This is a genomic window from Geodermatophilus sp. SYSU D00079 (genome assembly GCF_054050635.1).
Map to the genome: position 1 here is coordinate 1 of NZ_JBJGZS010000003.1, position 56,544 is coordinate 56,544.

At 74.5% G+C, this 56,544-nt stretch carries 56 protein-coding genes and 1 tRNA gene; 19 read left to right on the plus strand and 38 right to left on the minus strand.

What is annotated here, in order from left to right; translation table 11 throughout:
- Positions 1-242 precede the first annotated feature (242 nt).
- The gene (locus ACI79E_RS03670) at positions 243-1,652 is read left to right on the plus strand and encodes a neutral zinc metallopeptidase (protein WP_456931189.1); all 1,410 of its coding nucleotides are present in this window, start codon (positions 243-245) and stop codon (positions 1,650-1,652) included.
- Positions 1,653-1,706: 54 nt separating this feature from the next.
- Here the strand turns inward: ACI79E_RS03670 and ACI79E_RS03675 are convergent, their stop codons facing one another.
- Genes ACI79E_RS03675 through ACI79E_RS03695 form a run of 5 tightly spaced genes read right to left on the minus strand, consistent with a single transcriptional unit; the run spans position 1,707 to position 6,993 of the window.
- Positions 1,707-2,681: a tetratricopeptide repeat protein gene (locus ACI79E_RS03675; RefSeq protein WP_456931190.1), complete on the minus strand. Its 975-nt coding sequence runs from the start codon at positions 2,679-2,681 to the stop codon at positions 1,707-1,709.
- Positions 2,682-2,724: 43 nt separating this feature from the next.
- Positions 2,725-3,249, minus strand: coding sequence for a MarR family winged helix-turn-helix transcriptional regulator (locus ACI79E_RS03680; protein ID WP_456931191.1), 525 nt, complete (start codon positions 3,247-3,249; stop codon positions 2,725-2,727).
- Positions 3,250-3,290: 41 nt separating this feature from the next.
- Positions 3,291-4,760, minus strand: coding sequence for a phytoene desaturase family protein (locus ACI79E_RS03685; protein WP_456931192.1), 1,470 nt, complete (start codon positions 4,758-4,760; stop codon positions 3,291-3,293).
- Between the two features lie 23 nt (positions 4,761-4,783).
- Entirely contained in the window at positions 4,784-5,806 is a 1,023-nt protein-coding gene (gene meaB, locus ACI79E_RS03690) for a methylmalonyl Co-A mutase-associated GTPase MeaB (RefSeq protein ID WP_456931193.1), read from the minus strand.
- Complete coding sequence (locus ACI79E_RS03695) at positions 5,803-6,993, minus strand: acetyl-CoA C-acetyltransferase (RefSeq protein WP_456931194.1); 1,191 nt, start codon at positions 6,991-6,993, stop codon at positions 5,803-5,805. The genes meaB and ACI79E_RS03695 overlap by 4 nt, the downstream gene beginning before the upstream one ends.
- Before the next feature lie 180 nt (positions 6,994-7,173).
- Between ACI79E_RS03695 and mce the strand changes: the two genes are divergently transcribed.
- The 5 genes from mce (at position 7,174) to ACI79E_RS03720 (ending at position 12,002) form a co-directional block, all read left to right on the plus strand.
- Complete coding sequence (mce, locus tag ACI79E_RS03700; RefSeq protein WP_456931195.1) at positions 7,174-7,629, plus strand: methylmalonyl-CoA epimerase; 456 nt, start codon at positions 7,174-7,176, stop codon at positions 7,627-7,629.
- Positions 7,630-7,736: 107 nt separating this feature from the next.
- The gene (gene ccrA, locus ACI79E_RS03705) at positions 7,737-9,068 is read left to right on the plus strand and encodes a crotonyl-CoA carboxylase/reductase (RefSeq protein WP_456931196.1); all 1,332 of its coding nucleotides are present in this window, start codon (positions 7,737-7,739) and stop codon (positions 9,066-9,068) included.
- 107 nt (positions 9,069-9,175) lie between these two features.
- Complete coding sequence (locus ACI79E_RS03710; protein ID WP_456931197.1) at positions 9,176-10,552, plus strand: hypothetical protein; 1,377 nt, start codon at positions 9,176-9,178, stop codon at positions 10,550-10,552.
- Positions 10,553-10,617: 65 nt separating this feature from the next.
- Positions 10,618-11,406 (plus strand): DUF4397 domain-containing protein, encoded by a 789-nt coding sequence (locus tag ACI79E_RS03715; protein WP_456931198.1) that lies wholly within the window; start codon positions 10,618-10,620, stop codon positions 11,404-11,406.
- On the plus strand, positions 11,403-12,002 hold the full coding sequence (locus tag ACI79E_RS03720; RefSeq protein ID WP_456931199.1) for a class F sortase: 600 nt from the start codon (positions 11,403-11,405) through the stop codon (positions 12,000-12,002). Before ACI79E_RS03715 ends, ACI79E_RS03720 begins: the two co-directional genes overlap by 4 nt.
- Here ACI79E_RS03720 and ACI79E_RS03725 read toward each other — a convergent pair.
- The 3 genes from ACI79E_RS03725 to nucS all read right to left on the minus strand — a co-directional run bounded on the left by ACI79E_RS03725 (position 11,999) and on the right by nucS (position 14,827).
- On the minus strand, positions 11,999-12,304 hold the full coding sequence (locus ACI79E_RS03725) for a hypothetical protein (protein WP_456931200.1): 306 nt from the start codon (positions 12,302-12,304) through the stop codon (positions 11,999-12,001). The two genes, ACI79E_RS03720 and ACI79E_RS03725, sit on opposite strands and share 4 nt — an antisense overlap.
- 7 nt (positions 12,305-12,311) lie before the next feature.
- Positions 12,312-14,093, minus strand: coding sequence for a 3-hydroxyacyl-CoA dehydrogenase family protein (locus ACI79E_RS03730; RefSeq protein ID WP_456931201.1), 1,782 nt, complete (start codon positions 14,091-14,093; stop codon positions 12,312-12,314).
- A 62-nt stretch (positions 14,094-14,155) separates the two neighbouring features.
- The gene (gene nucS / locus ACI79E_RS03735) at positions 14,156-14,827 is read right to left on the minus strand and encodes an endonuclease NucS (RefSeq protein WP_456931202.1); all 672 of its coding nucleotides are present in this window, start codon (positions 14,825-14,827) and stop codon (positions 14,156-14,158) included.
- A gap of 79 nt (positions 14,828-14,906) precedes the next feature.
- Here nucS and ACI79E_RS03740 point away from each other — a divergent pair, with 79 nt between their 5' ends.
- Entirely contained in the window at positions 14,907-15,761 is an 855-nt protein-coding gene (locus ACI79E_RS03740) for a hypothetical protein (RefSeq protein WP_456931203.1), read from the plus strand.
- A 61-nt stretch (positions 15,762-15,822) separates the two neighbouring features.
- On the opposite strand, the gene ACI79E_RS03745 is transcribed toward ACI79E_RS03740, so the two are convergent.
- The 4 genes from ACI79E_RS03745 to ACI79E_RS03760 all read right to left on the minus strand — a co-directional run bounded on the left by ACI79E_RS03745 (position 15,823) and on the right by ACI79E_RS03760 (position 19,634).
- Positions 15,823-17,169, minus strand: a complete 1,347-nt coding sequence (locus ACI79E_RS03745; RefSeq protein WP_456931204.1) for a dicarboxylate/amino acid:cation symporter — start codon at positions 17,167-17,169, stop codon at positions 15,823-15,825.
- A gap of 233 nt (positions 17,170-17,402) precedes the next feature.
- A complete protein-coding gene (locus tag ACI79E_RS03750; RefSeq protein WP_456931205.1) occupies positions 17,403-17,531 on the minus strand; it encodes a hypothetical protein in 129 nt (42 codons plus the stop codon).
- Positions 17,532-17,636: 105 nt separating this feature from the next.
- Entirely contained in the window at positions 17,637-18,410 is a 774-nt protein-coding gene (locus ACI79E_RS03755; protein ID WP_456931206.1) for an enoyl-CoA hydratase-related protein, read from the minus strand.
- Positions 18,411-18,419: 9 nt separating this feature from the next.
- Entirely contained in the window at positions 18,420-19,634 is a 1,215-nt protein-coding gene (locus tag ACI79E_RS03760; protein WP_456931207.1) for a diguanylate cyclase domain-containing protein, read from the minus strand.
- Between the two features lie 109 nt (positions 19,635-19,743).
- Here ACI79E_RS03760 and ACI79E_RS03765 point away from each other — a divergent pair, with 109 nt between their 5' ends.
- Positions 19,744-20,766, plus strand: a complete 1,023-nt coding sequence (locus tag ACI79E_RS03765) for a Gfo/Idh/MocA family protein (RefSeq protein ID WP_456931208.1) — start codon at positions 19,744-19,746, stop codon at positions 20,764-20,766.
- Here the strand turns inward: ACI79E_RS03765 and ACI79E_RS03770 are convergent.
- Positions 20,756-22,798, minus strand: a complete 2,043-nt coding sequence (locus ACI79E_RS03770) for a protein meaA (protein ID WP_456931209.1) — start codon at positions 22,796-22,798, stop codon at positions 20,756-20,758. The two genes, ACI79E_RS03765 and ACI79E_RS03770, sit on opposite strands and share 11 nt — an antisense overlap.
- A 95-nt stretch (positions 22,799-22,893) precedes the next feature.
- On the opposite strand from ACI79E_RS03770, the gene ACI79E_RS03775 reads away from it, so the two are divergent.
- Positions 22,894-23,214, plus strand: coding sequence for a hypothetical protein (locus tag ACI79E_RS03775; protein ID WP_456931210.1), 321 nt, complete (start codon positions 22,894-22,896; stop codon positions 23,212-23,214).
- A 49-nt stretch (positions 23,215-23,263) separates the two neighbouring features.
- On the opposite strand, the gene murA is transcribed toward ACI79E_RS03775, so the two are convergent.
- Positions 23,264-24,544, minus strand: a complete 1,281-nt coding sequence (murA, locus tag ACI79E_RS03780; RefSeq protein WP_456931211.1) for a UDP-N-acetylglucosamine 1-carboxyvinyltransferase — start codon at positions 24,542-24,544, stop codon at positions 23,264-23,266.
- Positions 24,545-24,629: 85 nt separating this feature from the next.
- On the opposite strand from murA, the gene ACI79E_RS03785 reads away from it, so the two are divergent.
- The gene (locus ACI79E_RS03785; protein ID WP_456931212.1) at positions 24,630-25,241 is read left to right on the plus strand and encodes a cob(I)yrinic acid a,c-diamide adenosyltransferase; all 612 of its coding nucleotides are present in this window, start codon (positions 24,630-24,632) and stop codon (positions 25,239-25,241) included.
- Positions 25,242-25,263: 22 nt separating this feature from the next.
- On the opposite strand, the gene ACI79E_RS03790 is transcribed toward ACI79E_RS03785, so the two are convergent.
- The 23 genes from ACI79E_RS03790 to argS all read right to left on the minus strand — a co-directional run bounded on the left by ACI79E_RS03790 (position 25,264) and on the right by argS (position 47,798).
- The gene (locus tag ACI79E_RS03790) at positions 25,264-25,665 is read right to left on the minus strand and encodes a DUF2550 domain-containing protein (protein WP_456931213.1); all 402 of its coding nucleotides are present in this window, start codon (positions 25,663-25,665) and stop codon (positions 25,264-25,266) included.
- A 39-nt stretch (positions 25,666-25,704) separates the two neighbouring features.
- Positions 25,705-26,094, minus strand: a complete 390-nt coding sequence (locus ACI79E_RS03795; RefSeq protein ID WP_456931214.1) for a F0F1 ATP synthase subunit epsilon — start codon at positions 26,092-26,094, stop codon at positions 25,705-25,707.
- Between the two features lie 174 nt (positions 26,095-26,268).
- A complete protein-coding gene (locus ACI79E_RS03800) occupies positions 26,269-26,442 on the minus strand; it encodes a hypothetical protein (protein ID WP_456931215.1) in 174 nt (57 codons plus the stop codon).
- A 199-nt stretch (positions 26,443-26,641) separates the two neighbouring features.
- Positions 26,642-28,078 (minus strand): F0F1 ATP synthase subunit beta, encoded by a 1,437-nt coding sequence (gene atpD, locus ACI79E_RS03805; RefSeq protein ID WP_456922247.1) that lies wholly within the window; start codon positions 28,076-28,078, stop codon positions 26,642-26,644.
- A gap of 71 nt (positions 28,079-28,149) precedes the next feature.
- Positions 28,150-29,124, minus strand: a complete 975-nt coding sequence (locus tag ACI79E_RS03810) for a F0F1 ATP synthase subunit gamma (RefSeq protein WP_456931216.1) — start codon at positions 29,122-29,124, stop codon at positions 28,150-28,152.
- 2 nt (positions 29,125-29,126) lie between these two features.
- Entirely contained in the window at positions 29,127-30,764 is a 1,638-nt protein-coding gene (gene atpA / locus ACI79E_RS03815; RefSeq protein ID WP_456931217.1) for a F0F1 ATP synthase subunit alpha, read from the minus strand.
- A gap of 67 nt (positions 30,765-30,831) precedes the next feature.
- A complete protein-coding gene (locus ACI79E_RS03820; RefSeq protein WP_456931218.1) occupies positions 30,832-31,650 on the minus strand; it encodes a F0F1 ATP synthase subunit delta in 819 nt (272 codons plus the stop codon).
- On the minus strand, positions 31,650-32,228 hold the full coding sequence (locus ACI79E_RS03825; RefSeq protein WP_456931219.1) for a F0F1 ATP synthase subunit B: 579 nt from the start codon (positions 32,226-32,228) through the stop codon (positions 31,650-31,652). Before ACI79E_RS03825 ends, ACI79E_RS03820 begins: the two co-directional genes overlap by 1 nt.
- 49 nt (positions 32,229-32,277) lie before the next feature.
- Complete coding sequence (gene atpE / locus ACI79E_RS03830) at positions 32,278-32,505, minus strand: ATP synthase F0 subunit C (protein WP_056288464.1); 228 nt, start codon at positions 32,503-32,505, stop codon at positions 32,278-32,280.
- Between the two features lie 64 nt (positions 32,506-32,569).
- On the minus strand, positions 32,570-33,400 hold the full coding sequence (gene atpB, locus ACI79E_RS03835) for a F0F1 ATP synthase subunit A (protein WP_456931220.1): 831 nt from the start codon (positions 33,398-33,400) through the stop codon (positions 32,570-32,572).
- Positions 33,397-33,621 (minus strand): hypothetical protein, encoded by a 225-nt coding sequence (locus ACI79E_RS03840; protein WP_456931221.1) that lies wholly within the window; start codon positions 33,619-33,621, stop codon positions 33,397-33,399. Before ACI79E_RS03840 ends, atpB begins: the two co-directional genes overlap by 4 nt.
- A 119-nt stretch (positions 33,622-33,740) precedes the next feature.
- Positions 33,741-34,217, minus strand: coding sequence for a hypothetical protein (locus ACI79E_RS03845; protein ID WP_456931222.1), 477 nt, complete (start codon positions 34,215-34,217; stop codon positions 33,741-33,743).
- Positions 34,214-35,479, minus strand: a complete 1,266-nt coding sequence (locus ACI79E_RS03850) for a glycosyltransferase family 4 protein (protein WP_456931223.1) — start codon at positions 35,477-35,479, stop codon at positions 34,214-34,216. The genes ACI79E_RS03845 and ACI79E_RS03850 overlap by 4 nt, the downstream gene beginning before the upstream one ends.
- 219 nt (positions 35,480-35,698) lie before the next feature.
- A complete protein-coding gene (locus ACI79E_RS03855) occupies positions 35,699-36,340 on the minus strand; it encodes an L-threonylcarbamoyladenylate synthase (RefSeq protein WP_456931224.1) in 642 nt (213 codons plus the stop codon).
- Between the two features lie 14 nt (positions 36,341-36,354).
- Entirely contained in the window at positions 36,355-37,215 is an 861-nt protein-coding gene (gene prmC, locus ACI79E_RS03860; protein ID WP_456931438.1) for a peptide chain release factor N(5)-glutamine methyltransferase, read from the minus strand.
- Complete coding sequence (gene prfA, locus ACI79E_RS03865) at positions 37,212-38,303, minus strand: peptide chain release factor 1 (protein ID WP_456931225.1); 1,092 nt, start codon at positions 38,301-38,303, stop codon at positions 37,212-37,214. The genes prmC and prfA overlap by 4 nt, the downstream gene beginning before the upstream one ends.
- 117 nt (positions 38,304-38,420) lie before the next feature.
- Positions 38,421-38,651: a 50S ribosomal protein L31 gene (rpmE, locus tag ACI79E_RS03870; RefSeq protein WP_456931226.1), complete on the minus strand. Its 231-nt coding sequence runs from the start codon at positions 38,649-38,651 to the stop codon at positions 38,421-38,423.
- 202 nt (positions 38,652-38,853) lie between these two features.
- Positions 38,854-41,046 carry a transcription termination factor Rho gene (gene rho / locus ACI79E_RS03875; RefSeq protein WP_456931227.1) on the minus strand — a complete coding sequence of 731 codons (2,193 nt, stop codon included), beginning with the start codon at positions 41,044-41,046 and terminating at the stop codon, positions 38,854-38,856.
- A 249-nt stretch (positions 41,047-41,295) separates the two neighbouring features.
- Positions 41,296-42,246, minus strand: coding sequence for a homoserine kinase (thrB, locus tag ACI79E_RS03880; RefSeq protein ID WP_456931228.1), 951 nt, complete (start codon positions 42,244-42,246; stop codon positions 41,296-41,298).
- Positions 42,243-43,328, minus strand: a complete 1,086-nt coding sequence (gene thrC / locus ACI79E_RS03885; RefSeq protein ID WP_456931229.1) for a threonine synthase — start codon at positions 43,326-43,328, stop codon at positions 42,243-42,245. The genes thrB and thrC overlap by 4 nt, the downstream gene beginning before the upstream one ends.
- Positions 43,325-44,617 carry a homoserine dehydrogenase gene (locus ACI79E_RS03890; RefSeq protein WP_456931230.1) on the minus strand — a complete coding sequence of 431 codons (1,293 nt, stop codon included), beginning with the start codon at positions 44,615-44,617 and terminating at the stop codon, positions 43,325-43,327. Before ACI79E_RS03890 ends, thrC begins: the two co-directional genes overlap by 4 nt.
- Positions 44,614-46,140: a diaminopimelate decarboxylase gene (gene lysA / locus ACI79E_RS03895; protein ID WP_456931231.1), complete on the minus strand. Its 1,527-nt coding sequence runs from the start codon at positions 46,138-46,140 to the stop codon at positions 44,614-44,616. Before lysA ends, ACI79E_RS03890 begins: the two co-directional genes overlap by 4 nt.
- Complete coding sequence (gene argS, locus ACI79E_RS03900; RefSeq protein ID WP_456931232.1) at positions 46,137-47,798, minus strand: arginine--tRNA ligase; 1,662 nt, start codon at positions 47,796-47,798, stop codon at positions 46,137-46,139. The genes lysA and argS overlap by 4 nt, the downstream gene beginning before the upstream one ends.
- 209 nt (positions 47,799-48,007) lie before the next feature.
- Here argS and ACI79E_RS03905 point away from each other — a divergent pair, with 209 nt between their 5' ends.
- The 3 genes from ACI79E_RS03905 to ACI79E_RS03915 all read left to right on the plus strand — a co-directional run bounded on the left by ACI79E_RS03905 (position 48,008) and on the right by ACI79E_RS03915 (position 49,590).
- Positions 48,008-48,799 carry a DUF3105 domain-containing protein gene (locus ACI79E_RS03905; RefSeq protein ID WP_456931233.1) on the plus strand — a complete coding sequence of 264 codons (792 nt, stop codon included), beginning with the start codon at positions 48,008-48,010 and terminating at the stop codon, positions 48,797-48,799.
- Complete coding sequence (locus tag ACI79E_RS03910; RefSeq protein WP_456931234.1) at positions 48,796-49,461, plus strand: DUF305 domain-containing protein; 666 nt, start codon at positions 48,796-48,798, stop codon at positions 49,459-49,461. The genes ACI79E_RS03905 and ACI79E_RS03910 overlap by 4 nt, the downstream gene beginning before the upstream one ends.
- A 57-nt stretch (positions 49,462-49,518) precedes the next feature.
- Positions 49,519-49,590: transfer RNA gene (locus ACI79E_RS03915), tRNA-Arg, on the plus strand.
- Positions 49,591-49,652: 62 nt separating this feature from the next.
- On the opposite strand, the gene ACI79E_RS03920 is transcribed toward ACI79E_RS03915, so the two are convergent.
- Complete coding sequence (locus ACI79E_RS03920; RefSeq protein ID WP_456931235.1) at positions 49,653-50,423, minus strand: SDR family NAD(P)-dependent oxidoreductase; 771 nt, start codon at positions 50,421-50,423, stop codon at positions 49,653-49,655.
- A gap of 155 nt (positions 50,424-50,578) precedes the next feature.
- Here ACI79E_RS03920 and ACI79E_RS03925 point away from each other — a divergent pair, with 155 nt between their 5' ends.
- From ACI79E_RS03925 to ACI79E_RS03950, 6 genes are read left to right on the plus strand one after another with little or no spacing between them, the layout of a single operon-like run.
- Entirely contained in the window at positions 50,579-52,078 is a 1,500-nt protein-coding gene (locus tag ACI79E_RS03925) for a long-chain-fatty-acid--CoA ligase (protein WP_456931236.1), read from the plus strand.
- Positions 52,075-53,274 (plus strand): acyl-CoA dehydrogenase family protein, encoded by a 1,200-nt coding sequence (locus ACI79E_RS03930; RefSeq protein ID WP_456931237.1) that lies wholly within the window; start codon positions 52,075-52,077, stop codon positions 53,272-53,274. Before ACI79E_RS03925 ends, ACI79E_RS03930 begins: the two co-directional genes overlap by 4 nt.
- A 46-nt stretch (positions 53,275-53,320) precedes the next feature.
- The gene (locus ACI79E_RS03935; RefSeq protein ID WP_456931238.1) at positions 53,321-53,707 is read left to right on the plus strand and encodes a hypothetical protein; all 387 of its coding nucleotides are present in this window, start codon (positions 53,321-53,323) and stop codon (positions 53,705-53,707) included.
- Entirely contained in the window at positions 53,628-54,731 is a 1,104-nt protein-coding gene (locus ACI79E_RS03940) for an alpha/beta fold hydrolase (protein ID WP_456931239.1), read from the plus strand. The genes ACI79E_RS03935 and ACI79E_RS03940 overlap by 80 nt, the downstream gene beginning before the upstream one ends.
- The gene (locus ACI79E_RS03945; RefSeq protein WP_456931240.1) at positions 54,728-55,279 is read left to right on the plus strand and encodes an N-acetyltransferase family protein; all 552 of its coding nucleotides are present in this window, start codon (positions 54,728-54,730) and stop codon (positions 55,277-55,279) included. Before ACI79E_RS03940 ends, ACI79E_RS03945 begins: the two co-directional genes overlap by 4 nt.
- Positions 55,280-55,299: 20 nt before the next feature.
- On the plus strand, positions 55,300-56,475 hold the full coding sequence (locus ACI79E_RS03950) for an MFS transporter (RefSeq protein WP_456931241.1): 1,176 nt from the start codon (positions 55,300-55,302) through the stop codon (positions 56,473-56,475).
- Positions 56,476-56,544: the final 69 nt, after the last annotated feature.

Here is a 56,544-nt window from a genome sequence, read left to right on the forward strand (position 1 = left end):
CCCCCCCCCCCCCCCCCCCCCCCCCCCCCCCCCCCCCCCCCCCCCCCCCCCCCCCCCCCCCCCCCCCCCCCCCCCCCCCCCCCCCCCCCCCCCCCCCCCCCCCCCCCCCGCGCCCCCCCACCCCCCCCCCCCCCCCCCCCCCCCCCCCCCCCCCCCCCCCCCCCCCCCCCCCCCCCCGGGGCCCCCACCTGGGAGTCGCTCCCCCAGCGGTACCGCCGCCGGGGTGGGACGATGCCGGGGACATGCCTGCTGTCCTGCTGCGCCGGGTCGTCCCGGCCCTCCTGGCCGTGGCCGCGCTGCTCGTGGTGTCCGGCTGCTCGGTCGTCGTCCTCGGTCGGCCGCGGGCCGCGGACCCACCGCCGGACGACGCCGCCCCCGGCCGGGTGGCCGTCGTGGGTGCGGTCGACGGGCCGATCGACGTGCTGGCCCGCAACGCCCTCGCCGACCTCGAGGACTACTGGGCCGAGCAGTTCCCCGACGTGTTCGGCGGCCGCTTCAGCCCGCTGGCGGGGGGCTACTTCAGCGTCGACCCCGGCGACGTGGACCCCGCGGTCTACCCGCAGGGCATCGGGTGCGGCACCGACCCGCGGGAGGTGGAGGGCAACGCCTTCTACTGCCAGGCGCCGCAGGCGCCGAACTCCGACTCCATCAGCTACGACCGGGCCTTCCTCACCGAGCTCGCCGACGGCTACGGCCGGTTCATCCCCGCGCTGGTGATGGCCCACGAGTTCGGTCACGCCGTCCAGGCGCGGGTCGGGTCGCCGCCGGCCTCGATCGCCACCGAGACGCAGGCCGACTGCTTCGCCGGCGCCTGGACGGCGTGGGTGGCCGACGGGAACGCCACCCACTCGCAGATCCGCGAACCGGAACTCGACGAGCTGCTGCGCGGCTACCTGCTGCTGCGCGACCCGGTCGGGACCGGCACCGACGAGGAGCAGGCGCACGGCTCCTACTTCGACCGGGTCTCGGCGTTCCAGGAGGGCTTCGACGACGGCCCGGTCGCCTGCCGGGACCGCTTCGGTCCCGACCGCGTGTTCACGCAGGGCGAGTTCACCACCGACAGCGACTTCCGCAGCGGTGGCAACGCCCCGTACGGGACGATCGAGCAGATCGTCGAGTCCTCCCTGCCGGAGTTCTGGGACCGCGCCTTCACCGAGGTGCTCGACGGCACCTTCGCCGAGCCGGAGCTCGAGCCCTTCCGCGGCGAGGCCCCCGCGTGCGCGGCCGACGACGTCGACCTCGTCTACTGCCCACCCGGGGGCGGCCGGGGCGGCGGGGTGGTCGCGTACGACGAGCAGGACCTCGCCGGCCCGGCGTACGAGTCCCTGGGCGACTTCGCCGTCCCCACCGCCGTCGCCATCCCCTACGCGCTGGCCGCGCGGGACCAGCTGGGACTGCCCGCCGAGGGGGACGACGCGCTGCGGTCGGCGGTGTGCCTGGCCGGCTGGTACAGCGCCCAGGTCTACAACGGCGAGCTCACCGACGTGGCGATCTCACCGGGAGACCTGGACGAGAGCGTGCAGTTCCTGCTCGAGTACGGCAACGACCCGCAGGTGCTCGGCGACACCGACGCCTCGGGTTTCCAGCTGGTCGACCTGTTCCGCAACGGGTTCCTGGAGGGCGCCCGCGCGTGCGACGTCGGCGTCGGCTGACGGCCCCGGGCGCGGGATCCGCCCAGTCCGGGGCGATGGCTCAGGGGCGAGGGCTCAGTACAGGGCGATGGTGAGCTCGCGGCGGGCGGCGCCCACCCGCGGGTCCTGGTCGCCGACGATCCCGAAGAGCTCCACGAGGTGCTTGCGGGCCTGGTCGCGCTCCTCACCGGCGGTCCGGCGGACGACGTCGAGCAGGCGGGCGAACGCACCCTCGACGTCCCCCGTGCCGAGCAGGAAGTCGGCGGCGCGGGTCTGCGCGGTCACGTCGTCCGGGGCGGCGTCGGCGAGGGCCAGGGCGTCGGGCCCGGCCTCGTCGGCGCGCCGGAACAGCTGCACCTGGCGCAGCGCGAGGCCGGCGACGGGGTGGTCGGGCTCGGCGTCGACGATCGCCTGGTAGGCGGCCTCCGCGGCGGCGAGGTCGCCGCGCTCGAGGGCGGCCTCGGCGGCGTCCAGGCGCGGGTCGTCGTCGGCCGGCTCACCCTCCCCCGCGCCGGGGACGGCGCCGCCGGTGGTGGCGCGGACCAGCTCGCTGACGAACTGGCGCGCCTGCTCCTCGGGGATGGCGCCGGTGAACTCGGCGACCAGCTGCCCCTGCCAGACGGCCTTGACCGCCGGGATGCCCTGCACCCGCAGGCCCTGGGAGAGCGCCGGGTTGGCGTCGACGTCGACCTTCGCCAGCACCCAGGAGCCGCCCCCCTCCGCGGCCAGCCGCTCGAGCACCGGGGACAGCTGCTTGCACGGACCGCACCACTCGGCCCACAGGTCGAGCACGACCGGGACCTGGAAGGAGCGGTCGAGCACCTCGGTCTGGAAGGTCTCCTCGGTGACGTCGACGACCGCGCCGCCGGCGGCACCGGCCGGGGCGCCAGGGGCGGCGGGCGCGGGCGGGGGTGCGGCCTGTGCCCGTGCCGCGGCCTCGGAGCGGGCCTTGACGGCGGCGAGGTCGACCGCGCCGGCGAGTGAGGCGGCCAGCTGAGCCTGCTGGGCCTGTGCGCGCGGGTCGGGGCGTCCGGGGCGGGAGGGCTGCATGACCTCGATCATCCCACCGCGGGCGCGCCGGCGTCCGGGGTGTTCAGCCGAGGGTGGCCTCGGCGTCGGCCACGTCACCCGCGCCGAGCCGGACCCGCTTGAGGATGTCGAACAGCGTGCGCAGCTCGGCCTCGGGGACGTCGCCCAGCCCGAAGTCGAGGGCGGTGAGCGCGGCGGTGGCCTCCTCCACCACGGCCCGGCCCCGCTCGGTGATGCCGGCGAGCACGCCACGGCCGTCGGCGGGGTTGGGCCGGCGGTCGACGTAGCCGGCCGCGACCAGCCGGTCGATGGCGTTGGTGACGCTCGTGGGGTGGACCATCAGCCGGCTGCCGATCACCTTGAGCGGCAGCTCACCGGTGCGGCTGAAGGTCAGCAGGACCAGCACCTCGTAGCGCGCGAAGGTCAGCGCGTGCGGCCGCAGCGCCTCGTCGAAGCGGGCGAGCAGGATCTGCTGGACGCGGAAGACCGACGTCGCTGCGCGCATCGTCGCGGCCGGGCCGAAGTGCTGCTCCCACGAGTCGCCGGCGCGCTCGATGGGATCGAAGGGCAGCCCCAGCGGTCGGACCATGGCACCAGAGGCTACGGGCCGTCCTGGCCGGACCGTCCGGGCTACCGCGGGGCGGGGCGCAGTGGCGGCACCTCGCGGACCCCGAAGACCTCCTTGAGCGCCACCCGCGCCGCGTTGTCGCCGCAGGCGCCGTGCACGGCCGGCCCGGGCGGGGTGGCCGACGAGGCGAGGTACACGCCCGGCACCGGGGTCTTGTAGGTGTTCCAGCGCGGCACCGGGCGGGCCAGCATCTGCCACAGCGTCGCCTGTCCGTTGGAGATGTCCCCGCCGATGTAGGCGGGGTTCCACTCCTCCATGGCGACGGCGTCCTTGGTGACCCGCTCCACGATGGTGTCCTTGAACCCGGGCGCGAAGCGCTCCACCTGGTCCTCGATGGCCTCGGTCATGTCGACGTCGGCACCGTGCGGCACGTGCACGTAGGCCCAGAAGACGTGCCCGCCCTCCGGCGCCCGGGTGGGGTCGGGGACGGTCGGCTGGACGGCGAGGACGTACGGGCGGTCGGTGAGCTGCCCCTGGTTGGGGGCGCGCTCCCCGGCGATCGTCTCCTCCAGGGTGCCGGCGATGTGGATCGTCCCGGCCCGGCGGACGTCGGGGTTGGTCCAGGGCACCGGCTCGGAGAGGATCCAGTCGACCTTGAAGACGCCGGCCCCGTGCTTGTAGCGGCGGACCCAGCGGCGGTAGCCCTCGTGCACGCGGTCGCCGGCCATCGACACGAACGCCTCGGGCGTGGTGTCCAGCAGCACGGCCGGCACGCCGTCGAACTCGCGCAGGTCGGTGACCAGGTGGCCGGTGACCACCTCGCCGCCCTGCTGCTCCAGGGCGGTCACCATCGCGTCGGCCAGGTTCTGCGACCCGCCCTCCACCAGCGGCCAGCCGACGTGGTGGCCGAGCATCGTCAGCAGCATCCCCAGCGCGGAGGTCAGGGGCTGGGTCAGGTCGAGCATGCCGTGCGCGGCGGCGCCCCCGAGCAGCGCGCGGGCCTCCTCGGTCTCGAAGTACCGGTGGGCCAGCCAGCGCACGTTGGGCAGCCCGTTGAGCCCGAACCTCGTGATCGCGCCGACGCTGCGCGTGGGCAGCCGGCGCAGCTGGCTGGTCAGGAAGAAGTCGACGACGTCGGTGCCGTGCTCGACCAGGGGCTCGAACAGGCGGCGGTAGGCCGGTCCGTCCGGGCCCAGCCCCGCGGCGGTCTCCTCGATCGATCGGTACGCGACCGCCGCACCGCCACCGTCCAGCGGGTGGGCGTAGTTGATCTCCGGCTGGACCAACCGGACGCCGCGGCTGGCGAGGTCGAACTCCCGGAAGAACGGCGCCGCGGCGGCCATCGGCTGCACGATCGAGCAGACGTCGTGCCGGTAGCCCGGCCGCATCAGCTCCTCGGTGCGCATGCCGCCACCGGGCCGCTCGGCCGCCTCGACGACCTGCACGCGCAGGCCGGCGGCGGCCATCCGCAGGGCCGCGGCCAGCCCGTTCGGCCCGGCTCCGACGACGACGGCGTCCGGCTTCCCGTTCACCCCGCCATCCTGCCCTCAGCGGGTCACAACTGCGCGAGGAGCGCGTCGGCCGCCGTGAAGGGGTCGGTGCGTCCCGCCACCACGGCCTCAGCCAGTGGACCGAGGGCCGCCGAGCCCCGCACCTCCCCCATCCGCGCCCGCAGCCCCACCAGGGCGATCGCCTCGATCTCGCGGGCCGCGCGCGTCGCACGTCGCCGGGTGGCCTCCCCCGAGGTCTCCAGCCAACGGCGGTGCTCGTCGACGGCCGCGAGGAGGGTGCCGATGCCCTCGTCGTCCGCCCGGGTGGCCACCGTCCGGCAGACCGGGGCCCGCCAGGCGCCGTCCGGACGCTCGACCGGGCCGAGCACCGCGCGCAGGTCGCGCACCGTCCGGTCGGCGCCGTCCCGGTCGGCCTTGTTGACGACGAGGACGTCGGCGACCTCGAGGATGCCGGCCTTGGCCGCCTGGATGCCGTCACCCATGCCCGGTGCCAGCAGGACCACCGTGGTGTCGGCGAGCGCGGCGACCTCCACCTCGGACTGCCCGACGCCCACCGTCTCGACCAGCACGACGTCGCACCCGGCGGCGTCCAGCACGCGGAGGGCCTGCGGCGTCGCCCACGCCAGCCCGCCGAGGTGGCCGCGGGCGGCCATGGAGCGGATGTAGACGCCGGCGTCGCCGGCGGAGTCCTGCATGCGGACCCGGTCGCCGAGCAGGGCACCACCGGAGAAGGGGGACGACGGGTCGACGGCGAGCACGCCGACCCGCTTCCCGGCTCGCCGGAGGGCGCGCACGAGCGCGGCGGTCGTCGTCGACTTGCCGACGCCGGGCGCCCCGGTCAGGCCGACGACGTGCGCGTGCCCGGTGTGCGGGGCCAGCGCCGCGGCCACCTCACGGACGGCCGGTCCGGCGTCCTCGACCAGTGAGACCAGCCGCGCCACCGCGCGGGCCTCCCCGTCGCGCGCCCGGGCGACCAGGTCGGCGACGTCGACCGCGCGGCGGGAGGTCCTCGGCCCACGGGGGGCGGCGGGCCCGGTCGGCTGGACGGCGGCGCCGTCCAGGGTCACGCGCGGGCGGGCACGTGCAGGACGAGCGCGTCGCCCTGCCCACCGCCGCCGCACAGCGCCGCGGCACCCACGCCACCGCCGCGGCGGCCCAGCTCCAGGGCCAGGTGCAGCACGATCCGGGCCCCGCTCATCCCGATCGGGTGCCCCAGGGCGATCGCGCCGCCGTTGGGGTTGACCCTCTCCGGGTCGATGCCCAGCTCGCGGGTGGAGACGATGCCGACCGCGGCGAAGGCCTCGTTGAGCTCGACCAGGTCCAGCTCGGCCGGGTCGATGCCCTCCCGCGCGCAGGCCTTGGCGATGGCCCGGGACGGCTGGCTCTGCAGCGAGGCGTCGGGGCCGGCGACCACGCCGTGCGCGCCGATCTCCGCCAGCGGGGTCAGCCCCAGCTCGGCGGCCTTGGCCGCGGACATGACCACCACCGCGCAGGCGCCGTCGGAGATCTGCGAGGCCGAACCGGCGGTGATCGTGCCGTCCTCCGCGAAGGCCGGCTTGAGCCTGGACAGGCTGTCGGCGGTGGTGTCGGGGCGGATGCCCTCGTCCTCGCGGAACTCGATCGGGTCGCCCTTGCGCTGCGGGATCAGCACCGGGGTGATCTCGTCGTCGAACAGGCCGTTCTTGGCCGCGGCGGCGGCCTTCTGGTGGCTGGCGGCGGCGAAGGCGTCCTGCTCCTCGCGGGTCAGGTCGTAGCGCGAGTTGGCCTTCTCGGTCAGCTCGCCCATCGCGACCTGGTCGAAGGTGTCGCTCAGCCCGTCGTGGGCCATGGAGTCGATCAGCGTGGTGTTGCCGTACTTGGTGCCGGTGCGCGAGTTCGCCAGCAGGTGCGGGGCCTGGGTCATCGACTCCATGCCCCCGGCCACGACGACGTCGAACTCCCCGGCCCGGATCAGCTGGTCGGCCAGCGCGATCGCGTCGATGCCCGACAGGCACACCTTGTTCAGGGTGAACGACGGCACCGACATCGGGATGCCGGCGGCCACCGCGGCGGGACGGGCCGGGTTCTGCCCGGCGCCGGCCTGCAGCACCTGGCCCATGATCACGTAGTCGACCTGGTCGCCGGAGATCCCGGCCCGCTCCAGGGCCGCCTTGATCGCGACCGCACCGAGGTCGGCCGCGGAGAAGTCCTTGAGCGAGCCGAGCAGCCGGCCCATCGGGGTGCGGGCGCCGCTGACGATGACCGAACGGGGCATGGTGGCCTCCAGTGCCGCCCGCCGTCGACGGCGGTGCGGCTGTTCTCGGAGCTGACCGCGCGGACGGCGCGGCCTTCGGGCTTCCGTCCAGGATAGGACCGCGACGGGCTCCGGCGGCCGTCTGTGACCGCCCTCACAACCGCCTGTCGTCTCAGACGTCTCGTCGGGGAGGATGCCGCCGTGACCACTGACGCACCCTCCGGCCTGCCGGCCGAGCTGTTCACCACCATCGACCACGTCGGGATCGCCGTGCCCGACCTGCGCGAGGCGATCGCCTTCTACGAGCTCGCCTTCGGCATCCAGTCGGTGCACGAGGAGATCAACGAGGAGCAGGGCGTCCACGAGGCGATGCTCGCCGTCGGCGACGGCGACACCCGGATCCAGCTGCTGGCGCCCCTCACCCCCGAGTCGACGATCGCGAAGTTCATCGGCCGCTCCGGGCCGGGCCTGCAGCAGCTCGCCTTCCGCGTCGCCGACGTCGAGGCGGCCGCGGCCACGCTGCGCGAGCGCGGGATGCGCCTGCTCTACGACACCCCGAAGCGCGGCACGGCCGGCAGCCGGGTCAACTTCGTCCACCCCAAGGACGCCGGCGGGGTGCTCGTCGAGCTGGTCGAGCCGGCAGCCTCCGGCCACTGACCGCCGGGGGCTGACGGGGTGGCTACTCGCCGGTAACGTCTCGCGCCACCGCACCGCCGGTACCCCGCCGCACCGCCTCCGAGCCGACGAAGACCCAGGAGACGCACGTGTTCGAGATCAGGGACGCCATCCTCGCCGACCAGCCCCACGCCCTGGCCGGACTGCCGGTGCCGGAGTCCTACCGGGCGGTGGTGGTCCGCAAGGACGAGCAGCACCTGTTCGAGGGCCTGCCCACCAAGGACAAGGACCCGCGCAGGTCGCTGCACGTGGACGAGGTGCCGACGCCGGAGCTGGGCCCGGGTGAGGCGATCGTGGCGGTGATGGCCTCGTCGGTGAACTACAACACCGTCTGGACGTCGATCTTCGAGCCGGTCTCCACCTTCGGCTTCCTGGAGCGCTACGGCCGGCTGCACGACCTGGCCAAGCGGCACGACCTGCCCTACCACGTGGTCGGCTCGGACCTGGCCGGCGTCGTCCTGCGGGTCGGCCCGGGCGTGCACAAGTGGCGCCCCGGTGACCAGGTCGTCGCGCACTGCCTGTCGGTGGAGCTCGAGGACCCCGCCGGGCACGACGACACGATGCTCGACCCGCAGCAGCGGATCTGGGGCTTCGAGACCAACTTCGGCGGGCTGGCCGAGCTGGCCCTGGTCAAGAGCAACCAGCTCATGCCCAAGCCCGCCCACCTCACCTGGGAGGAGGCCGCCAGCCCGGGGCTGGTCAACTCCACCGCCTACCGGCAGCTGGTCTCGCACAACGGGGCGGCCATGAAGCAGGGCGACGTCGTCCTGATCTGGGGGGCGTCGGGGGGCCTGGGCTCCTACGCCACCCAGATGGCCCTCAATGGCGGGGCCATCCCGGTCTGCGTGGTGAGCAGCCCAGAGAAGGCCGACATCGTCCGCTCCATGGGCGCCGAGCTGGTCATCGACCGCTCCGCCGAGGGCTACACCTTCTGGAAGGACGAGGACACCCAGGACCCGCGGGAGTGGCAGCGGTTCGGCAAGCGGATCCGCGAGCTCACCGGCGGCGACGACGTCGACATCGTCTTCGAGCACCCGGGCCGGGAGACCTTCGGCGCGTCGGTCTACGTCGCCAAGAAGGGCGGCACGATCGTCACCTGCGCCTCCACCAGCGGGTACCTGCACCAGTACGACAACCGCTACCTGTGGATGAACCTCAAGCGGATCGTCGGCAGCCACTTCGCCAACTACAAGGAGGCGTGGGAGGCCAACCGGCTCATCGACCGCGGGCTGGTCCACCCCACCCTGTCGAAGGTCTACCCGATGGAGCAGGTCGGCCAGGCCGCCTGCGACGTCCACCGCAACGCCCACCAGGGCAAGGTCGGCGTCCTGACCCTCGCCCCGACCGAGGGCCTCGGGGTGACCGACCCCGAGAAGCGGGCGAAGCACCTCTCCGCGATCAACCGCTTCCGGGGCGTGTAGGGGCCCACGAGGCCGGGACGTGGCGCGTTGCCAGGTACGGCTGGCACCCTGCGAGGGAGCCCCGGTGACACGCCGACTCCTGCCGCCGACTCTGCGAGGATGGACGCATGAGCGACCCCCGCCGCGACATGCTGCCCATGCGTGAGGCCCAGCACTCGTTCGACGTCGTGCTTCGGGGTTTCGACCGGCACCAGGTCGCCGAGACGATCGAGCGGCTGGAGGCCGACATCCGGGTGGCGTACGCCGACCGGGACGCCGCGATGGCCCGCTCGGCCGACCTCGCCGGTCAGCTCCAGGCCATGCACGGGGAGATCGAGGCGCTGCGCCGCAAGGCCGCGTCGGCGGGCCCGGCCACCTTCGAGAACATGAGCGAGCGCATCTCGCACATGCTGCGGCTCGCCGAGGAGGAGGCCGCCGAGATCCGGCAGGCCGCCCAGGCCGAGGCGCAGGCGCTGCGCGAGCAGACCGCCGCCGAGGAGCGGGCGATGCACGAGCGGCACGCCGCCGGCCGCGCCGAGGTCGAGCGGATGATCGCCGAGGCCCGCCAGAACGCCGAGCAGATCGCCAGCAAGGCGCAGATCCGCGCCGACGAGCTGGTCAGCAAGGCCCAGGAGAAGGTCGCCCGGCTCGACGCGGAGTCCCAGGCCCGCCGGACGAAGGTCGAGGAGGACTTCGAGATCGCCCAGCGGGCCCGTCGCCAGGAGGCCGCCCAGCGCGACCAGGAGCGCGACCACGCCTCCGCCGAGGCCGCCCGGCAGCGGATCGCCGCGGCCGAGCAGCACGCCGCCCAGCTGGTCAGCGACGCGGAGGCGGCCGCGGCGGCGGTCCGCTCGGTCCGCGACGAGCTGGCCGGCCGGCTGGCGGAGGCCCGGCGGGTCCTCGACAAGCTGCCCGACCTCGGCGACCGGCGCACCGAGCCCACGGCCGGCGCGCGGCCGCCGGTCCCCGGGCCGGACCGCCCCTCGCCCACCCCGCGCCAGGCGCAGCCGCAGCCGTCCACCGCCTCGCAGCCGTCCCCCGCGCCGAAGCCGGCTGCGCAGGAGCCCGTCGGGCCGGTGACCGCCCAGCAGCCCGCCGTCCGCCCCACCACGGCCCCGCAGCCGGCGGTCGGCCGCCCGGCCGAGCCGCCGCGCACGGGCACCGGCGAGGCCGTCGCGGCCCGCCAGCCGACCCGGCCCCCGGCGCAGGCGGCCGCATCCGACGCCCCGAGGCACGTCGCGCCGCACCAGCCCCCGGCGCCGTCGCAGCAGGCCCCGGCCCAGCCCACCCCGGCGCAGCAGGCCCCGGACGAGCAGCCCTCGGAGGACGAGGACCGGGACGGGAGCCCGGCACCGTCCGCGCAGACGACCCAGCAGCTGCGGCCCGTCGGTTCCGGCAGCCCCGCCACCGGGAACCGGGTCGACCCGCCGACCCTCGTGCAGCCCGCGGTGCAGCCCGACCAGCCCGACACCGGCAGCCACCCGGTGACCCCCGGCCGCCGCTGAGCGGCCCGCTGCTCCCCCGCACCGCGCGCGCCGCGGGGGCGGCGCCCCGCACGCTGCGCGCCCTCGTGGTCTTGCTGCTCGCCGCCGCTGCGGCGCTGTCCGGCCTGCCCGCCGCGGCGGCGGAGCCGGCCCTGCTGCGGGTCGCGCACCTGTCCCCCGACACCCCCGCCGTCGCCCTCTCGGTGACCACCCCGGGCACGGGGGAGGCCGCCGGTCCGCCCGCGGAGCTGGGCTACGGCGACGCCTCCGAGCACCGGGAGGTCCCGGCGGGCGGCTACGCGGTGAGCGTCCGCGCCGTGGGGGCCCACCCGGGCAGTCCACCGGTGCTGTCGGCGACCGTCGAGCTGCCCGCGGGCGCCGCCCGCACGGTGGCCGCGGTGGGTTCCTTCGCCGACCTGCGGCTCGTGGTCCTGGACGACGACCGCACGCCTCCCCCGGCCGGGTCGGCCCGCGTCCGCGTGGTGGCCGCCGCCGCCGGGGCGCCGTCCCTGGACGTCACCGCGGCCGGCGTCGCGGTGGCCACCGGGCTGGGTGCCACCGAGGCCGGGCCCTACGTCGCGGTGCCGGCCGGTGCGACCACGCTGCAGCTGCGGTCCGGCGGCGCGCCGGCCGACGTCCCGGTCGAGCTGGCCGCCGGTTCCCTGTACAGCCTGCTCGTCCTCGACCGTCCGGACGGCGGGCTGACCGTCCGCGTCCTGCTCGACGCCGCCGGTGCGGCCGTCGTCCCCACCGGCGGGGTCGAGGCCGGTGCCGGGGGGACGGCCGACCGGTCCGCGCTCCCCGCCGTCGTGGCCGGTGTGGCGCTGACGGCCGCCGTCCTCACCGTGCTGCGGCTGCGGGCGCGGATCCGGTGAGCGGCGGCCGGCGTCCCGTGCTGCCGCTGGTGCGCCGGCTGCTGGCGGCCACCGCGGGGGTCGCGGGCGCCGTGGCCCTCCTGTCCCCCGCGCCGGCGGCTCCCGCCGCCCGGGTCACCACACCGGTCGTCGTGGAGGGCGCGGTCGCCACCTCCGTCGCGCCGCTGCGGGTCCGCGTCCCGGCCATCGGCGTGGACAGCGCGCTGGTCCGGCTCGGCGTGGACGCGACCGGCGCGCTGGTGCCGCCTGCCGAGTACGACCGGGCCGGCTGGTTCCCCGGTGCCCCGGCACCCGGCGACGTGGGGCCGGCCGTGGTCGCCGGCCACGTCGACTCCCACGAGGGGCCGGGCGTCTTCTGGCGGCTGCGGGAGCTCGCGGCCGGGGACGAGGTGCTCGTCGACCGCGACGACGGGACGACGGCCCGCTTCGTGGTCACCGGGGTCGCCCGGTACGCCAAGGACGCCTTCCCCACCGCGGCGGTCTACGGCCCGACGCCCCGCGCGGAGCTGCGGCTGGTCACCTGCGGCGGGGAGTTCGACCGCGCCCGGCGCAGCTACACCGACAACGTGGTGGTGACGACGGTCGCGGCGCCCTAGCGGCGGCGGTCCCGGGCCCGCCAGCAGGCGGTGTGCCAGTGCCGGCGGGTGTCGGCCGCCGACCCGGTGTCCCAGGGCTCGAGGTCGGAGTCGCGCAGGTAGGCCGGCCAGGTCACCACGTGCGGCACGCCGGGCCGGATCTCCTGGTCGCACCCGGGGCAGCGGTAGGTCTTGGCGGTCGCCGACCCGGGGACCGGCCGCACCACCCAGTCGCCGTCGGCGGCCTCCTCGACGGGGTCGGGACGCCGGAACGGCTCGCGGCCGGCCGGGCGTGACCCGTGCCGTCCGGTGCGGCGGGGCAACGGGGACTCAGTTCCGCGCGTGGTCCCGGAACCCACGACCGGTCTTGCGGCCCAGGTAGCCGGCGGTGACCAGGTGCTCCAGCAGCGGGGCGGGGGCGAAGCCGGGCTCGCGGAACTCGGCGTAGAGCTCGCGCTCGATCGCCAGGGCGACGTCCAGACCGACGACGTCCAGCAGCTCGAAGGGGCCCATCGGGTAGCCGCAGCCGACCTTCATCGCCGCGTCGATGTCGTCGGCGGTGGCGTAGTGCGCCTCGAGCATCCTGACCGCGTCGTTGAGGTAGGGGAACAGCAGCGCGTTGACGATGAACCCGGCCCGGTCGGTGCAGGAGACCGGGTGCTTGCCCAGCGCCAGCGACACCGCGTGCGCCGTCGCGGCGACGTCCGGCGCGGTGGCGATCGTCGAGACGACCTCCACCAGCCGCATGACGGGGGCCGGGTTGAAGAAGTGCAGCCCGACGACGTCGGCCGGGCGGCCGCTGGCCTGGGCGCACTCGATGACCGGCAGGCTCGAGGTGGTCGTGGCCAGCACCGCACCGGGCTTGCAGATCTCGCCGAGGTTGGCGAACAGCGCCTGCTTGACGCCCAGGTGCTCGACCACGGCCTCGATGACCAGGTCGACGTCGGCGAGGTCGTCCAGCGACGCGCTGCCGGTGACCCGGCCCAGCGCCTCGTCGCGGGCGGACTCCTCCAGCCGGCCGCGGACGACCTGCTTGTCCAGCGAGCGGCCCAGCGCGGCCTGCACCGCCTCCACCTTGTCCAGGGTGCGGGCGACGAAGACGACCTCGTAGCCGGCCTTGGCGGCCACCTCCACGATGCCGGTCGCCATGGTGCCCGAGCCGACGACACCCACCCGGTGCACCGGGCGGGCGCCCTCGGCGGCCGCGCCGCCGGCCGGGGTCAGGGCGTCGGGGACGACCTCGGCGGAGTCGCGGCCGGCGTAGGTGTAGAAGCCGCGGCCGGACTTCCGGCCGAGCAGGCCCGCGGTCATCATCTGCTTGATCACCGGGCTGGGCGCGTGCAGCCGGTTGCGCGACTGCTTGTACATCGTGTCGAGGATCTCGTAGGCGGTGTCGATGCCGATGAGGTCCATCAGCGCCAGCGGGCCCATGGGCAGGCCACAGCCCAGCCGCATGGCCGCGTCGATGTCCTCCCGGCTGGCGTAGCGGTTCTCGTACATCGACACCGCGTGGTTGAGGTAGCCGAACAGCAGCGCGTTGGCGATGAACCCGGCCTTGTCGCCGATGGTCACGTCGACCTTGCCCAGCCGCGCGGCCAGCGCCTCGACGTCCTCCACCACCGACGGCTCGGTGACGACGGTGCGCACCACCTCGACCAGCTTCATCACCGGCGCCGGGTTGAAGAAGTGCATGCCGATGACCTTGCTCGGCCGCCCGGTGGCCACGGAGATCTCGGTGACCGACAGGCTGGAGGTGTTGGTCGCCAGGATGGTGTCCGGGGGGCAGATCCCGTCCAGCTTCCCGAAGATCTCGCACTTGAGGTCCATGCGCTCCGGCACGGCCTCGATCACCAGCTCCGCGTGCGCGAGGTCCTCCAGGGAGGTGCTGAACCGGATCCGCTCCACGATCGCGTCGCGCTCGGCCGGATCGAGCTTCCCGCGCTGCACCGCGCGTCCGGTGGAGTGCTCCAGGTGCTCGCGGCCCCGGGCCACGGCCGCGTCGTCGACGTCCACGGCGGTCACCGACAGACCCGCGCGGGCGAGCACCTCCGCGATGCCGGCACCCATGGTGCCCAGCCCCACGACGCCGACCTCGTTCAGTTCCCTGGCCACGCCTGCCAAGGTAGCGGAGTGGCAGGGGCGCGTTCCCCGCGCCGTGGCACTCCGTCCGGGCCTCAGAAGAGCCGCTGCGACGGGTCGTCGGTGCCCTTGAGGACGGCGTAGTCGACGGTGAGGCAGTCGATGCCGCGGTCGCCGGCGAGCACCCGTGCCTGCGGCTTGATCTCCTGGGCGGCGAACACGCCCCGGACCGGGGCCAGCAGCGGGTCGCGGTTGAGCAGCTCCAGGTACCGGGTCAGCTGCTCGACGCCGTCGATCTCACCCCGCCGCTTGACCTCGACCGCGACGGTCGCGCCGTCGGCGTCGCGGCAGAGCAGGTCCACCGGGCCGATCGCGGTGGGGTACTCGCGCCGGACCAGCGACCAGCCCGCCCCGAAGGTCTCCACGTGCAGCGCCAGCAGCCGCTGCAGGTCGGCCTCGACGCCGTCCTTCTGCAGGCCGGGGTCGACCCCCAGCTCGTGGGAGGAGTCGTGCTCGACGGACTCGATGGTGATGACCAGCTGCTCGCCGGCCTTGTTCGTGACCGTCCAGGTGCCCTGCCCGTCGGCCAGCTCGTCCTTGAGGGAGCAGGGCGGGCTCATCCAGTTCAGCGGCTTGTAGGCGCGGTCGTCGGCGTGCACCGACACCGAGCCGTCGGCCTTGACCAGCAGCAGGCGGGACGCCATCGGCAGGTGGGCGGTGAGCCGCCCGATGTAGTCGACCGAGCAACGGGCGATGACCAGGCGCACGGGGTCCGACGGTACCGAACCGGCAACAACAGCTCGCCGGACCGGGGAGGGCGGGTCGCCAGGCGGCATCCTGGCGGGCGTGACCAGAGCCCTGCCCGTCGCCCTGGCCCTCCTGCTCCTGCTGTGCGCGTGCGCCCAGCGCGGGGGCGACGCGCGCAGCCCGCAGACACCGGCTCCCGGTGACCCGGGCCGGCTGGTGCTGCTCGTCGAGCACGTCGGCGGGTTCGTGACGCCCGAGCTGCTGGCCGCCCGGCTGCCGCTGGTGGCGGTCTACGCCGACGGCCGGGTGCTCGCCCAGGGGCCGGTGCCGGCGATCTACCCCGGGCCGGCGCTGCCGAACCTGCAGGTCTGGCAGCTGGACGCCGACGGCGTGCGCACGGTGGTCGACCGCGCCGTCGCCGCCGGGGTCCCCGAGACCGGCGACCTGGGCAGCCCCCCGGTCGCCGACGCGCCGGCGACCCGCTTCACGCTGGTCACCGAGGAGGGCACGTCGGTCCGCGAGGTGCAGGCCCTCTTCGAGCTGCCTGACGACGGCGGCCTCACCCCGCAGCAGCGCGCCGTCCGCGGGGAGCTGATGGCGCTGATCGACCTCCTGAGCGCGCCGGACGCGTCGCTGGGCGCGGCGGGCCCGGAGTCCTACCGGCCGACGGCGGTCGCCGCGGTCGCCACTGGGTACACCGCCGCCCCCGAGCCCGAGCTCGTCCAGCCGGAGTCCCCGTGGCCCGGCCCGGCCCTGCCGGGCGAGTGGCTGGAGGAGCGGCTCGGCCTCTCGTGCGTGGTCGCGCGCGGCGCCGAGGCCGACGCCGTCGTGGACGCGGCCGGCCGGGCCAACGCCCTCACGCCGTGGCTGGCCGACGACGGCAGCCGCTGGGCGCTCACCCTGCGCCCGCTGCTGCCGCACGAGACCGGCTGCGCCGACCTCCAGCAGCACTGACGCGACCGGCCCGGACCTCCATCGGGAGGACCGGGCCGGTCGGGCGTGCGGGGAGGGACGGCTACACCGTGACGGGCTCGCGCAGGTCGGCGTCCACGCCGCCGCGCTCGTCGACGCGGGCCATCGGGTCGATCGTCGACGTCGACCGGTAGCGCTCCACGTCGAGGATGCCCTCGCGCTTGGCGACGATCGTCGGCACCAGCGCCTGGCCGGCCACGTTCACCGCGGTGCGGCCCATGTCGAGGATCGGGTCGATCGCCAGCAGCAGGCCCACGCCGGCCAGCGGCAGGCCCAGCGTGGAGAGGGTCAGCGTCAGCATGACCACCGCGCCGGTGACCCCGGCGGTGGCCGCCGAACCGATGACGGAGACCAGGGCGATCAGCAGGTAGTCGGTGATCGACAGGTCCACCCCGAAGAACTGGGCGACGAAGATGGCCGCCAGCGCCGGGTAGATCGCCGCGCAGCCGTCCATCTTCGTGGTCGCGCCCAGCGGGACGGCGAACGAGGCGTAGGAGCGCGGCACGCCCAGGTTCTGCTCGGTCACCCGCTCGGTCACCGGCAGCGTGCCGATCGAGGAACGGGAGACGAAGGCCAGCTGGATCGCCGGCCAGGCACCGGCGAAGTACCGCAGCGGCGAGAGGCCGTGCAGCCGCAGCAGCACCGGGTAGACGACGAACAGCACCAGCGCGAGACCGGCGTAGACCGCACCGGCGAAGACGCCGAGCGAGCCGAGGGACTCCCAGCCGTAGCTGGCCACCGCGTTGCCGATCAGGCCGACGGTGCCCAGCGGGGCGAGCAGGATGACCCACCACAGCACCTTCTGGACGATGGCCAGCGCGGAGCGGACCAGGCCCAGGAACGGCTCGGCCGGCTCGCCGACCTTGAGCACGGCGACACCGATGGCCGCGGCGATGACGATCAGCTGCAGCACGTTGAACGACAGGCTGCCGTCCGCCGAGCCCTGCAGGCCGAGGACGTTGCCCGGCACGAGGCCGGTGAGGAAGTCCCACCAGGAGCCGGTCTTCTCCGGCACGGCCTGGGCGGCGGCGTCGACGGAGCTGTTGCGGCCGGGCTCGGTGAGCAGGCCCAGGCCGATGCCGATGGCGACCGCGACCAGTGCGGTGATCGCGAACCACAGCAGGGTCTGACCGGCCAGCCGGGCGGCGTTGGAGACCTGCTTGAGGTTGGCGATGCTGACGATCACCGCGGTGACGATCAGCGGCGGGACGAGGGCCTTCAGCAGCGTCACGAAGGTGGCGCCGATGGTCTGGAGGGTGCTGGTCAGCCAGTTGGGGGTGCCATCGGCGACGGGGCCCATGTCGCGGGCGACCAGCCCGAGGGCCACGCCGAGGACGAGGGCGAGGAGCACCTGCGCCGCGAAGGGGACGCGGCGGAGACGAGCGAGCACGGGAGAGTGCCTTCCGGGGAGGTTCGGGGAGGGACGACGGGGGCGCAGGGAGCGCACTCAGCCGTCGGCCGTCATCCGCCCGAAGTCGAGCGCGCGCCGCCGGGTCAGGCCCCACACGTTGCGCACGCAGGGGTCAAGGCGCCCCGCCGTCTCGACCATCCCGGGTGTGTCCGGGTTCACCGGGGACGGCGCCCCCTCCCGGCCTCCCGGGAGGTGGCGCCGTCGGACCGCCGCTACACGTTGCTGTCGCGGTCCTCGGGCTTCTTGGAGGTCTCGATCTCGGTCTCGGTGAGCGGGGCGTCGCTCGCCTCGTCCATCCCGCCCCGCTCGACCTCGGTCTTCTCGGGACTCTGCTCGCTCATGCGCCGTCCTGCCCTTCCCCGCCGGATGTGGTCGTCCCGCCGTACCCCGCACCGGCGGCGACGCACACCTGGACGGTCAGCGGCCTCCCATCGGAGGGCCCTCGGTCAGTCGGGCCACACCGGCCGGCGCTTCTCCAGGAAGGAGGTCATGCCCTCCACGGCGCCCGGCAGCTGGCTGGCCGAGGCCATGACCTCCACCGCGGTCGCGTAGGCGTCCCGCTCCGGGCGGTCCAGCTGGGCGTACATCGTCTGCTTGCCCCACGCCTTGCTCGCCCGCGAGCCACGGGTGGCCCGGCCCATGAGGTCGGCCACGGCGTCGTCGAGCTCGGCGTCGGGCACCACCCGGTTGACCAGCCCCCAGTCCAGCGCCGTCCGCGCGTCGATGACGTCGCCGGTCAGCGCCAGCTCCATCGCCCGCTTGCGGCCCACGTTGCGGGCGATCGCCACCATCGGCGTGTGGCAGAACCAGCCGCCCTTGCCCCCGGGGGCGGCGAAGCCGGCCGACTCCGCGGCGACGGCGAGGTCGCAGGAGGCGACCAGCTGGCAGCCGGCCGCGGTGGCCAGGGCGTGCACGCGGGCCAGCACGACCTGCGGCACACCCTGGATGGTCTGCATGAGCTCGGTGCACAGCTGCAGGAGGCTGCGCACCTCCGTCACCGGCCGGCCGGCGACGTCGGCGAAGTCGTGCCCGGCGCTGAACACCGGCCCCTCGGCGGCCAGCACGATGCCCGCCGCGTCGCTCTCCCCCGCCTCGGTGACCGCGGCCAGCAGCTGGCCGAGGTGCTCGCGGGACAGGGCGTTGCGCTTGGCCGGCCGGCACATGGTGATCGTGACGACGTCGCCGTCGCGGGCGACCCGCGGCGCACCCTCAGCACTCATGGGCCGACGCTAGCGGACCTCGACCGGCCCGGTCCCGCCGTGCAGCCGCCCGCGGCCGCGTTCCTTGGCCCCGTACATGGCCAGGTCCGCCGCCTGCAGGACGTCCTCGAACGCCGTCCCCGGCTCGGCGACGGCCAGCCCGATGCTGACCGAGACCCGGACACTGCGCCGGCCGACCTCGACCTCGTCGACCAGGGCGGCCGCGAGCCGCTCGCCCACCGCTGCGGCCGTCGCCCGGTCCAGGCCCGGCAGGACCACGGCGAACTCGTCGCCGCCGAGGCGGCCGACGACGGCGTCCGGCACGTCCTCCAGGTGCTCGCGCAGCCGTTCGGCGAGCCGGACGAGCAGCTGGTCGCCCACCGCGTGACCACCGCGGTCGTTGACCTCCTTGAAGCGGTCCACGTCGATGAACAGCACCGCGCCACCCCCGGCCAGCGCCGCGCGTCCGGCGTCGAGCAGGTGGGCGCGGTTGGCCAGCCCGGTGAGCGGGTCCTGCCGCGCCACCCGCGTCATGGCGCGCCGCCACCCGTCGGCCTCGGTGGCCACGGTGGTCAGCCGGTCGACGGTCTCACGCAGCGCCAGCTGCTGCTCGGTGTCGGCATCCGGCGTCAGCTCGCGGACCGCGGCGGCCAGCAGGTCGAGGACCTCCTCCAGCGGGGCACCGGTCGCGACCGCCTCGAGCACCCGGCCCTGCAGCGCCAGCAGCCGGGCGTCCCACCGGTGGGCGGCCACCTGGCGGCGCAGGGAGAGGACGCTGCGCACCAGGCGCACCTGGATCCCCAGGACGTCGAGGTCGTCGCCGGAGAAGCTGCGGACGTCGTCGTCGAAGACGCCGAGCGACCCGAGGACGAAGCCGTCCTCGTCGATGAGGGGGACGCCGAGGTAGGACCGGATGGCGCCGGCGGCCACCGCGGGGTTCCCGGCGAACACGGGGTGGGCCAGCGCGTCGGGCACCTCCAGGGGCTCGCGGGTGGCCACCACGTAGGCGCAGAACGACAGCTCGTCGGGGACGGTGGAGAACGGTGCGCCGACCCCGATCTCGGCGGGGAAGCACTGCAGGTCCGGGCCGACGAGGTTGATCACCGCGATCGGCGCGTGCAGAGCGCGGGCCATGTAGGCGACGACCGCGTCGAGGTCGGCGTCGCCGGCGTGGCCGCCCAGGCGGTAGCTGGCCAGGGCGGCCAGCCGGTCGGGGTCGGCGACGGCGGGGCGGGGGCTCAGCACGCGCGGCACCGTAACGGCTGTCGGTGACGATTCACACACACTTCTGTACGGGGAGTCCCGACACCGGTGCGGCTGCCCGCCGCGGAGCGCTCCTCGGCATGATCGCGGCATGGATCCCGTGCGCTTCGGACTGGTGGGGTACGGCTTCGGCGGCCGCTACTTCCACGCACCGCTGCTGGCCGCCGCCCCCGAGTGCGAGCTGCTGGGCATCGTCACCACCTCCCCGGAGCGACGGGCGCAGGTGGCCACCGAGCACCCGGGCCTGCGCACCTTCGCCTCGCTGGCGGAACTGGTCGACGCCGGCGCGGAGGCCGTGGCCGTCTCCACCCCGGCCGACACCCACACGGCGCTGACCGAGCAGGCGCTGCGCCTCGGGCTGGCCGTGGTGTGCGACAAGCCGTTCGCGCTCGACGCGGCGGCCGCCCGCGGGTCCGTGCGGCTGTCCGAGGAGCTCGGCCTGCCCCTGGCGCCGTACCAGAACCGCCGCTGGGACTCCGACTTCCGCACCGTGCGCGCCCTCGTCGACGCCGGCCGGCTGGGCACGGTCACCCGCTTCGAGTCACGGTTCGAGCGGTTCGCCCCGGAGCCGGGCCCGCCCGCGTCCGGCGGCGGCACGCTGCTGGACTTCGGCAGCCACCTGGTCGACCAGGCGCTGGTGCTGCTCGGCCCCGTCACCAGCGTCTACGCCGAGTGGCGGCGGCGCGCCAGCGGTCTGGACGACGACGTCTTCATCGCCCTCACCCACACCGGCGGTGCCCGCGCGCACCTGGCCGGCAGCTGGAGCGAGGGCGCGCCCGGGCTGCGCTTCCGCGTCACCGGCAGCGCCGGCAGCTACGTCGTCGCGGGCCCGATGGACGGGCAGGAGGCGGCGCTGCTGGCCGGGCGGACACCGGCGGACGACCCCGACTGGGGCGCCGAGCCGCCGGAGCGGTGGGGACGGCTGCGCCGGGGGGACGACGCCGAGACCGTGCCCACCGAGCGCGGACGCTGGGACACCTTCTACCCCGCGTTCGCCGCCGCCGTGCGCGGGCAGGGGCCGGTGCCGGTCGACCCGCGGGACGCCGTGGCGACCGCCACCGTGCTGGACGCCGCCCGCCGCAGCGCCACCGACGGCGTCGTCGTCACGCTGTAGGGGCCGGCACCGGCTCGTCCAGGCCGTGCGCCGCGCGCACCACGTCGACGATCTGGCCCATGATGCCGGTCAGGCCGACGTCCTTGGGCGTGAAGACCCGGGCGACGCCCTGCTCCCGCAGCCGCCGCGCGTCGCCGTCGGGCACGATCCCGCCGACCACGACCGGGACGTCGTCCAGTCCGGCCTCCCGCAGCCCCTGGAGCACGGCCGGCACGACCTGCAGGTGCGAGCCGGACAGCACCGACAGGCCGACGACGTGCACGTCCTCCTCCACCGCCGCGGACACGATCTGCGCCGGTGTGAGCCGGATGCCCTGGTAGACGACCTCGAAGCCGGCGTCCCGGGCCCGGACGGCGATCTGCTCGGCCCCGTTGGAGTGCCCGTCCAGCCCCGGCTTGCCGACCAGCAGGCGCAACCGCCCACCCAGCTCCTCCCCCGTGGCCCGGACCCGCTCGCGGACCGCGGCCAGCGTCGCGTCCGTCGTCCCGACACCCGCCGCGGCGACCCCGGTGGGGGCCCGGTACTCCCCGAACACCTCCCGGAGCACCCCGGCCCACTCCCCCGTCGTCACGCCGGCGCGGGCGCAGTCGAGGGTCGCCGCCATGAGGTTCTCGTCGCCGCGGGCCGCCTCCCGCAGCGCGTCCAGCGCGCGGCGCACCGGCTCGGGGTCCCGGGTGGCGCGCCACTGCTGGACCGACGCGCAGGCCGCCGCCTCCACCGCGGGGTCGACGGTCTGGATCGCGGTGTCGAGGTCGGCCAGCAGCGGGTTGGGCTCGGTGCCCTCGAACCGGTTGACGCCGACGACGACGTCCTCGCCGCTCTCGATCCGCCGGCGCCGCTCGGCCAACGAGGCCACCAGCCGCCCCTTCATGTAGCCGGACTCGACAGCCGCGACCGCGCCGCCCATCTCCTGCACCCGGGCCATCTCCGCGCGGGCACCCTCGACGAGCTCGGCGACCTTCCGCTCGACGACCACCGAACCGGTGAACAGGTCCTCGTACTCCAGCAGGTCGGTCTCGTAGGCCAGCACCTGCTGCAGCCGCAGCGACCACTGCTGGTCCCAGGGGCGGGGCAGGCCCAGCGCCTCGTTCCACGCCGGCAGCTGCACCGCGCGGGCGCGGGCGTCGCGGGAGAGGGTCACCGCCAGCATCTCCAGCACGATCCGCTGGACGTTGTTCTCCGGCTGCGCCTCGGTCAGGCCGAGTGAGTTCACCTGCACGCCGTAGCGGAACCGCCGGTGCCGCGGGTCCTGGACGCCGTAGCGCTCGCGGGTCAGCTCGTCCCAGAGCTCGGTGAAGGCGCGCATCTTGCACATCTCCTCCACGAAGCGGACGCCCGCGTTGACGAAGAAGGAGATGCGCGCGACCACCTCGCCGAAGCGTTCCGGCGGCACCTGCCCGGAGTCGCGCACCGAGTCGAGGACGGCGATAGCGGTGCTCATCGCGTAGGCGATCTCCTGCACCGGCGTCGCGCCCGCCTCCTGCAGGTGGTAGCTGCAGATGTTGACCGGGTTCCACCGCGGCAGCGCCGAGACGGTGTAGGCCACCACGTCGGTGGTCAGCCGCAGGCTCGGCCCCGGGGGGAACACGTAGGTCCCCCGCGACAGGTACTCCTTGATGATGTCGTTCTGCGTCGTCCCGGCCAGCTCGGCGAGGACGGCGTCCGGGTCGGAGCCCGTCCGCTGCGCCTGCTCCTGCGCCACCACCTGGTAGAGCGCCAGCAGCCACATCGCGGTCGCGTTGATCGTCATCGACGTGTTCGTCTCGCGCAGCGGGATGCCGTCGAACAGCGCCCGCACGTCGCCGAGGTGCGTGACCGGGACGCCGACCTTGCCGACCTCGCCCACCGCCAGCTCGTCGTCCGGGTCGTACCCGGTCTGCGTCGGCAGGTCGAAGGCCACCGACAGCCCGGTCTGCCCCTTGGCCAGGTTCCGCCGGTAGAGCGCGTTGGACTCGGCGGGCGACGAGTGGCCGGCGTAGGTGCGCATGACCCAGGGGCGGTCACGCTCCTCGGGCGTGTGCGGGAACGGCATGCCCGCGGAGTGTAGGGCGGTTACCCGCCAGTAGGAGGGCCCCCTGGGGAGGGGCGCGGTGGGACACTCGCGGGGCACGAGGGAGGAGGCCGCCGATGCCGTTCGGGGTGGGCAGCAACCTGCACTACCTGGTGGGTCCGGTCATCGCGTTCGCCGTCATGGCGCTGCTCGCCCTGTTCATGCGCTGGGCGTTCAGCTCCGACGACCGTCGCCGTCCGCCGGCGGACGACGGCCTGCTCACCCTCGTGGCCACCCTGTCCAGGCGCGAGTCGGCGCTGGCGCTGCGCGCCGTCCTCTCCGACGCCGGGATCCGTTCCACGATCCGTTTCCCCGGCCCGCACCGCGCCGAGGTCCTCGTCTTCCCCGAGGACGCCGAACGCGCCCGCCGGCTGGCCTCCTCGTTCCCCGCAGGATGAGGACGGCCCCCACTGCTCGCGCGCCCGGGCGGGGTCGGCAGCGGCGCCGTCAGTCCGGCCGCTGCACCCGCTCGATCTGCACGCCGAGCCCCCGCAGCTGCTCCACGAAGTCGGGGTAGCCGCGGTCGACGTGGTGCACGTCCTGCACCTCGGTGACGCCGTCGGAGACCAGCCCGGCCAGCACCAGCCCGGCGCCGGCACGGATGTCGGTGGCCAGCACCGGGGCGCTGGAGAGCCGCTCCCGGCCGCGGACGACGGCGTGGTGCCCGTCGATGCGCACCGAGGCGCCCAGCCGGACCAGCTCGTTGACGAACATGAACCGGCCCTCGAACACGTTCTCGGTGATCAGCGCGGTGCCGGTGGAGACCGACGCCAGCGCCACCGCCATGGGCTGCAGATCGGTCGGGAACCCCGGGTAGGGCAGCGTGACGACGTCCACGCAGCGCGGCCGGCCCTCCATGGCCACCCGCAGCCCGCCGTCGAGCGGCTCGACGTGCGCCCCGGCGTCGGTGAGCTTGTCGAGGGCGACGGTGAGGTGGTCGGCCACGGCCCGCTCGATGACGACGTCCCCGCGGGTCATGACTGCGCCGATCGCCCAGGTGCCGGCCACGATCCGGTCGGGCACCGTCGTGTACGTGACCGGCTTGAGGGAAGGCACGCCCTCGACGGTGATGGTGGAGGTGCCGGCGCCGTCGATGACCGCCCCCATCGCGGTGAGCATCGCGCACAGGTCGACGATCTCCGGCTCACGTGCGGCGTTGTCGATCACCGTGGTGCCCTCGGCGAGCACCGCGGCCATCACCAGGTTCTCCGTCGCCCCCACCGACGGGAAGTCCAGCCAGATGCTGGTGCCGGTCAGCCGCGGCGCGGTGGCGACCAGGAAGCCGTGCTCGCTCTCGATGGTCGCGCCCAGCCGCTCCAGGCCGGAGATGTGCATGTCCAGCCCCCGCGAGCCGATCGCGTCACCGCCGGGCAGGGCGACCCGCGCCGACCCGCAGCGGGCCACCAGCGGGCCGAGCACGCTGATCGAGGCGCGCATCTTGCGCACCAGGTCGTAGTCGGTCTCGGTCGCCGGCTCCTCCGGCACGTCGACGACGACCCGGCCGCCACCCCCGCCGTGCGGGTAGCGGTCGTAGGTGACCTCACAGCCCAGGCGCCGCAGCACCTCGCTCATGATCGACACGTCGAGGATGTCGGGGACCTCGTCGATGGTGGTCCGCCCCGACGCCAGCAGCGCGGCGGCCATGAGCTTGAGGGCACTGTTCTTCGCGCCGGTCACCCGCACCTGTCCGCGCAGCGCCGTGCCGCCGGTGACCTCGAAGCACTCCACCGGTCCACCCTAGGTCCCGCTGCGGGGTCCCGCCGCGAGCCTCGATCGGTGGGCGCAGCGGGGTCTTCTCCTAGGCTGCGCAGACATGAGCGTTCGGCTGACCCGCATCTACACGAAGACCGGTGACGCCGGGCAGACCCACCTCGGCGACATGAGCCGGGTCGCGAAGACCGACCCCCGCCTGGTCGCCTACGCCGACGTGGACGAGGCCAACAGCGTGCTCGGGGTCGCCCTGGCGCTCGGCCAGCCGCCGGCGGAGCTGGCCGACCTGCTGCGCACCGTGCAGAACGACCTGTTCGACGTCGGCGCCGACCTGTGCACGCCGATCACCCCGGACCCGGAGTTCCCGCCCCTGCGGATCACCGCGACCTACACCGAGCGGCTGGAGGCGGCCTGCGACACCTACAACGAGACCCTGCCCCGGCTGGCCAGCTTCATCCTCCCCGGCGGCACGCCGCTGGCCGCGCTGCTGCACCAGGCCCGGGTGGTGACCCGGCGCGCGGAGCGCAGCGTGTGGGCGCTGCTGGACGCCGACGCCGACCGGACCAACGCCGAGACCGCGCGCTACCTCAACCGGCTGTCGGACCTGCTGTTCATCCTCGCGCGGGTGGCCAACCCCGGCGGTGACGTGCTGTGGGAGCCGGGCGCGCACAGCGGCGCCCACGCCCAGCGCTCCGCGGCCACCGGCGAGGACTGACCACCGACCCCCCTGCGGGGCCTCACCTGACCGGCGGGGCGGACTCCACCCAGGAGAGGAAGCCGGTCACGGTCGAGGGGTCCATCGCCAGCTCCCGGCGTCCCCCGGCGGTGACGCAGGAGAGGACGACGACGTCCGGCGGCAGCGCGACGTCGTCGGGGCCGGCACTGCGGCGCCCCTCGACCAGGAACTCGGCGCGGCACAGCCGCTGCTGGGGCCGCACCGACAGCGACAGCGCGCGGTACCAGAGCAGCGCGTCCCCGCCGTACCAGGCGACGCCCACCGACCAGCGCGAGGAACCGGCCGGACGCAGCCACATGGTGACCGCCCCGAGGCCGGAGAGCAGGAACCGACGGCGCAGCAGGAAGGCGACCACCACCGCGACGAGGAGCACCCCGGCCAGGATCAGCAGTGCGGTGGTCATCCTGCCGGCGGGCACATCGAGGTGCTGGTCAGCCGGGGCTCAGGCTTCCTGTCCCGCGGCGCGCAGTCGCGACTGGGCGCGGCGGGCAGCGGCCAGGGCCTCGGGGTCGTCGCCGGCGTCCTCGGCCCGGCGCAGCGCCTCACGGGCCCGCTCGACGTCGATCTCGGAGGAGATCTCCGCGGTCTCGGCGAGGATGGACACACCCCGGTCGGTGACCGACAGGAAGCCGCCGTGGGCGGCCACGACCATGTCCTCGCCCTCGGTGGTCCGGATGCGGACCACGCCACCGGGCGCGAGCTCCCCGAGCAGGGGCGCGTGGCCGGGCAGGACACCCAGCTCGCCCTCCGTGGTGCGTGCGATGACCATGCTGGCCTCGCCGGACCAGATCATCCGCTCGACGGCCACCAACTCGACCTGCAGGGTCGCCACGACACTCCTCGGGGTCCACCGCCGGGCGGTGCGGGGTCGCCTCGTCCGGGAGGACACGGCGACGGGTCGGGCCCCACTCTATCGGCCCGGATCGCCGTGGCTCCGGGCCGTCCCCGGGACCACACCTCCGGGCCACCCCGCGGGCGCGGTCCGGGCCTGCGCTGGCCGGCGGCCTCAGGTGGCGCGGCGGTACAGCAGCGTCCAGCGGCCGACGCGGACCCACGGGTGGCGGACGGTGGACGCCGGCGCCCAGTGCTCGGTGACGAAGTGCCGGCCGCCCAGGTACGGGACGGCCGCCGCGGGTGGCCAGCTCCAGTCGGCGCCGTCCGGCCTGCTCGTCCCGTCCACTGTCGTCTCCTGCACCCCGCCCGGACCGTCCGGGCCCCCTGCTGGGTGATCGGCAGCGATCCTGCCGCGCTCGAGGGCCGCCGACCAGGGCTGTTCGTCACCTCCCGCCGGCCCACGACGCAGGACGGCCGGGCCCCCAGCGGGGACCCGGCCGTCGGCCCCTCCAGGGGCCCGCGTCGCGCGGCGTGTGAGGGGGTTGTTACCCCTTCTTCAGCTTGTCGGCGTTGCGCTCGAGGTCCTCGAGACCACCGCACATGAAGAACGCCTGCTCGGGGACGTGGTCGTACTCGCCCTCGGTCAGCGCCTTGAAGGCCTGCAGCGTCTCCGCCAGCGGGACGAAGGACCCCGGCTGACCGGTGAACGCCTCGGCCACGAACATGTTCTGCGAGAGGAACCGCTCGATGCGCCGGGCCCGGTTGACGGTGACCTTGTCCTCCTCACCGAGCTCGTCGATGCCGAGGATCGCGATGATGTCCTGCAGCTCCTGGTAGCGCTGCAGGATCCGCTGCACCTCACGGGCGATCGTGTAGTGCTCCTGGCCCACGTACTGCGGGTCGAGGATCCGGCTGGTGGAGTCCAGCGGGTCCACGGCCGGGTAGATGCCCTTCTCCGAGATCGGCCGGGAGAGCACCGTCGTCGCGTCGAGGTGGGCGAAGGTGGTGTGCGGCGCCGGGTCGGTGATGTCGTCGGCGGGCACGTAGATGGCCTGCATCGAGGTGATGGAGTGGCCGCGGGTCGAGGTGATCCGCTCCTGCAGCTCGCCCATCTCGTCGGCCAGGGTCGGCTGGTAACCCACCGCGGACGGCATGCGACCGAGCAGCGTGGAGACCTCGGAGCCGGCCTGGGTGAACCGGAAGATGTTGTCGATGAAGAGCAGGACGTCCTGGTTCTTCTCGTCGCGGAAGTACTCCGCCATCGTCAGGGCCGACAGCGCCACCCGCAGGCGGGTGCCCGGCGGCTCGTCCATCTGACCGAAGACCAGCGCGGTCGAGTTGATGACGCCGGACTCGGTCATCTCCGTGATGAGGTCGTTGCCCTCACGGGTGCGCTCGCCGACACCGGCGAACACCGACACGCCACCGAACTCCTGGGCGACGCGGCGGATCATCTCCTGGATGAGCACCGTCTTGCCCACGCCGGCGCCGCCGAACAGGCCGATCTTCCCGCCGGCCACGTAGGGCGTGAGCAGGTCGATGACCTTGATGCCGGTCTCCAGCATCTCGGTGCGGCCCTCGAGCTGGTCGAACCGCGGCGCGTGCCGGTGGATCTCCCAGCGGTCGGCGTCCCGGCCGTAACCGGGCTCGTCGAGGCACTCGCCGAGGGCGTTCCAGACGTGGCCGGTGGTCACGTCGCCGACGGGCACGGAGATCGCGGCACCGGTGTCGCGGACCTCGGCGCCACGGATCAGGCCGTCGGTCGGCTGCATCGAGATGGTGCGGACCACGTTGTCACCCAGGTGCTGGGCGACCTCGAGGGTCAGCGTCTTGCCCAGGTCGGCGAGGGTGACCTCCACCTTCAGGGCGTTGAACAGGTCGGGCATCGCGTCGCGCGGGAACTCGACGTCGACGACCGGGCCGGTGACCCGGACGACGCGGCCGGTCGTCTGGGTGGTCGGACGGTCCTCGGTGACGGTCATCTGTACAGCTCTCCTGCCCTCGGGCTCGGTTGCTTGCGCGTCTTCAGTGTCCCCGCCGGAGCGGGGAGGGGTCAGTCGTCGGCGCCGGCCGACACGAGCGCGTCGGCACCGCCGACGATCTCGCTGATCTCCTGCGTGATCTCCGCCTGACGGGCCTGGTTGGCCTGCCGCGACAGGTTCTTCGCCAGCTCCTCGGCGTTGTCCGACGCCGACTTCATCGCCCGCCGGCGGGACGCCGACTCCGACGCCGCCGACTCGAGCATCGCCGCGAAGATCCGCGTCGTCACGTACTTCGGCAGCAGGGCGTCGAGCAGGGCCTCGGCCGACGGCTCGAACTCGTAGGAGGTGGGGACGCCGCTGTCACCGCCGGTGACACCGTGCTCGCGGTCCTCCCGCTCGTAGTCGAACTCCTCGACCTCCTCGACCTCCAGCGGGGCCATCCGCTTGGCGACGGGGACCTGGGAGAGCAGCGAGCGGAACTCGGTGTAGACGATGTGCAGCTCGTCCACGCCGAGGACGCCGTCGGCGCCGGCCCCGGTCTCGTCGTCGTCCTCACCGGCGGTGAAGGCGGCGATGAGCGCCTCCCCCACGCGCTGGGCGTCGGGGTAGTTGGGCTGCTCGGAGAACCCGGTGAAGGTGTCGGCCATCTCGCGGTTGCGGAAGGAGTAGTAGGTCTCCCCCTTCCGCCCGACCACGTAGAGGACCGGCTCCTTGCCCTCCTGGCGCAGCAGCGACAGCAGCTCCTCGGTGCGGCGCAGGACGTTCACGTTGTACGAGCCGGCGAACCCGCGGTCGGAGGTGATCACGAGGACCGCAGCCCGGCGGGCGTTCTGCCGCTCGGTGAGCAGCGGGTGGTCCAGCGACGCCGAGGAAGCCAGCGCCGACAGGACCCGCGTGATCTCCCGGGCGTAGGGCTTGGAGGCCTCCACCCGGGCCTGGGCGCGCACGATGCGGGCACCGGCGATCAGCTCCTGCGCCGAGAAGATCTTCTTCGTCGACTGCGTGGAGCGGATGCGGCGCCGAAGCGCGCGGAGGTTGCCGGCCACGGTCAGCTGCCCCGCTTGACCTGGACGCGCTCCTGGCCGCGCTCGGACGCGTCCATCGCCTCGGCCTCGGGCTCGTTGATCTGGAGGGTGCCGCCGTCGGAGGTCTGGAACTGCCGGTAGAACTCCTCGACCGCGGCCTCCAGGCTGCGGACGGCGTCCTCGCCCAGGGCCTTGGTCTGGCGGATCTCGTCGTAGATGCCGTTGTCACCGCGACCGATGAAGTCGAGGAACTCGGACTCGAAGCGACGGACCTCGGGCACCGGGACCTTGTCGAGCTTGCCGGTGGTGCCCAGCCAGATGGAGACGACCTCGCGCTCGACCGGGTAGGGCTGGTACTGGCCCTGCTTGAGCAGCTCGACCAGGCGCTGACCGCGGTCCAGGGTGGCCCGGCTGGAGGCGTCCAGGTCCGAGGAGAACGAGGCGAACGCCTCGAGCTCGCGGTACTGGGCGAGGTCCAGTCGCAGGCGACCGGCGACGGACTTCATCGCCTTGATCTGCGCCGAACCACCCACGCGGGACACCGAGATGCCGACGTTGATGGCCGGGCGGACACCGGAGTTGAACAGACCCGTCTCGAGGAAGATCTGACCGTCGGTGATCGAGATGACGTTGGTCGGGATGTACGCCGACACGTCGTTGCCCTTGGTCTCGATCAGCGGCAGGCCGGTCATGGAGCCGGCGCCGAGCTCGTCGGAGAGCTTGGCGCAGCGCTCCAGGAGCCGGGAGTGCAAGTAGAAGACGTCGCCCGGGTAGGCCTCGCGACCCGGCGGGCGGCGCAGCAGGAGGGACACCGCGCGGTAGGCCTCGGCCTGCTTGGACAGGTCGTCGAACACGATCAGGACGTGCTTGCCCTCGTACATCCAGTGCTGGCCGATGGCCGAGCCGGTGTAGGGGGCGATGTACTTGAAGCCGGCGGCCTCCGACGCCGGAGCGGCGACGATGGTCGTGTACTCCATCGCGCCGGCCTCCTCGAGGGCGGAGCGGATGGCGGCGATCGTGGAGCCCTTCTGGCCGACCGCGACGTAGATGCAGCGCACCTGCTGCTTCGGGTCGCCGGTGGCCCAGGCCTGCTTCTGGTTGATGATCGTGTCGGTGACGATCGCCGTCTTGCCGGTCTGGCGGTCACCGATGACCAGCTGCCGCTGGCCACGGCCGATCGGCGTCATGGCGTCGATCGCCTTGATGCCGGTCTGCATGGGCTCGTGCACCGACTGCCGCTGCACCACGGTGGGGGCCTGCAGCTCCAGGGCGCGGCGGCCGGTGGTGGCGATGGGGCCGGCACCGTCGATCGGGTTGCCCAGCGGGTCGACGACGCGACCGAGGTAGCCGTCGCCGACGGGGACCGAGAGCACCTCGCCGGTGCGGCGGACCTGCTGGCCCTCCTCGATGCCGGCGTAGTCGCCCAGGACGACCACGCCGACCTCGCGCACGTCGAGGTTCAGGGCCAGGCCGCGGACGCCGCTCTCGAACTCGAGCAGCTCGTTGGTCATGACCGAGGGCAGGCCCTCGACCCGGGCGATGCCGTCGCCGGCCTCGGTGACGATCCCGACCTCTTCCCGGGACACGTCCGGGCTGTAGTCGGTGACGTAGTTCTGGATGGCACTGCGGATCTCGTCTGCGGAGATCGTCAGCTCGGCCATGGTCTGCGTCCTCTTCCCTGCTGGGGTGGTGTCTGTCTGCTGGACTGGGGCTGCGGAGCGGAGCCGGTCAGCCGACCAGCCGTCGGCCGGCGGCCTCGAGGCGGTGGGTGATGCTGCCGTCGATGACCTCGTCGCCGACCCGGATCACCAGGCCACCGAGGACGGCGGGGTCCACGGTCACCTGCAGTCCCATCGCCCGGCCGTAGAGGCGGCTGAGCACGTCGGTCAGTCGGCGCTCCTGCGCGACGGTGAGCGGGACCGCGCTGGTCACGCGGGCCACCGAGTGACCCCGACGACCGGAGGCCGCCTCGGAGAGCCGCTCGACGACCGTCGCGGCGTTGCCGACGGTGCGCCCGGTGAGGTGGTTGCGCAGCAGCAGGACGGTGATCGGGCTGACCCGCCCGGCCAGCAGCCGTTCGAGGAGGGCGCTCTTCCCCTCCACGGGGGCCGAGCGGTCGCTGAGGATGCGCGAGAGCTCGGCGTCCCCGGCGATGATGCGGCCGAAGCGGAAGAGCTCGTCCTCCACGCCCTCCAGCTCGCCCCGCGCGGCGGCCGCGTCGAGCGCGGCCTCCGTCGCGACGGTCTCGGTGGCCTCGACCAGGTCCAGCGGCCGCGACCAGCGCTGCCGGGCGACCGTCTCGACCAGGTCGACGGCGGCCTCGGAGACCTTGCCGCCGAACAACCGGCGGGCCAGGCCCGCCCGGTCCGCCGGCGAGCCGGACGGATCCGACAGCGCCCGGCGCAGCCCGATCTGCCCGTCGAGCAGGCGGGCCACGGCGAACAGCTCGTCGGCCAGGCCGACGAGGGCGTTCCCGGTGGCGCCGCTGGTCCGATCGGTCAGGCGCTCCCGCACCTGCGCGAGCGCCGCCCGGCTGGAGGCGTCCATCAGCGGTTGCCCTCCGGGACGTACACCGAGCTGCCGGTGCGCCCGTCCGGCGACCCCGCGGCCATGCCGTCGAGCTGGTCGAGGAACCGGTCGACGGTGCCCCGGCGACGGGCGTCGTCCTCCAGGGACTCCCCGACCACGCGGCCGGCGAGGTCGACGGCGAGCGCGCCGATGTGGCCGCGCAGCTCGTTGACGACCTGCTGACGGGACGCCGCCAGCTGCTCCTCGCCCCGCGCCAGGATCCGCGCGGACTCCTGCTGGGCCTGGGCCCGCAGCTCCTCGAGGATCTGCTGGCCCTCGGCACGCGCCTGGTCGCGGATCTGTGCCGCCTCGGTGCGGGCCTCGGCCAGCTGGGCGCGGTACTGCTCCAGCGCCGCCTTGGCCTCGGCCTGCATCGCCTCGGCACGCTCGATGCCACCCTCGATCGCCTCGCGGCGGGCCTGGAAGACCTGCTCGAAGCGGGGGGCGACGAACTTCGCGAACACGAAGAAGACGAGCGCGAAGGCGATCAACCCGATGACGATCTCGCCCACGGGCGGGATCAGCGGGTTGTGTGATTCCGCAGCCAGGATGCTCATGTTCTGCACGTCCCTACGTCAGCGGTGTCCGAACCGGTGAGGCCTGGGGTCACTGACCGAAGATGAAGGGGACGACCAGGCCGATCAGCGCGAGCGCCTCGGAGAGGGCGGCACCGAGGAAGGCGTAGGTCCGGGTCAGGCCGGCGGACTCGGGCTGCCGGGCGGTCGCCTGGATGTAGGCGGCCCAGACGATGCCCACACCGATGCCGGGGCCGATGGCGGCGAGGCCGTAACCGACCGAGCCGATGCTGCCGGTCAGTTCTGCCAGAACGTCCATTGCTGAGGATTCCTCCTGTGTCGGTCGCCCGGGTCGTCCCGGGCGGCTGGCGGGGGTGGAGCGGTCAGTGGGCGGGCTCGACGGCGCCGTTGAGGTAGGTCGCCGTGAGGATGGTGAAGACGTAGGCCTGCAGCACGATGACCAGCAGCTCGAAGAACGTCATGATGATCGCCATCAGGAACGAGAGCGGGCTGAAGATGACCGAGAAGTTGCCCACGAAGAAGAGGTAGGTCGCGCCCAGGGAGAAGACGACCAGCAGCATGTGGCCGGCGAACATGTTCGCGAAGAGCCGCACGGCCAGGGTGAACGGCCGGATGATGAAGACCTGGAGCAGCTCGATCGGGGTGACCAGGACCAGCGCGCCCACGGGCACGCCGGGCGGGATGGCGGCGTCCTTGAAGTACTTCGCCGCACCCTGCTCACGGATGCCGATCCAGTTGTAGAGCACCCAGACGATCACCGCGAGGACCAGCGGGATCGCGAACTTGGAGTTCGGGGAGATCTGCGCGAACGGGATGATGCTCATCGCGTTGTTCGCGAGGATGAAGAAGAACAGCGAGGCGAGGAACGGCGCGAACGGCAGGCCCTTGGGGCCGATGACGTCGCGGGCCATGCCGTCGCGGACGAGGGAGTAGCCGCTCTCGCCGAGGTACTGGAGCTTGCCCGGCACGATCGAGGGCTTGCGCACCGCCGCGACCAGCAGGGCCGTGATCACCGCGGTCGCGATCCAGAGGATGATCGTGATGCGGGTGATCTCGAAGTCGATGCCCAGCAGGGAGAACGAGGCGAGCGGCTCCGGGTAGAACTCCTCGATGCTCGGAGCCTGGAAGCCGGTGTCCTCGCCACCTTCGGCGGCGGCGAGCACGTCGGCGAGCGCGAGGGCGCTGGAGGTCACCGTTGTCCCTTCTGCGTCCTGGGTGGGCTGCGTCGCCCGCCCCGGGTGGAGCCGGTGCGCCCGGCCCCCTCGGCCGGGGGCACGGCGCCGTACTTGACGACCACCAGGTAGATGGCCACCGTGAGACCGAGGAGAACGCCGATCAGGGCGACGAAGTTGGTGCCCAGCCAGCGGTCGAGCAGCAGCCCGGCCCCACCCCACACGATGATCCCGGAGAGCATGGTCCCGGTGATCCCCCAGCCGATGTCGGCCCCACTGGGGTGACGTTCGGCGGGCGCTGCAGGTCGGGGCCGAGAGACCCCGCGAGCGGAGCTGTCCTCGGCCATCGGCCCGGACACTATCAGCCGCGTGTCGAGGCGCCTCCGGGCGGCGTGGAGATACCCCCGGACGTGGGTGCCGCCGGGGGTTGCACGTAGTACAGACGGCGGGTCCAGACCCACCGCTGCTGGACGACGCTCCACAGCAGCGCGCCGGCGATGACGACCCACGCGAAGGTGCGCCGGTCGAGCCAGCCGTCGGCGGGCAGCGACTGCAGGACCGCGGCGAGCACCACGATCTTCACCAGGAACGAGCCCATCGCGGCGGGCAGCGTGAAGGCGTCGCCGTGCCGGCCGGCCCACGCGATGACCAGCCCGGAGAGGGCGAAGAAGGCCGTGACCACGGCGGCGCCGAGGAGCACCGCCAGCGCGTCGTCCCACCCGCCGAGCAGCCCCGCGATGGGGGCAGCGACGACGGTGAGCGCCGCGGTGACCGCCGCCCCCACCCGGAGGAAGGAGAGGTCCCAGGGGACCTCCCGGGAGGTGTCGGTGCCGGTCATCGGACTCCCTGCCCCGCCCCGGCGGCCCGCGGGGACGGCTCGTCGGTCGCATCGGCGCGGCCGGAGGTGGTCGAGGTGGCGGCACGGGTGGCCCGTGCCGTGGGGTGGTCGGCGCGGCTGCGCCTGCGCTGCGCCACGAGCTCGGCGGCGCGCTCCTCACGCGCGGCCCGGCGGGCCCGGGGGCTGAGCACGACGACGACGCCCACGACCAGCAGGACGCCGACCGCGACCAGCAGCTCGGCGCTCCCCCCGGTGATGGACAGCGCGACCGCGCCGAAGGACAGCAGCGCCGCCCAGAAGTACATGACGAGCACCGCGCGCCGGTGCGAGTGGCCGATGGCGAGCAACCGGTGGTGCAGGTGCATCTTGTCCGGCGAGAACGGCGACTGGCCCCGCAGGCTGCGGCGGACCACGGCGAGGACCAGGTCGATGAACGGGATGGACAGGACGGCGACCGGCACCAGCAGCGGCAGGGCCAGCGGCAGCAGGTTGGCCGCGGAGTCGAAGGACTGCGGGTCCACCCGGCCGGTCGCGGTGACCGCGGCCGCGGAGAGCATGAGGCCGACCAGCATCGAGCCGGAGTCGCCCATGAAGATGCGCGCCGGGCTGAAGTTGTGCGGCAGGAAGCCCAGGCACGCCCCGGCGAGGACGGCGGTGATGAGGGCCGGGGCGCTGGCCACCTCGTCGTAGCCGACCAGGCCCAGGTTGTAGCTGTAGGCGAAGAAGGCCAGCGCGGCCACGGCGGAGACACCGGCGGCCAGCCCGTCGAGGCCGTCGATGAAGTTCAGCGCGTTGACGGTGAGGACCGTCAGCAGGATGGTCAGCGGCACCCCGATGGAGGGGCCCAGCGACAGCGTCCCGATGTCGGCCACCGGCAGGAACACGAACGCCAGCTGCACGCCGAGCAGCACCATGACACCGGCCGCGGCGATCTGACCGGTGAGCTTGGTCAGCGCGTCCAGCCCGAACTTGTCGTCGAGCACGCCGAGGGCGCAGATCAGCCCGCCGGCGGCGAGCACGGCCGCGGTCTGGGAGTCCTCGAAGGTGCGCTGCAGCGCCGGCAAGCGGGTCGCCACGAGGATCGCGGCCGCGACGCCCAGGTACATCGCCACCCCTCCCCCGCGCGGGGTCGGGATGACGTGCACGTCGCGCTCGCGGGGGGCGGCCATCATCCGCAGCCGGACCGCGGCCATCCGCACCACCGGGGTGGCCAGGTAGGTGACCAGCCCGGCGGTCAGCAGGACGACGACGTACTCGCGCACGGGTCAGGCCGGGCCGGGAGGGGCGCCGGCCGCACGGCCCGCCGCCCGGCCGGTGGCCCAGGAGGGGGTGCTCATGGCGGCAGTGCTCCCGGCGGGATCGACGACGGACGGTCGTCCCACGGTATCGCCCCGGACGCGCGCGCATCGGTGCCGCGCGGCCCGGCCCCGCTGCAGGGGCCCGCCGCGAGCCCGCGAGTGGCGGGGCAGCGGTCCCCTTCCTCAGTCGGCGAGGTCGGGCACGACCTCGCGCAGCCGGTCGAGCGGGATCGCGCCGATGCGCAGCACCCGCGGGACCGGGGCGGTGCAGTCGACGATCGTGCTGGGCGCGGAGTCGGTCCGCGGACCGCCGTCGAGGACCACCGCCGCGTGGGTGCCCAGCTGGGCGACCGCCTGGTCGGCGGTGGTGGCGGCCGGCCGGCCGGAGCGGTTGGCGCTGGAGACCGCCAGCGGCCCGGTCCGGCGGAGCAGGTCACGGGCCACCTCGTCGTCGGGCAGGCGGACGGCGACGGTGCCCTCGGCGTCCCCCAGGTCCCAGGCCAGGGACGGCGCGTGCTCGAGGACGAGGGTGAGCCCGCCGGGCCAGAAGGCCTCCGCGAGGCGCGTGGCGACCTCGGGGACGGTGAGCACCAGCCCGGCCAGCGTGGACGCCTCACCGACGAGGACGGGGACCGGCATGGTGCGCCCGCGGTTCTTCGCGGCCAGCAGGGACATCACCGCCGCGGGGTCGAACGCGTCGGCGGCGACCCCGTAGACGGTGTCGGTCGGCAGCAGCACCAGCTCGCCGCGGCCGATCGCCGCCGCCGCGGCGTCCAGCCCGGCGGCGCGGGCGTCGGGGTCGGTGCAGTCGTAGAGGTCGGCCACGAGGCGGCAGTCTGTCATCCCGCCGTGCGGCGGGCGGTGGTGAACCGGGGGCGGCCGGAGAGGTCGCCGTGGTCGGCGACGTCGTCGAAGCCACCGTGCGCGCGGACCAGCGCGGGCAGCGCACTCCCCTGCTGGTCGGCGTGCTCGATGCCCAGGTGGCCGCCCGGGCGCAGCAGCCGGGCGGCGGTGCGCAGCAGGCCGCGGACGACGTCGAGCCCGTCGGGGCCGCCCCACAGCGCCAGGGGCGGGTCGTGGTCGGCGACCTCGCGCGGCACCCGGGCACCGTCGGGCACGTACGGCGGGTTGGAGACGACGAGGTCGACGCCGCCGTCCAGGTGCGGGAGCAGCTGCGGGGACGTCATGTCACCGGCGAGCACCTCGACCGGGCGGTCCCCCGCGGCGGTCCGCGCGGCGGCGTTGTGACGGGTCCACTCGATGGCCCCGGCGTCGCGCTCGACGGCGAGCACGTGGGCGGCCGGGTGCTCGTGGGCGATGGACAGCGCGATGGCGCCGGACCCGGCCCCGAGGTCGACGACGACCGGTTCGGCGACGTCCGCCAGCCGCGCCAGCGCCCACTCGACCAGCAGCTCGGTCTCCGGTCGCGGCACGAACACCCCCGGGCCGACGGCGAGCTCCAGGTGCCGGAACGGGGCGTGGCCGGTCAGGTGCTGCAGCGGCACCCGGTCCGCGCGCTGGTCCAGCAGCGCGGCGAACCGGGTCGCCGCGTCGTCCGGGACGACGGCGAGGGTCAGCAGGCCGGTCCGGGGGACGCCGACCACGTGGGCCAGCAGCAGTTCGGCGTCCACCCGTGGCGACTCGACGCCGGCGTCGGCGAGCCGGCGGGCGGCGTCGGCGAGGAGCGTGCGGGGGTTCAGGAGCCGGCCGCCAGCAGCTCGGCGGTGTGCGCGCGGGTGAGCGCGTCGATGACCGGGTCGAGCTCGCCGTCGAGCACCTGGTCGAGGTTGTGCGCCTTGAACCCGACCCGGTGGTCGGAGATCCGGCTCTCGGGGAAGTTGTAGGTGCGCACCCGCTCGCTGCGGTCGACGGTGCGGACCTGGCTGCGGCGCTGGTCGCTCGCCGCGGCGGCGGCCTCCTCGCGGGCGGCGGCCAGCAGCCGGGAGCGCAGCACCCGCAGCGCCGACTCGCGGTTCTGCAGCTGGCTCTTCTCGTTCTGCGAGCTCACGACGATGCCGGTCGGCAGGTGGGTGATCCGGACGGCGGAGTCGGTGGTGTTCACGCTCTGCCCGCCGGGGCCCGACGAGCGGAAGACGTCGATCCGCAGGTCGTTCGGGTCGACGGTGACGTCGACCTCCTCCGCCTCGGGCAGCACCAGGACGCCGACCGCGGAGGTGTGGATGCGGCCCTGCGACTCGGTGACCGGCACCCGCTGCACGCGGTGCACACCGCCCTCGAACTTCAGCCGGGACCAGATGCCCTCGTCGGTGCGGGACTTGATCGCGATCGAGACGTCCTTGTAGCCCCCGAGCTCGGCCGGGACGGCGTCGAGCACCTCGGTGGCCCAGCCGCGGCGCTCGGCGTAGCGCAGGTACATGCGCAGCAGGTCGCCGGCGAACAGCGCGGACTCCGCGCCGCCCTCCCCCGCCTTGATCTCGAGGATGACGTCCTTGTCGTCGTCGGGGTCCTTGGGCAGCAGCAGCTCGCGCAGCCGGTCCTCGAGCTCGGGGATGCGCTGCTCCAGCGCCTCGGCCTCCGCGGCGAACGAGGCGTCCTCACCGGCCAGCTCGCGGGCGGCGGTGAGGTCCTCACGGGCGGCGTCCAGTGCGCGCTTGGTCTCGACCAGCGGGGCGAGCTGGGCGTAGCGGCGGCCCAGCCTGCGGGCGCGGCCGGTGTCGGCGTGGACGGCGGGGTCGGCGAGCTCGGTCTCCAGGGCGGCGTGCTCGGCCAGCAGCCCGCTCAGGAGATCGGGCTGCGCAGCCGACCCGGCCTCGGTGGAGCTGCTCACGGGGTCACTTCCCAGGGACGGTCGGTCCGCACGCGGGCCGACGGGGAGAACAGGGGCCGGACACGACGACGGCGCCCGCCCCACCGGGAGTGGTGGGAGCGGGCGCCGTCGGGGGTGCTACTTCTCGGCGCCGGTGCCGGCGTTGCGCTTGCCGAACCGCTTCTCGAAGCGGGCGACGCGGCCACCGGTGTCCAGGATCCGCTGCTTGCCCGTGTAGAAGGGGTGGCAGGCGGAGCAGGTCTCGACGGTCAGCGTGCCGCCGGGTGCCGTGCTGCGGGTGGTGAAGGTGTTCCCGCAACCACAGGTCACCGTGGTGGTGTGGTAGTCGGGGTGGATGCCGGGCTTCATGTCGCCTCTTCCGGGGTCTGTGTCGTACTGGTCTGTCGAACGCCGGCGGCCGGCCGGTCATTCCGGCCGCGCAGCGGGGCTCAGTCGCTCAGTATCCCTGATGCGCGAGCCCCGCCGGCGGCGGCCCTGGTGACGTACTGGAACGGCCCCGTCCCAGGCCCCGCCCTGAGCGTGCGGAGGGTGGGAGGACGGGGGTCCTTCCTCAGTCGTTGCCGGGGCCGAGCGTCGTCTTCTGGATCTGCATGAGGAACTCGATGTTGTTCCGCGTCTTCTTGAGCTTGTCCAGCAGCAGCTCCAGGGCCTGCTGGGGCTCGAGCGCGGCGAGCACCCGGCGCAGCTTGATGACGATGGCCAGCTCGTCGGGCGACATGAGGATCTCCTCCTTGCGCGTGCCCGACGCGTTGACGTCGACGGCCGGGAAGACCCGCTTGTCCGCCAGCCGGCGGTCCAGCTTGATCTCCGCGTTACCGGTGCCCTTGAACTCCTCGAAGATGACCGTGTCCATCGTGGAGCCGGTCTCCACCAGCGCCGAGGCGATGATGGTCAGCGAGCCGCCGTTCTCGATGTTGCGGGCGGCGCCGAGGAAGCGCTTGGGCGGGTACAGCGCCGTGGAGTCGACACCACCGGAGAGGATGCGCCCGCTGGCGGGGGCCGCCAGGTTGTAGGCGCGGCCCAGGCGGGTGATCGAGTCCAGCAGGACGACGACGTCGTGGCCCATCTCGACCAGGCGCTTGGCCCGCTCGATGGACAGCTCCGCGACCGTGGTGTGGTCCGACGGCGGCCGGTCGAAGGTCGAGGCGATGACCTCGCCCTTCACCGAGCGCTGCATGTCGGTGACCTCCTCGGGCCGCTCGTCGACGAGGACGACCATGAGGTGGCACTCGGGGTTGTTCGTGGTGATCGCGTTGGCGATCGCCTGCAGCACCATCGTCTTGCCCGCCTTGGGCGGGCTGACGATCAGCGCGCGCTGCCCCTTGCCGATCGGCATGACCAGGTCGATGACCCGGGTGGTCAGCTGGTGCGGCTCGGTCTCCAGCCGCAGGCGCTCCTGCGGGTAGAGCGGGGTCAGCTTGGTGAACTCCGGACGCTGCCGGGCCTGCTCGGGCTCCAGGCCGTTGACGGTGTCCAGCCGGACCAGCGCGTTGTACTTGTCCTTGCGCTCACCCTCGCGCGGCTGGCGGACGGCGCCGGTGATGGCGTCACCGCGGCGCAGGCCGTAGCGGCGCACCTGCGACAGCGACACGTACACGTCGTTGGGGCCGGTCAGGTAGCCCGACGTCCGGACGAACGCGTAGTTGTCGAGGACGTCGAGGATGCCCGCGACCGGCAGCAGGACGTCGTCCTCGCTGACGGTGGGCTCGCTCTGCTCGAACCGCTCCCGGCCGTTGGTGCCCCGGCGGTTGCGGTCCCGGTAACGGCGCCCGCGGCGGCCGCGGCCGCCCTCGAGGTCGTCGTCGTCCTCGTCGGTGCGGTCGTTGCGGTTGTCGTTCCGGTTGTCCGGACGGCCGCCACGGTCGTTGCGCTCGGCGCGGTCGGGACCGCGGTTGCCGTCCCGGTTCTCACGGTTGCCGCGCTCGGCCCGCTCGCCACCGTCACGGGCACCGCCGTCGCGGGCACCGTCCCGGTTCTCGCGGTTGCCGCGCTCGGCCCGCTCGGCACCGTCACGGGGAGCACCGTCGCGGGCGCCACCGTCACGGGGAGCACCGTCGCGGGCGCCGCCGTCCCGGTCGCCACGGGTGCGGTTGCCGCGCTCGCCGCGGTCGCGGCTGCGCTGCGGACGCTCCCCGTCGGCGCGCTCGCCGTCGGTCCGCTCGGGGGCGGTGGCGGGGGCCGTCTCGGCGGCCGGCGCCTCGGCGCGCGGCTCGGACGCCGGGGCCGCGGCCTCGGTCGCCGGGCTCTCGGCAGCCGGCGCCGCGGTGTCGGCGGCGGGGGCGCCCGCGGGCCGGCTGGCCGCACGCCGCCGCCGCGGGGCGGGCTCGGCCGGGGTCTCGGCCGGCGCGGTCACCGGACCGCTGTTGGCCCCGCCGCTGACCGGCGCCTCCAGCGGCGCGGCCGTGGCGGCGACGCCGCGCGCGGCGTCGGCACCCTGGGTGCTCGTGGTGGTCTCGGCGCTGCGGGCCGTCGGGATGCCGGCGGACGCGCCCTCGGCGGGCCCGGTGCCGGCACCCTCGCCGCCGACCTGGCGGGCGGAGATGGCGGCGACGAGGTCGCCCTTGCGCATCCGGCCGGTGCCGGAGATGCCGAGCTCGGCCGCCAGCCGCTGCAGCTCGGGCAGCAGCATGCCGGACAGCCCGCTGCCGCGGCGACGGGTCCGGCCCGCCGTCCCAGAAGCGGCAGATGCCTCGTCGGTCCCGGCGCCCTGGGGCGCGGCGACGAGGTCGGTGGTCTCGCTCACGTACAGGTCCTTCCCTGCGGAGACCTGCGCCTACCAGCGCAGGGGGTGACCCGGTTCCCCCTCGGTCCGGCCCGGGAGCGGGACAGCACGGAGAACGGGATCGATGAGGTGCGAGGCGGAATCTGCGGCGACGGAATGGATTTCGTCTGCAACGCCCCGCGCGAGGCTCGCCCCTGGGGGCGGCTACGCCGTGAGCCTAAACCGCGCTCACGGACACGACAACACTGGTGAGTACCGGTGTGTTCCTCGTTACCGAGACGATACCTGAACCGGACGGTCCAGGACGGCGACACCACCAGCATCGACGTCCAGCGGCAGGACCGACCACCCCGATGGGGTGAGATCGGCCACCTCGCGCACCGCGACCGGCTCCTCCGCCGTCTCGCCGGCGGCGCGGCGGGCCAGCACGAGGACGCTGGGCCCGGCACCGGAGACGACGGCCGCGTGCCCGGCGGCGCGCAGTCGCTCCAGCAGCGTGAGGGTGTCGGGCATGGCCGCGGAGCGCTGCCGCTGGTGCAGGCGGTCGTCGGTCGCGTCGAGCAGCAGGGCCGGCGAGGTGGTGAGCGCGTGGGTGAGCAGCGCCGCCCGGGAGGCGTTGAAGACCGCGTCCCCGTGCGGCACCAGCTCGGGCAGCAGGCTGCGGGCCACGTGCGTCGACAGCGTCACCTGGGGCACGAGGACGACGGGCACGACGTCGCGGTGCACCGCGAGCCGCTCGGCCCGCGCGCCGCCGGGCGTGGTCCACGACAACGTCGCCCCGCCCAGCAGGCACGGTGCGACGTTGTCCGGGTGGCCCTCCAGCTCGGTGGCCAGGTCCAGCGCGGCGGCGCGGTCGACCGGCCCGGCGTCGGGGCACAGCGCCCACGCCCCGACGATGCCGGCGACGACGGCGGCCGCCGAGGACCCCATCCCCCGGCCCTGCGGGATCGTGTTCTCCGCGACCACCCGCAGCCCCGGCGGGCGCCAGCCCAGCCGCTCGCACGCCGCCCGGAACGCCCGGACCACCAGGTGCGACTCGTCGGTGGGCAGGCTGTGCGCCCCCTCGCCGGTCATCACGACCTCCAGCCCGCTCTCGGCGCTGCTGAACTCGAGGACGTCGTGGCGCGCCAGCGCCAGGCCGGCGCAGTCGAACGCGGGGCCGAGGTTCGCGCTGGTCGCGGGGACGCGGACCCGCACCGCCGCGCCGGCCGGTGCGCTCACAGGCCCAGCTGCGCCGCCGCGACGGCCGCGTCGACCGGGACGGTCACCGGTGCGGGGGCACCGGAGATCGCCCACTCCGGGTCCTTGAGGCCGTTGCCGGTCACCGTGCACACCACCCGCTGGCCCGGCTCGAGCCCGCCGGCCTGCGCCATCTTGAGCAGCCCGGCGACCGACGCGGCCGACGCCGGCTCGACGAAGACCGCCTCGCTGCGGGCCAGCAGCCGGTAGGCGGCGAGGATCTCGCGGTCGGTGACGCTGTCGATGAGCCCGCCGGAGTCGTCCCGCGCGGCCAGCGCCTTGGTCCACGACGCCGGGTTCCCGATGCGGATGGCGGTGGCGATCGTCTGCGGGTGCTCGACCACCTGGCCGGTGACGATGGGCGCCGCGCCGGCGGCCTGGAAGCCCCACATGCGCGGCCGCTTCGAGGCGGTGCCGTCCTCGGCGTACTCGCGGTAGCCCTGCCAGTAGGCGGTGATGTTGCCGGCGTTGCCGACCGGCAGGCAGTGGATGTCCGGGGCGTCGCCGAGCACGTCGACGATCTCGAAGGAGGCGGTCTTCTGCCCCTCGATGCGGAACTGGTTGACGCTGTTGACCAGGCTGACCGGGTAGTCGATCGCCAGCTTGCTGGCCAGCGCCAGGCAGTCGTCGAAGTTGCCGTCGACCTGCAGCAGCTTCGCGCCGTGCACCAGCGCCTGGGCGAGCTTGCCGAGCGCGATCTTGCCCTGGGGCACGAGGACGGCGCAGACCAGCCCGGCGCGGGCGGCGTAGGCGGCGGCGCTGGCGCTGGTGTTGCCGGTGGAGGCGCAGATGACCGCCTGCGAGCCCTCCTCGACGGCCTTGGTGATGGCCATCGTCATCCCACGGTCCTTGAACGACCCGGTGGGGTTGGCGCCCTCGACCTTGAGGTAGACCTCGCAGCCGGTGCGCCGGGACAGCTCCTGCGCGGGCACCAGCGGCGTCGCGCCCTCCTGCAGGGTCACCACCGGGGTGGTGTCGCTGACCGGCAGCCGCGAGCGGTACGCCTCGATGAGCCCCGGCCACAACGGCGACACGGTGCCCCGCACGGGCAGCTGGGTCGTCATGAGAGTCCCTCCACACGCAGGATGCTGGTCACGCCACGGACCGCGGACATCTCCCGCAGCGCGGTGACCGTCGCCGACAGGGCGGCGTCCGGGGCGCTGTGGGTCACGATGACCAGCGTGGCGGCGTCCCCGTGCCCGTCCTGGCGCACGGTGGCGATGCTGACGCCGTGGCGGGCGAACTCCTGCGCCACCGTCGCGAGCACGCCGGGCTTGTCCGCGACGTCGAGGCTGACGTGGTAGCGGGTCGGGGTCTCGGCGATGGGCCGGGCGGGCAGGCCCGCGTAGGTGGTGACCCCGGGCCCGGCCACGCCGGCGACCCGGTTGCGCGCGACGGCCACCAGGTCGCCGAGGACGGCGCTCGCGGTCGGCTGGCCGCCGGCGCCCTGGCCGTAGAACATCAGCTGCCCGGCGGCCTCGGCCTCGACGAAGACGGCGTTGAACGCCCCGCCCACGGCGGCCAGCGGGTGCGTCGTCGGGATCATCGCCGGGTGCACGCGGACGGCGACGGAGTCCCCGCCCTCGCCCGGGACCCGTTCGCAGATCGCGAGCAGCTTGACCGTGCAGCCGATCTCCGTGGCGCGGGCGACGTCGGTCGCGGTGACCGCGGAGATGCCCTCGCGGTAGACGTCGGCGGCGGTGACCTCGGTGTGGAAGGCCAGCGAGGCGAGGATGGCGGCCTTGGCGGCGGCGTCGAACCCGTCGACGTCGGCGGTGGGGTCGGCCTCGGCGTAGCCCAGCTCGGTGGCCTCGGCCAGCGCCTCGGTGAACCCGTGCCCGGTCTCGGCCATGCGGGACAGGATGTAGTTGGTCGTCCCGTTGACGATGCCGACCACGCGGCGCAGCTGGTCACCGGCCAGCGACTCGCGCAGCGGGCGCAGCAGCGGGATCGCGCCGGCGACCGCGGCCTCGTAGTACAGGTCGACACCGGCCTTGGCGGCGGCCGCGTGCAGCTCGGTGCCGTCGTCGGCGAGCAGCGCCTTGTTGGCGCTGACCACCGACTTGCCCGACTCGAACGCGGCCAGCAGCAGCGAGCGCACCGGCTCGATGCCGCCGATGACCTCGACGACGAGGTCGACGTCGGGCCGGGTCACCAGCGCGTGCGCGTCGGTGGTGAGCAGGTGCGCCGGGACGTCGGGGTGCCGGTCGGGACGGCGGACGGCGACGCCGGCGACCTCCACCGGCCGGCCGATGCGGGCGGCGAGGTCGTCGGCCTGGTCCTCCAGCAGCCGCAGCACGGCGCTGCCCACGGTGCCGCAGCCGAGGAGGGCGACCTTCAGGGGCGTGGTCACGACTGCACCTCCGCACCGACCCGCGAGCCGGTCGAGCGGGCTCCCGCCGGGTTCTCGGGAGCCGGCTGGTCGATCGCCGGGGAGGGCGCGGGCACGTCGGCGAGGACGGCGTCGAGGGCGAACACGTCCGACAGTGTCTGACGCCGCACGACCTCCGTGGCGACGGCGTCCCGCACGGCGACCACCGGGGGCTTGAGCAGGTAGTTGTAGTTGCTCGCCATCGACCAGCAGTACGCACCGGTCGCAGCGACGGCGAGCAGGTCACCGGGCTGCACGTCCGAGGGCAGCCACAGGTCGCGGACCAGGACGTCCCCGCTCTCGCAGTGCTTGCCCACCACCCGGCACAGCGCCGGCGGGGCAGTGGAGACGCGGTTGGCCAGCACGCAGGTGTAGGCGGCGTCGTAGAGCGCGGTGCGGATGTTGTCGCTCATCCCGCCGTCGACGGAGACGTAGTTGCGCACCAGCGGCGCGCCCGGGGTGCCGCTGGACCCCAGCCGCACGGGCTTGATGGTGCCGATCTCGTAGAGGGTGACGGTGCCCGGCCCCGCGATCGCCCGGCCGGGCTCGACCGCCAGGCGTGGCACGGGCAACCCGGCCATCGCGCACTCGGCCTCCACCACGGCGCGCAGCCGCCGCGCGACGTCGGCGGGGCTCACCGGGTCGTCCTCGGCGAGGTAGGCGATGCCGAAGCCGCCGCCGAGGTTGAGCTCCTCCAGCACGTGCCCCGTGGCCTGGTGGACCTGCGCCATGAGACCGACGACCCGGTGCGCGGCGGCCTCGAACCCGGCCGTGTCGAAGATCTGCGAGCCGATGTGGCTGTGCAGGCCGGCCAGCCGCAGCGCGGGCTCGCGGATGACCCGCACCGCGGCGGTCAGCGCGTCGCCGGTGGCCAGCGAGAAGCCGAACTTCTGGTCCTCGTGCGCGGTGGCGATGAACTCGTGGGTGTGCGCCTCGATGCCGACGGTGGACCGGATGAGCACCGGCACCGGCGCTCCCCCGGCCGCGACGCGGGCCGCGGCGAGCGGCACCAGCCGCTCGATCTCGTCGAAGGAGTCGAGGACGACGTGCCCGATGCCGGAGTCGACGGCCAGCTGCAGCTCGACGACCGACTTGTTGTTGCCGTGCAGCGCGATCCGCTCGGCCGGGAAGCCGGCGGCCAGCGCGAGGGCGAGCTCGTTGCCGGAGCAGGCGTCCAGGTGCAGGCCGTCCTCGGCGATCCAGCGCGCCACCTGGCCGCAGAGGAAGGCCTTCGAGGCGTAGTGGACGTCGGCGCCGTCGAAGGCCGCGGCGAAGTCGGCCGCCCGGCCCCGGAAGTCGCCCTCGTCGAGGACGAACAGCGGCGTGCCGTGCGCCCGCGCCAGCTCGGTGACCGGCCGGCCGCCCAGGTGCAGCTCCCCGTCGACCCGCGTGGCCGAGCGCGGCCAGACGGCGGGCGCGAGCGCGCCGAGGTCCTCCGGCGGTGCGCCGGCCGCCGGCGGCGGGGTCAGCCCGCCGTGCAGCGGCCCGGCCGGGTGCGCCCTCACATCCGCTCCGGGGCGGTCACGCCGAGGACGCCGAGGCCGTTGCGGAGCACGACGGCGGTCGCGGCGCACAGCCACAGGCGGGCGGTGGTCAGCGGCGTCGGCTCCTCGTCACCGCGCGGCAGCACCCGGCAGTTGTCGTAGAAGCGGTGGTAGGTGCCGGCCAGCTCCTCCAGGTAGCGGGCGACCCGGTGCGGAGCGCGCAGCTCGGCGGCCGAGGTCAGCACCCGCGGGAACTCCCCGAGGGCCCGGAGCAGGTCGTTCTCCCGCTCGTGGGTGAGCTGCGCGGCGTCGACGTCCGCCGCCTCGCCGAGCGCGAGGCCGAGGTCGGCGGCGTTGCGCAGCACCGAGGAGATGCGGGCGTGCGCGTACTGGACGTAGAAGACCGGGTTGTCGTTGGTCTGCCGGCTCCACAGGTCGACGTCGATGTCGATCTGCTGGTCGACCGAGGCGCGGGCCAGGGCGTACCGGGCGGCGTCCCCGCCGATCGCGTCGACCAGGTCCGACAGCAGCACGATCGTGCCGGCGCGCTTGCTCATGCGCACCGGCTCCCCGCCCCGCAGCAGGTTGACCAGCTGGCCGATGAGGATCTCGAGGTGCGCGTCGGGGTCGTCCCCGGCGGCGGCCACCAGCGCCTTGTACCGGCCGACGTAGCCGGAGTGGTCGGCCCCCAGCATGATCACGACGCGGTCGAAGCCGCGGGCCCGCTTGTCGAGGTAGTAGGCGCAGTCGGAGGCGAAGTACGTCGTCTCGCCGTCGGCCTTGACCAGCACGCGGTCCTTGTCGTCGCCGAAGTCGGTGGTGCGCAGCCAGACCGCGCCGTCGGTCTCGTAGACGTGCCCCTGCTCCCGGAGCCGGGCCAGTGCCTTCTCCACCGCGCCGGTCCCGTACAGCGACTTCTCGCTGAACCAGACGTCGAAGTCGACGCCGAAGTCCTCCATCGACCGGCGGATCTCGTCGAGCATCAGCGCCACGCCGCGCTCGCGGAAGACACCCAGCTGCTCGGCGTCGTCCCGCGCGAGCACGTCGGGCTCCAGGGCGACGACCTGCGCGGCGATGTCGGCGATGTAGGTGCCGCCGTAACCGTCCTCGGGGACCGGCCGGCCGTCGGCGACGGCCTGCAGGCTGCGCGCGAAGCGGTCGATCTGGGCGCCGGCGTCGTTGATGTAGTACTCGCGGGTCACCTCGGCGCCGCTGGCCTCCAGCAGCCGGCCGATCGCGTCGCCGACCGCCGCCCACCGGCTGCCGCCGATGTGCACCGGCCCGGTGGGGTTGGCCGAGACGAACTCCAGGTTCAGCCGCTGCCCGGCCAGGGCGTCGGTGCGGCCGTAGGCCTCCCCCGCACGCACCGCGTCGACGGCGATCCGGCCGAGCGCCCCCTGCGCGAGGGTGATGTTGAGGAAGCCGGGGCCGGCGATGTCGACCGAGGCGATGCCCGCGGCGGCGCGCAGCTCCCCGGCCAGCACCTCGGCGACCTCCCGCGGCGGGCGGCCGGCCGGCTTGGCCAGGCGCAGGGCCACGTTGGTGGCGTAGTCGCCGTGCTCGGGGTTCTTCGGCCGCTCGACGAGGACGTCGGCGGGGACCTCGACCGACAGCACGCCGCGGTCGACGGCGGCGGCCACGGCGGTCCGGACGACGTCGCGCAACTGCTCCGGTGTCACCGCACGAGCGTACTGACCGCCGCGCCGGGCCCCGGAGCCGTCCCCGGGGTGTGGGCCTCGCCTCCCAGGGGACTGCCAGGTGGCCGCCCTAGACTGGCCGCCCGGGGAGGGGCACACGGCCCGATCCCCGGGACCGGTGTCCGGCGCGGGCGGTGCGCCCGGCCGGACGCATCGCGCGGTCCCCGAGGACCGAGCACGAGGAGCAGGCCGTGGCCAACGACCGCAAGCCCCAGGACGGCCGCGCGCGCGGCGGGTCCGGCAAGCCGGGGGCCGGTGGCCGGCCGGGCGCCGGTGGCAAGGGCGGTCGCACCCGGCCGCCGGTCAACGTGGTGAGCCCGCAGCGCCCGTGGGGCCTGATCGCCGCGGCCGTGGCCGTCGTGGTGTTCGCCGCCGCCGTCATCACCTACGCGGTGGTGCAGGTGCGGGAGGCCGACGAGGCCCGGGTGGACTCGGTCGACGAGATCGCCGGCGTCCAGACCTTCGACTACGACGCCGGTCAGGAGCACGTGACCACGCCGGTGCAGTACGAGCAGTCCCCGCCGGTGGGCGGGCCGCACGACGGCGAGTGGGCCGACTGCACCGGCACCGTCTACGACGTCGACATCCGGCACGAGAACGCCGTCCACAGCATGGAGCACGGCGCGGTCTGGATCACCTACGACCCCGACGCGCTCTCGGCCGACGACGTCGCCACGCTGGCCGAGGTCGCCGAGGAGTCCGGCCGGATGCTGTCGCCCTACGCCGGCCAGGACTCCCCGATCAGCCTGCAGTCGTGGAACCACCAGCTGAAGGTCGACTCGGTGACCGACCCGCGGATCGCGCAGTTCGCCGACTTCATGACCTTCAACGCCGAGTTCTACCCCGAGGTGGGCGCCAGCTGCGAGAACCCGCAGTTCATCAGCGACCCCCTGACCGTCGAGGACGGCAGCCGCGGCAGCGCCGCCACGACGACCGACGCCCCGACCACGCCGGAGGCCGGGGCCGAGACCGGCACCCCGTGACCGCCGGCCCCGCCCCCCGGGGCCGGGGGCTGCGGACGGCGCTGCTGGCGCTGATCGCCGTCGGGCTGGTGCTGCTCGGTGGCGGGGCCGCGGTCGCGCTGGGCATCGGCCGGGGCGACGCCCCGGCCACCCCCACCGCCGACTCGGTGGACGCCGGGTTCTCCCGCGACATGGCCCGCCACCACCTGCAGGGGGTGGAGATGGCCAACCTGGCCCTCGAGCGCAGCACCGACCCGGAGGTCCGGCAGCTGGCCTTCGACATCTCCGCGACGCAGACCAACCAGGTCGGGCGGATGCAGGGCTGGCTGTCGCTGTGGGGGCTGCCGCCGTCCGGCGGCGAGACGATGGCCTGGATGGACGACCCGGCGATGGGCCACGGCGACCACGGGGCCGACGGCGGGTTGATGCCGGGCATGGCCACGGAGGAGGAGCTGACCGAGCTGCGCGGCCTGTCGGGCACCGCGTTCGACGTCCAGTTCCTGCGGCTGATGACCCGCCACCACCAGGGCGGCGAGGAGATGGCGCAGTACACCGCCGAGCACGCCACCGTGCCCGCCGTCGCGACGCTGGGCCGCTCCATCGCCGAGACCCAGGCCGCCGAGGTGACGACGATGACGCGGATGCTCACCGCCCGCGGCGGCACCCCGCTGCCGGCTCCCTGACGGCCGCCGTCGGCCGGTCCGGGGCGGGCTGGTAGCTTCTTCCTCGCCCCACCGCGAGCCCCCGTAGCTCAGGGGATAGAGCACCGCCCTCCGGAGGCGGGTGCGCAGGTTCGAATCCTGCCGGGGGCACACCAGCACGACGGAGGCCCTGCCGCCCGGGAACACCCGGCGCCGGCAGGGCCTCCGTCGTCTCAGCTGGTCAGCAGGCCGCCCTCGACCGGCAGCGTGGTGCCGGTGACGTACCCGCCGGCGTCGCTGACCAGGAACACCAGCGCCGCGGCCAGCTCGTCGGGGTCGCCCTTGCGGCCGGCCAGCACCCGGGACAGCTGGGCCTCGATGTACCCCTCCGGGTACTGGTCGGTCATCTCCGACTCGAAGAAGCCCGGCGCGAGGGCGTTGACCCGGATGCCCTTGCGGCCGGTCCACTGCTGGGCGAGGTCGCGGGTCAGCCCGATCAGGCCGGCCTTGCTCGCCGCGTACGCCGCCTGCGGCAGCCCCGCCGTCGTGAGGCCGAGGATGCTGGAGATGTTCACGATGGAGCTGCCCGGCTGCATGACCCGCGCGGCGGCCTGCGCCATCCAGTAGCAGCCGTTGAGGTTCACGTCGATGACCGACCGGAACTGCTCCGGGGTCTCGCGGGTGGCGGGGACGGCGGTGCCGACGCCGGCGTTGTTCACCAGCACGTCGACCCGCCCGAACTCGGCCATGGTGGCGTCGACGAGCCCCTGGCAGTCCTCGGGCAGGGAGACGTCGGTGCGCACGGTGATCGCCCGGCGTCCGGCGGCCTCCACCGCCGCCCGCGTGCCGGCGAGGCGGTCCTCCCGCCGGGCGCCGAGGGCGACGTCGCAGCCGGCCTCGGCCAGGGCCCGGGCGAAGACCGCGCCCAGCCCGGAGGACGCCCCCGTCACGATCGCCACCCGGCCGTCCAGCCGGAACATGTCGAGGATCGTCCTGCCGCTCACGTGTGCTCCCGTCGTCGGTGACCTTCCGGTCGCGAGCCTGTCGTCCGGGGCCCCGATGCGCCACCTCGCCAGGTGTGTGGGGTAGACCACACCAGGGGCGGGTAGGGGTGCGTCTCCCGGGCCGAGCCACCGGCCCCAGCAGACGGAGTGCGCCGATGACCAACCTCGCGCAGCACCTGCTCGACGCGGCATCGGCACACGGCGAGCGCCCGGCCCTGCGCATGGACGACGCCGTCCTCACCTACGCGCAGTTCCGCGACGACGCCGCCGCGGTCGCCGCCGGCCTGCGCGCCCGCGGGGTCGCACCGGGCGACCGCGTCGGGATGGTGCTGCCCAACGTGCTGAGCTTCCCGGTCGTCTTCTACGGGGCCCTCCTGGCCGGCGCCGCCGTCGTCCCGATGAACCCGCTGCTCAAGGCGCGGGAGGTCGAGTACTACCTGCGCGACTCCGGAGCCCGGCTGGTCGTCGCCCTGGACTCCGTCGCCGAGGCCGCGACCGAGGCCGCCGGCGTCGTCGGCGCCGAGGCGGTCACCGTCGGGCCGGCCGGCCCCGGGGAGGCGCTGCGCGGCGCACCGGACGGCGACCTGGTCGACCGGGCCGACGACGACGCGGCGGTCATCCTCTACACCTCCGGCACCACCGGCCCGCCCAAGGGCGCCGAGCTCACCCACGCCAACCTGCGCGGCAACGCGCGCACCACGCAGGAGACGCTGCTGGAGGGCACCCCGGACGACGTCGTCATGGGCTGCCTGCCGCTGTTCCACGTCTTCGGGCTGACCTGCGCGCTCAACGCCGCCGTCCTGGCCGGGTCGTGCCTGACCCTGCTGCCCCGGTTCGACGGCGCCAAGGCGCTGCAGGTCGTCGAGCGCGACCGGGTGACGGTGTTCGAGGGCGTGCCGACGATGTTCGCGGCGATGCTGCACTCCCCCGACGCCGGCCGCGTCGACGTCTCCAGCCTGCGGCTGTGCATCTCCGGCGGGTCGGCGATGCCGGTGGAGGTGATGCGCAGCTTCGAGCAGACCTTCGGCTGCATCGTGCTCGAGGGCTACGGGCTGTCGGAGACATCGCCGGTGGCGTCGTTCAACCACCCGCACGCCGAGCGCAGGCCCGGCACCATCGGCACCCCGATCCGCGGCGTGGAGATGCGCCTGGTCGACGACGCGGGCCGCGACGTCCGCGAGGGGGACGTCGGGGAGATCGCGATCCGCGGCGAGAACGTCATGAAGGGCTACTGGAACCGGCCCGAGGAGACGGCGAAGGCCATCCCCGACGGCTGGTTCCGCACCGGTGACCTGGCCCGCCGGGACGCCGACGGCTACTACGCCATCGTCGACCGCAAGAAGGAGATGATCATCCGCGGCGGCTACAACGTGTACCCGCGGGAGATCGAGGAGGCGCTCTACGAGCACCCGGCGGTCGCCGAGGCCGCGTGCGTCGGCGTCCCGCACCCCGACCTGGGCGAGGAGGTCGCCGCCGCCGTCGCGCTCAAGCCGGGCGCGCAGGCCGACCCCGCCGAGCTGCAGGCCTGGGTCAAGGAGCGGGTCGCCGCCTACAAGTACCCGCGGCGGCTCTGGCTGGTCGACGCCCTGCCCAAGGGGCCGACCGGCAAGATCCTGCGCCGCGCCGTCGAGGTCCCCACGGAGGTCGGGCAGTGACCCAGCAGATGGACACCAGTCACCTGGGCGAGGCCCTGGGCACCGACTTCTTCTCGGTGCGCGACCAGTTCACCGAGGAGCAGTGGGAGAAGTTCATCGCCGTCCGCCGCTTCGTCGACCGCGAGGTGCTGCCGGTCGCCGGGGACTACTGGGAGCGGGCCGAGGTGCCGTGGCCGCTGATCCGCCGGCTGCCGGAGCTGGGCATCGTCGGGGGCAGCATCAAGGGCTACGGCTCGGCGGAGCTGAGCCCGATGGCCGCGGGCCTGGTGCAGATGGAGCTGCACCGCGGCGACGGCAGCCTGGGCACCTTCCTCGGCGTGCACGCCGGGCTGGCCATGCAGTCGATCGACATGTGCGGCTCGGAGGAGCAGAAGGCCCGCTGGCTGCCGCAGATGGCGACGCTGGACAAGCTGGGCGCCTTCGCCCTGACCGAGCCGCACCACGGGTCGGACTCCGTCGCGCTGGAGACCACCGCACGGCGGGAGGGCGACACCTGGGTCCTCGACGGCTCCAAGCGCTGGATCGGCAACGGCAGCCTGGCCGACCTGGTCGTCGTGTGGGCGCGCGACGAGGCCGACGGCCAGGTCAAGGGCTTCGTCGTCGAGACGCCGGCCGACGGCTACCAGGCGACGGTCATCACCGGGAAGATGTCGCTGCGGTCGGTCTGGCAGGCCGAGATCGAGCTGCGCGGCGTCCGCGTGCCCGAGGCGAACCGGCTGCAGGAGGCGCACAGCTTCGCCGACACCGGCCGGGTGCTGGCCACCACCCGCGGCGCCTGCGCCTGGATGGCGCTGGGCCACGCCACCGCCGGGTACGAGACGGCGCTGGCCTACGCCCGGGAACGGCAGCAGTTCGGCAAGCCGCTGGTCAGCTTCCAGATCGTGCAGGAGCGGCTGGTGAAGATGCTCGCCGCGCTCACCGGGATGCAGCTGTACTGCATGCAGATCGGCCGGCTGGCCGAGGCCGGGCGGCTGTCCCCCACGGTCGCCGGGCTGGCCAAGATGCACAACACCCGGACCGCCCGCGAGGTGCTCGCCGAGGCCCGCGACATGCTCGGCGGCAACGGCATCCTGCTGCAGAACCACGTCATCCGGCACATGGCCGACATCGAGGCGATCCACACCTTCGAGGGCACCGAGACGGTGCAGACGCTCATCGTCGGGCGCGACATCACCGGGGTGAGCGCCTTCACCTGAGCCGCCCGTCGTCCCGCCGTCCGTCCGTCGTCTGCGAGGAGGAGCCGTGGCCGACGCCCGTCCGCCGCTGTGGCGGCAGGCCTTCGACGCCGCCGAGCGGCGGGTGACCCCGCGCGCCGAGGAGTTCGTCCGCAGTGACGCGTTCTCGATCGGGACCGCGCTGCTGCGCCGGGCCACCACCGTGGCCCGGGGCTCCGCGCGCGGGGTGACCACCCGCTTCTGGCACCTGCTGGACCTGCCGGCCGGCACCGACGTCAGCCGGCTGCGCGCGCAGGTCGGGGCGCTGGACCGGGAGGTCCGGCGGCTGACCCTGCAGCTGGAGGCCGACCGCCGCCGCGCTCCCGAGGAGACCGATGCCGACAGTGCCCAGCCCGCAGACGGTCCTCGACCGCGTCCGGCGGGACGTCGAACGCAACGCCCTGCGGGCCCGTAACGGGCTCAAGCTGGTCGGCGGCCTGGACCGCCCCGGCGTCGGGCTGACCCCCAAGGACGTCGTCTGGCAGCGGGGTCGCACCCAGCTGTGGCACTACCGCAACGAGGACGTGCGGTACTCCCCACCACTGCTGATCGTGTTCAGCCTCGTCAGCCGCAGCTACGTGCTCGACCTGACCCCGGGCAACAGCTTCGTGGAGCACCTGCTGGCCGCGGGCTTCGACGTCTACCTGCTCGACTGGGGCGAGCCCGACGAGCGGGACGCGGCCAACACCCTCGAGGACTACGTCGACGACTACATCCCGGCCGGCATCGAGCGGGTGCGGGAGGTCTCCGGCGCCGACGAGGTGACGATGGTCGGCTACTGCTTCGGCGGCGACCTCGCGCTGCTGCACGCCGCGCACTCCCCCGACTCGCCGCTGCGCAGCCTCACCGTGCTGGCCACCCCGGTCGACTTCCGGCACATGGGCCCGCTGGCCGACCTGTTCCGGGTCGGCGGCCTGGAGGTGGCCTCGGTGCTCGACGCCTCCGGCAACGTGCCGCCGCAGGTGGTGCTGCGGGGGTTCCGGGCGCTGACCCCCACCGCGGAGGTCACCCGCTACGTGACGCTGTGGGAACGGCTCTGGAACGACGAGTACGTCGCCGCCTACCAGGCGATGACCAGCTGGTCGGACGACCACGTGCCCTTCCCGGGCGCGGCGGCGGAGGAGACGGTGCGGATGCTGGTGCGCGACAACGGGATGGTCACCGACCGGCTCACCGTCGGTGGCGACCGCGTCCACCTCTCCGACGTCCGGGTGCCGTTCCTCACCGTGCGCGCCGACCGCGACCACATCGTCCCGCCCGAGGCGACCGCCCCGCTGATCGACCTGGTCGGCTCCCCCGACAAGCACGAGCTGCGGCTGGCCGCCGGGCACATGGGCCTGGTCGTCGGCCGCACGGCGGCGAAGACGACGGTGCCCACGATCATCGACTTCCTCCGCCGGCGCAGCGAGCCCGTGGCACCCGGGGAGGCCACGCGGTGACCGGGGTCGTCGAGCTGTCCGATGCGCACTGCGACGCGCTGCTGCGGTTCTTCGGCGGGCTGCCCGAGGGGGACCGCACGTTCATCCGGGAGGAGGTCACCGACCCCGACGTCGTCCGCGGGTGGGCCGCCGGCGGCAGTCCCGGGGTCCGGCGCTGGGTCGCCCTGGACGACGACGCGGCGGTGACCGGGTACGTGGCCGTGCTGCGGCTGCCGGGCTGGTCCGACCACGTCGGCGAGCTGCGGCTGGTCGTCGCGCCGGGGAGCCGCGGCAGCGGGCTGGGCCGCACCCTGGCCCGGCACGCGCTGGCCCAGGCCGTCGAGTCGGGGGCGACCAAGCTGGTGGTGGAGGTCGTCGCGGAGCAGGGCGCGGCGCTGGCGCTGTTCACCGACCTGGGGTTCACCGGCGAGGCGCTGCTGGTCGACCACATCCGCGACCGCGACGGGCAGCTGCGCGACCTGCTGGTGCTGGCCCACCACGTCCGCGACACGTGGGCGGGCATGGACGCCGTCGGCCTGACCGACGCCCTCGGGGAGGGTCCGCCCTGAGCCGGCCCGGTCGCGCGTGGGTGCCGGTCGCGGCGACGCTGTTCGCGATCGGGTGGGGCGCCAACCAGTTCGTCAGCCTGCTGGTGGCCTACCGCGAGCGCAGCGGGCTGTCGGTGGCCACCGTCGACGCGCTGGTCGGCGTCTACGCCCTCGGCCTCATCCCGGCGCTGCTGGTCCTCGGCCCCGTCTCCGACCGGCACGGGCGGGCGCCGGTGCTGCGCGGCGCGTTGCTGGTCTCGCTGGTCGCGACGCTGGTGCTGCTGCTGGAGGGCCTGCCCGCGCTCTACGCCGGCCGCTTCCTCGCCGGGCTGGCCAGCGGCGCCGCGTTCGCCGCCGGCAGCGCGTGGGTGGAGGAGCTGTCGACCGCGCCCTGGGACCCCGCCGCCCCCGAGGGCGCCGGTGCCCGCCGGGCGGCCATGTCGCTCACCGCCGGCTTCGGCCTCGGCCCGGTGGTGGCCGGGCTGATCGGCCAGTGGGCGCCCGCGCCGCTGGTCACGGCCTACCTGCCGCACCTGGTCGTCGTCCTCGCCGTCCTGGTGCCGCTCTGGCGGGCGCCGGAGACCGTCGCCGACGCCGGGCCGGAGACCGGCTCCCTGCGGTCGCGGATGCGCGTGACGTCGGCCCGCGACCCCCGGTTCCGCCGGCAGGTGGCCCCGGTCGCCCCGTGGGTGTTCGGCGTCGCGACGATCTCGATCGCCGTCCTGCCCGGGTTGGTGCGCGACTCGACCGCGGGCTGGACGGTCGCGTTCAACGCCGTCGTCGCGGGCGTCACCCTCGGCACCGGCGTCCTGGTCCAGCCGACGGCCCGCCGGCTGGCGGCCGCCGACACGCGCCGGGCGTCGGCCGTCGGGATGGCCGCCGTCGTGGCCGGGCTGCTGGTCGCGGCGGCGGCCGCCGCCTGGACCCAGCCGGTGCTCGTCGCGCTCGCCGCGGTGACGCTGGGCTGCGGCTACGGGCTCTGCCTGGTCGCCGGGCTGCTGGAGACCCAGCGGGTCGCCCCGCCCCGGGAGCTGGCCGGGCTGACCGCCGTCTACTACGCGCTGACCTACCTCGGGTTCGCCGCGCCCGTCGTCCTCGCGGCGCTGGCGGCGCTCGTGCCCTACGCGGTCCTGCTCGCCGGCCTGGCCGCCCTCGCCGCGCTCACCCTCGTCCTCACCGCGCGACGGTCCCCGGACCGTCCCGGCGCCGTCCCCTGACCGTCATCGGCCGGTCACCTCGGCCGGTCACCCTCGGCGCACGCGGGCCCGCCCGGGGCCCCGAACCCT

What these genes read in the sequence shown, in the direction of transcription:
- ACI79E_RS03670 (WP_456931189.1), top strand. Translation starts at nt 243, where the DNA reads ATGCCTGCTGTCCTGCTGCGCCGGGTCGTCCCGGCCCTCCTGGCCGTG.
- ACI79E_RS03675 (WP_456931190.1), bottom strand. Translation starts at nt 2,681, where the DNA reads ATGCAGCCCTCCCGCCCCGGACGCCCCGACCCGCGCGCACAGGCCCAG.
- ACI79E_RS03680 (WP_456931191.1), bottom strand. Translation starts at nt 3,249, where the DNA reads ATGGTCCGACCGCTGGGGCTGCCCTTCGATCCCATCGAGCGCGCCGGC.
- ACI79E_RS03695 (WP_456931194.1), bottom strand. Translation starts at nt 6,993, where the DNA reads ATGCCCCGTTCGGTCATCGTCAGCGGCGCCCGCACCCCGATGGGCCGG.
- ACI79E_RS03710 (WP_456931197.1), top strand. Translation starts at nt 9,176, where the DNA reads ATGAGCGACCCCCGCCGCGACATGCTGCCCATGCGTGAGGCCCAGCAC.
- ACI79E_RS03750 (WP_456931205.1), bottom strand. Translation starts at nt 17,531, where the DNA reads ATGAGCGAGCAGAGTCCCGAGAAGACCGAGGTCGAGCGGGGCGGGATG.
- ACI79E_RS03755 (WP_456931206.1), bottom strand. Translation starts at nt 18,410, where the DNA reads ATGAGTGCTGAGGGTGCGCCGCGGGTCGCCCGCGACGGCGACGTCGTC.
- ACI79E_RS03765 (WP_456931208.1), top strand. Translation starts at nt 19,744, where the DNA reads ATGGATCCCGTGCGCTTCGGACTGGTGGGGTACGGCTTCGGCGGCCGC.
- ACI79E_RS03770 (WP_456931209.1), bottom strand. Translation starts at nt 22,798, where the DNA reads ATGCCGTTCCCGCACACGCCCGAGGAGCGTGACCGCCCCTGGGTCATG.
- ACI79E_RS03775 (WP_456931210.1), top strand. Translation starts at nt 22,894, where the DNA reads ATGCCGTTCGGGGTGGGCAGCAACCTGCACTACCTGGTGGGTCCGGTC.
- ACI79E_RS03785 (WP_456931212.1), top strand. Translation starts at nt 24,630, where the DNA reads ATGAGCGTTCGGCTGACCCGCATCTACACGAAGACCGGTGACGCCGGG.
- ACI79E_RS03790 (WP_456931213.1), bottom strand. Translation starts at nt 25,665, where the DNA reads ATGACCACCGCACTGCTGATCCTGGCCGGGGTGCTCCTCGTCGCGGTG.
- atpD (WP_456922247.1), bottom strand. Translation starts at nt 28,078, where the DNA reads ATGACCGTCACCGAGGACCGTCCGACCACCCAGACGACCGGCCGCGTC.
- atpA (WP_456931217.1), bottom strand. Translation starts at nt 30,764, where the DNA reads ATGGCCGAGCTGACGATCTCCGCAGACGAGATCCGCAGTGCCATCCAG.
- ACI79E_RS03820 (WP_456931218.1), bottom strand. Translation starts at nt 31,650, where the DNA reads ATGGACGCCTCCAGCCGGGCGGCGCTCGCGCAGGTGCGGGAGCGCCTG.
- ACI79E_RS03825 (WP_456931219.1), bottom strand. Translation starts at nt 32,228, where the DNA reads ATGAGCATCCTGGCTGCGGAATCACACAACCCGCTGATCCCGCCCGTG.
- atpE (WP_056288464.1), bottom strand. Translation starts at nt 32,505, where the DNA reads ATGGACGTTCTGGCAGAACTGACCGGCAGCATCGGCTCGGTCGGTTAC.
- ACI79E_RS03840 (WP_456931221.1), bottom strand. Translation starts at nt 33,621, where the DNA reads ATGCTCTCCGGGATCATCGTGTGGGGTGGGGCCGGGCTGCTGCTCGAC.
- ACI79E_RS03845 (WP_456931222.1), bottom strand. Translation starts at nt 34,217, where the DNA reads ATGACCGGCACCGACACCTCCCGGGAGGTCCCCTGGGACCTCTCCTTC.
- rpmE (WP_456931226.1), bottom strand. Translation starts at nt 38,651, where the DNA reads ATGAAGCCCGGCATCCACCCCGACTACCACACCACCACGGTGACCTGT.
- thrC (WP_456931229.1), bottom strand. Translation starts at nt 43,328, where the DNA reads ATGACGACCCAGCTGCCCGTGCGGGGCACCGTGTCGCCGTTGTGGCCG.
- ACI79E_RS03925 (WP_456931236.1), top strand. Translation starts at nt 50,579, where the DNA reads ATGACCAACCTCGCGCAGCACCTGCTCGACGCGGCATCGGCACACGGC.
- ACI79E_RS03940 (WP_456931239.1), top strand. Translation starts at nt 53,628, where the DNA reads ATGCCGACAGTGCCCAGCCCGCAGACGGTCCTCGACCGCGTCCGGCGG.